This window comes from Micromonospora xinjiangensis (assembly GCF_056150165.1).
Map to the genome: position 1 here is coordinate 205047 of NZ_JAXCFO010000005.1, position 57671 is coordinate 262717.

General features: G+C 74.9%; 49 protein-coding genes (2 of these 49 cut by a window edge). 21 read left to right on the top strand and 28 right to left on the bottom strand.

All coding sequences use genetic code 11. The features are described from left to right. From mraY to mraZ, 7 genes are all read right to left on the bottom strand, one after another. Positions 1 to 148: the 5' portion of a phospho-N-acetylmuramoyl-pentapeptide-transferase gene (gene mraY / locus SM573_RS19835; protein WP_474613196.1), read on the bottom strand. The gene continues 977 nt to the left of window position 1, outside the view; only the first 148 of its 1125 coding nucleotides appear in the window; its start codon is at positions 146 to 148; its stop codon lies off the left edge, out of view. Continuing rightward, positions 145 to 1572, bottom strand: a complete 1428-nt coding sequence (locus SM573_RS19840) for a UDP-N-acetylmuramoyl-tripeptide--D-alanyl-D-alanine ligase (RefSeq protein ID WP_474616777.1) — start codon at positions 1570 to 1572, stop codon at positions 145 to 147. Before SM573_RS19840 ends, mraY begins: the two co-directional genes overlap by 4 nt. Beyond that, positions 1569 to 3134, bottom strand: coding sequence for a UDP-N-acetylmuramoyl-L-alanyl-D-glutamate--2,6-diaminopimelate ligase (locus SM573_RS19845; protein WP_474616778.1), 1566 nt, complete (start codon positions 3132 to 3134; stop codon positions 1569 to 1571). The genes SM573_RS19840 and SM573_RS19845 overlap by 4 nt, the downstream gene beginning before the upstream one ends. Positions 3135 to 3186: 52 nt before the next feature. Continuing rightward, positions 3187 to 5382, bottom strand: coding sequence for a peptidoglycan D,D-transpeptidase FtsI family protein (locus tag SM573_RS19850; RefSeq protein WP_474613193.1), 2196 nt, complete (start codon positions 5380 to 5382; stop codon positions 3187 to 3189). Between the two features lie 3 nt (positions 5383 to 5385). Next, positions 5386 to 5988, bottom strand: coding sequence for a cell division protein FtsL (gene ftsL, locus SM573_RS19855; RefSeq protein WP_474616779.1), 603 nt, complete (start codon positions 5986 to 5988; stop codon positions 5386 to 5388). After that, positions 5985 to 7094 carry a 16S rRNA (cytosine(1402)-N(4))-methyltransferase RsmH gene (gene rsmH / locus SM573_RS19860; RefSeq protein ID WP_474613191.1) on the bottom strand — a complete coding sequence of 370 codons (1110 nt, stop codon included), beginning with the start codon at positions 7092 to 7094 and terminating at the stop codon, positions 5985 to 5987. The genes ftsL and rsmH overlap by 4 nt, the downstream gene beginning before the upstream one ends. A gap of 205 nt (positions 7095 to 7299) precedes the next feature. Beyond that, entirely contained in the window at positions 7300 to 7731 is a 432-nt protein-coding gene (gene mraZ, locus SM573_RS19865; RefSeq protein WP_474613190.1) for a division/cell wall cluster transcriptional repressor MraZ, read from the bottom strand. 354 nt (positions 7732 to 8085) lie between these two features. Between mraZ and SM573_RS19870 the strand changes: the two genes are divergently transcribed. The 4 genes from SM573_RS19870 to SM573_RS19885 are packed head-to-tail and all read left to right on the top strand — an operon-like array spanning position 8086 to position 11781. Next, entirely contained in the window at positions 8086 to 9333 is a 1248-nt protein-coding gene (locus SM573_RS19870) for a MurT ligase domain-containing protein (RefSeq protein WP_474613284.1), read from the top strand. Next, a complete protein-coding gene (locus SM573_RS19875; protein WP_474613189.1) occupies positions 9323 to 10042 on the top strand; it encodes a type 1 glutamine amidotransferase in 720 nt (239 codons plus the stop codon). Before SM573_RS19870 ends, SM573_RS19875 begins: the two co-directional genes overlap by 11 nt. Next, positions 10039 to 10722 carry a TVP38/TMEM64 family protein gene (locus SM573_RS19880; RefSeq protein WP_474613188.1) on the top strand — a complete coding sequence of 228 codons (684 nt, stop codon included), beginning with the start codon at positions 10039 to 10041 and terminating at the stop codon, positions 10720 to 10722. The genes SM573_RS19875 and SM573_RS19880 overlap by 4 nt, the downstream gene beginning before the upstream one ends. Before the next feature lie 3 nt (positions 10723 to 10725). Continuing rightward, positions 10726 to 11781 carry a phosphotransferase gene (locus tag SM573_RS19885; RefSeq protein WP_474616780.1) on the top strand — a complete coding sequence of 352 codons (1056 nt, stop codon included), beginning with the start codon at positions 10726 to 10728 and terminating at the stop codon, positions 11779 to 11781. 154 nt (positions 11782 to 11935) lie between these two features. On the opposite strand, the gene leuS is transcribed toward SM573_RS19885, so the two are convergent. Both leuS and SM573_RS19895 read right to left on the bottom strand, forming a co-directional pair. After that, positions 11936 to 14776 (bottom strand): leucine--tRNA ligase, encoded by a 2841-nt coding sequence (leuS, locus tag SM573_RS19890; protein ID WP_474616781.1) that lies wholly within the window; start codon positions 14774 to 14776, stop codon positions 11936 to 11938. Positions 14777 to 15026: 250 nt separating this feature from the next. Continuing rightward, the gene (locus SM573_RS19895; RefSeq protein ID WP_474613185.1) at positions 15027 to 15842 is read right to left on the bottom strand and encodes a cysteine hydrolase family protein; all 816 of its coding nucleotides are present in this window, start codon (positions 15840 to 15842) and stop codon (positions 15027 to 15029) included. A gap of 242 nt (positions 15843 to 16084) precedes the next feature. Here SM573_RS19895 and SM573_RS19900 point away from each other — a divergent pair, with 242 nt between their 5' ends. The 3 genes from SM573_RS19900 (at position 16085) to SM573_RS19910 (ending at position 20994) form a co-directional block, all read left to right on the top strand. Then, entirely contained in the window at positions 16085 to 17137 is a 1053-nt protein-coding gene (locus SM573_RS19900) for an AAA family ATPase (protein WP_474613184.1), read from the top strand. 1 nt (position 17138) lies between these two features. Then, complete coding sequence (locus SM573_RS19905) at positions 17139 to 18437, top strand: DUF58 domain-containing protein (protein WP_474613183.1); 1299 nt, start codon at positions 17139 to 17141, stop codon at positions 18435 to 18437. A 76-nt stretch (positions 18438 to 18513) separates the two neighbouring features. Continuing rightward, entirely contained in the window at positions 18514 to 20994 is a 2481-nt protein-coding gene (locus SM573_RS19910) for a transglutaminase TgpA family protein (RefSeq protein WP_474616782.1), read from the top strand. A 279-nt stretch (positions 20995 to 21273) separates the two neighbouring features. Here SM573_RS19910 and SM573_RS19915 read toward each other — a convergent pair whose 3' ends face one another. The 12 genes from SM573_RS19915 to SM573_RS19970 all read right to left on the bottom strand — a co-directional run bounded on the left by SM573_RS19915 (position 21274) and on the right by SM573_RS19970 (position 35441). Further along, on the bottom strand, positions 21274 to 21669 hold the full coding sequence (locus tag SM573_RS19915) for a DUF3040 domain-containing protein (protein WP_474613181.1): 396 nt from the start codon (positions 21667 to 21669) through the stop codon (positions 21274 to 21276). A 115-nt stretch (positions 21670 to 21784) separates the two neighbouring features. Next, positions 21785 to 23044, bottom strand: a complete 1260-nt coding sequence (locus tag SM573_RS19920; RefSeq protein WP_474613180.1) for a DNA polymerase IV — start codon at positions 23042 to 23044, stop codon at positions 21785 to 21787. A 36-nt stretch (positions 23045 to 23080) separates the two neighbouring features. Further along, positions 23081 to 24280: an alkaline phosphatase family protein gene (locus SM573_RS19925; RefSeq protein ID WP_474616783.1), complete on the bottom strand. Its 1200-nt coding sequence runs from the start codon at positions 24278 to 24280 to the stop codon at positions 23081 to 23083. Beyond that, positions 24277 to 25044 carry a class I SAM-dependent methyltransferase gene (locus SM573_RS19930; protein WP_474616784.1) on the bottom strand — a complete coding sequence of 256 codons (768 nt, stop codon included), beginning with the start codon at positions 25042 to 25044 and terminating at the stop codon, positions 24277 to 24279. The genes SM573_RS19925 and SM573_RS19930 overlap by 4 nt, the downstream gene beginning before the upstream one ends. Positions 25045 to 25104: 60 nt before the next feature. Beyond that, positions 25105 to 26028: a carbohydrate ABC transporter permease gene (locus SM573_RS19935; RefSeq protein WP_474616785.1), complete on the bottom strand. Its 924-nt coding sequence runs from the start codon at positions 26026 to 26028 to the stop codon at positions 25105 to 25107. Beyond that, positions 26025 to 26174, bottom strand: a complete 150-nt coding sequence (locus SM573_RS19940) for a hypothetical protein (RefSeq protein ID WP_474613288.1) — start codon at positions 26172 to 26174, stop codon at positions 26025 to 26027. Before SM573_RS19940 ends, SM573_RS19935 begins: the two co-directional genes overlap by 4 nt. Before the next feature lie 23 nt (positions 26175 to 26197). Then, complete coding sequence (locus SM573_RS19945; RefSeq protein WP_474616786.1) at positions 26198 to 27163, bottom strand: carbohydrate ABC transporter permease; 966 nt, start codon at positions 27161 to 27163, stop codon at positions 26198 to 26200. A gap of 6 nt (positions 27164 to 27169) precedes the next feature. Continuing rightward, a complete protein-coding gene (locus SM573_RS19950) occupies positions 27170 to 28519 on the bottom strand; it encodes an extracellular solute-binding protein (protein WP_474613175.1) in 1350 nt (449 codons plus the stop codon). 95 nt (positions 28520 to 28614) lie between these two features. Beyond that, positions 28615 to 32001, bottom strand: coding sequence for an error-prone DNA polymerase (locus SM573_RS19955; protein WP_474613174.1), 3387 nt, complete (start codon positions 31999 to 32001; stop codon positions 28615 to 28617). Positions 32002 to 32046: 45 nt separating this feature from the next. Continuing rightward, positions 32047 to 33639 carry a DNA polymerase Y family protein gene (locus tag SM573_RS19960; protein ID WP_474616787.1) on the bottom strand — a complete coding sequence of 531 codons (1593 nt, stop codon included), beginning with the start codon at positions 33637 to 33639 and terminating at the stop codon, positions 32047 to 32049. Continuing rightward, positions 33636 to 34403, bottom strand: a complete 768-nt coding sequence (locus SM573_RS19965; protein WP_474613172.1) for a hypothetical protein — start codon at positions 34401 to 34403, stop codon at positions 33636 to 33638. Before SM573_RS19965 ends, SM573_RS19960 begins: the two co-directional genes overlap by 4 nt. Positions 34404 to 34991: 588 nt before the next feature. Further along, positions 34992 to 35441 carry an SAV_6107 family HEPN domain-containing protein gene (locus SM573_RS19970; RefSeq protein WP_474613171.1) on the bottom strand — a complete coding sequence of 150 codons (450 nt, stop codon included), beginning with the start codon at positions 35439 to 35441 and terminating at the stop codon, positions 34992 to 34994. A 473-nt stretch (positions 35442 to 35914) separates the two neighbouring features. Between SM573_RS19970 and SM573_RS19975 the strand changes: the two genes are divergently transcribed. Genes SM573_RS19975 through SM573_RS20000 form a run of 6 tightly spaced genes read left to right on the top strand, consistent with a single transcriptional unit; the run spans position 35915 to position 41212 of the window. Next, positions 35915 to 36403: a YbaK/EbsC family protein gene (locus SM573_RS19975; RefSeq protein ID WP_474613170.1), complete on the top strand. Its 489-nt coding sequence runs from the start codon at positions 35915 to 35917 to the stop codon at positions 36401 to 36403. Between the two features lie 34 nt (positions 36404 to 36437). After that, on the top strand, positions 36438 to 37166 hold the full coding sequence (locus SM573_RS19980; protein WP_474613169.1) for a monooxygenase: 729 nt from the start codon (positions 36438 to 36440) through the stop codon (positions 37164 to 37166). Further along, positions 37163 to 37714 carry a GNAT family N-acetyltransferase gene (locus tag SM573_RS19985; protein ID WP_474613168.1) on the top strand — a complete coding sequence of 184 codons (552 nt, stop codon included), beginning with the start codon at positions 37163 to 37165 and terminating at the stop codon, positions 37712 to 37714. Before SM573_RS19980 ends, SM573_RS19985 begins: the two co-directional genes overlap by 4 nt. Continuing rightward, positions 37711 to 38598, top strand: coding sequence for a carotenoid biosynthesis protein (locus SM573_RS19990; RefSeq protein WP_474613167.1), 888 nt, complete (start codon positions 37711 to 37713; stop codon positions 38596 to 38598). Before SM573_RS19985 ends, SM573_RS19990 begins: the two co-directional genes overlap by 4 nt. Next, positions 38595 to 39722, top strand: a complete 1128-nt coding sequence (locus SM573_RS19995) for a glycosyltransferase family 2 protein (protein WP_474616788.1) — start codon at positions 38595 to 38597, stop codon at positions 39720 to 39722. Before SM573_RS19990 ends, SM573_RS19995 begins: the two co-directional genes overlap by 4 nt. 8 nt (positions 39723 to 39730) lie before the next feature. Further along, positions 39731 to 41212, top strand: a complete 1482-nt coding sequence (locus tag SM573_RS20000; RefSeq protein ID WP_474616789.1) for a phytoene desaturase family protein — start codon at positions 39731 to 39733, stop codon at positions 41210 to 41212. 64 nt (positions 41213 to 41276) lie between these two features. Here SM573_RS20000 and SM573_RS20005 read toward each other — a convergent pair whose 3' ends face one another. Then, positions 41277 to 41966: a CDP-alcohol phosphatidyltransferase family protein gene (locus SM573_RS20005; protein WP_474613164.1), complete on the bottom strand. Its 690-nt coding sequence runs from the start codon at positions 41964 to 41966 to the stop codon at positions 41277 to 41279. A gap of 41 nt (positions 41967 to 42007) precedes the next feature. Then, the gene (metF, locus tag SM573_RS20010) at positions 42008 to 42925 is read right to left on the bottom strand and encodes a methylenetetrahydrofolate reductase [NAD(P)H] (RefSeq protein ID WP_474613163.1); all 918 of its coding nucleotides are present in this window, start codon (positions 42923 to 42925) and stop codon (positions 42008 to 42010) included. Between the two features lie 304 nt (positions 42926 to 43229). Here metF and SM573_RS20015 point away from each other — a divergent pair, with 304 nt between their 5' ends. Further along, complete coding sequence (locus tag SM573_RS20015; protein WP_474613162.1) at positions 43230 to 44660, top strand: helix-turn-helix domain-containing protein; 1431 nt, start codon at positions 43230 to 43232, stop codon at positions 44658 to 44660. A 47-nt stretch (positions 44661 to 44707) separates the two neighbouring features. Then, positions 44708 to 45790, top strand: coding sequence for a polyprenyl synthetase family protein (locus SM573_RS20020; RefSeq protein ID WP_474616790.1), 1083 nt, complete (start codon positions 44708 to 44710; stop codon positions 45788 to 45790). Between the two features lie 157 nt (positions 45791 to 45947). Here the strand turns inward: SM573_RS20020 and SM573_RS20025 are convergent, their stop codons facing one another. Continuing rightward, on the bottom strand, positions 45948 to 46337 hold the full coding sequence (locus SM573_RS20025; RefSeq protein WP_474613160.1) for an Rv2175c family DNA-binding protein: 390 nt from the start codon (positions 46335 to 46337) through the stop codon (positions 45948 to 45950). A 310-nt stretch (positions 46338 to 46647) separates the two neighbouring features. On the opposite strand from SM573_RS20025, the gene pknB reads away from it, so the two are divergent. Beyond that, positions 46648 to 48624, top strand: a complete 1977-nt coding sequence (gene pknB / locus SM573_RS20030; protein ID WP_474616791.1) for a Stk1 family PASTA domain-containing Ser/Thr kinase — start codon at positions 46648 to 46650, stop codon at positions 48622 to 48624. A 1-nt stretch (position 48625) separates the two neighbouring features. After that, positions 48626 to 49492, top strand: a complete 867-nt coding sequence (locus tag SM573_RS20035; RefSeq protein WP_474613158.1) for a deoxyribonuclease IV — start codon at positions 48626 to 48628, stop codon at positions 49490 to 49492. A gap of 56 nt (positions 49493 to 49548) precedes the next feature. Here the strand turns inward: SM573_RS20035 and SM573_RS20040 are convergent, their stop codons facing one another. From SM573_RS20040 to SM573_RS20055, 4 genes are all read right to left on the bottom strand, one after another. Beyond that, on the bottom strand, positions 49549 to 50580 hold the full coding sequence (locus SM573_RS20040; protein WP_474613157.1) for a threonine aldolase family protein: 1032 nt from the start codon (positions 50578 to 50580) through the stop codon (positions 49549 to 49551). Positions 50581 to 50688: 108 nt separating this feature from the next. Then, positions 50689 to 52095: a class II 3-deoxy-7-phosphoheptulonate synthase gene (locus tag SM573_RS20045; protein WP_474613156.1), complete on the bottom strand. Its 1407-nt coding sequence runs from the start codon at positions 52093 to 52095 to the stop codon at positions 50689 to 50691. Between the two features lie 97 nt (positions 52096 to 52192). Further along, complete coding sequence (locus SM573_RS20050; RefSeq protein WP_474616792.1) at positions 52193 to 52702, bottom strand: hypothetical protein; 510 nt, start codon at positions 52700 to 52702, stop codon at positions 52193 to 52195. Positions 52703 to 52871: 169 nt separating this feature from the next. Then, complete coding sequence (locus tag SM573_RS20055; protein WP_474616793.1) at positions 52872 to 54467, bottom strand: glycosyl hydrolase family 18 protein; 1596 nt, start codon at positions 54465 to 54467, stop codon at positions 52872 to 52874. Between the two features lie 179 nt (positions 54468 to 54646). On the opposite strand from SM573_RS20055, the gene SM573_RS20060 reads away from it, so the two are divergent. The 4 genes from SM573_RS20060 to SM573_RS20075 all read left to right on the top strand — a co-directional run. Further along, positions 54647 to 55138 carry a glutathione peroxidase gene (locus tag SM573_RS20060; protein ID WP_474616794.1) on the top strand — a complete coding sequence of 164 codons (492 nt, stop codon included), beginning with the start codon at positions 54647 to 54649 and terminating at the stop codon, positions 55136 to 55138. A gap of 166 nt (positions 55139 to 55304) precedes the next feature. Then, positions 55305 to 55973, top strand: a complete 669-nt coding sequence (locus tag SM573_RS20065) for an NADPH-dependent F420 reductase (protein ID WP_474616795.1) — start codon at positions 55305 to 55307, stop codon at positions 55971 to 55973. 194 nt (positions 55974 to 56167) lie between these two features. Continuing rightward, positions 56168 to 57019, top strand: coding sequence for a DUF4397 domain-containing protein (locus SM573_RS20070; RefSeq protein WP_474613151.1), 852 nt, complete (start codon positions 56168 to 56170; stop codon positions 57017 to 57019). Beyond that, positions 57016 to 57671, top strand: partial view of a class F sortase gene (locus SM573_RS20075; RefSeq protein ID WP_474613150.1) — the 5' portion only. 37 nt of this gene lie beyond the right edge of the window; the window shows 656 of its 693 coding nt (coding positions 1-656); the start codon lies at positions 57016 to 57018; the stop codon falls past the right edge of the window. Before SM573_RS20070 ends, SM573_RS20075 begins: the two co-directional genes overlap by 4 nt.

The window sequence follows — 57671 nt, forward strand, 5'->3', positions numbered from 1 at the left end:
GCGTGCCCTTCTTGCCCTGGTGCATCGCCGGGCCCTCGGCCCGGATCGGCTGCCCGGCCTTGAGCCGCGTGAACACCTTGATCGCGATCGGGGTGCAGAAGAGCGAGATCAGGAACGCCACCCCGACGGCGACGATGACTGCCCTCATGCGGTGTCACCGTCCGCCGGGACCGCGCCTGCACCGTTCTCCCCGGCGGCGTCCGCGCGCAGCGCGTCCGCCACCTCCCAGGTGCGGTACCGGGAGCCCTTGACCAGGACGACGTCGCCCGGCCGTAGCTCGCCCCGCAGCACCTCGACGGCTGCCGCCTGATCGGTGAGCAGCACCGACTCTCCTCCCCAGTTGCCTACCGCTGTCGCGCCCTCGTGGATCGGCGCTGCCGACTCGCCCACCACGAGCAGCCGGTCGACACCCAGCTCGGCCGCGAGCTGGCCGACCTCCGCGTGACCGTCCCGCTCGTACGGGCCCAGCTCGGCCATGTAGCCCAACACCGCGACGGTACGCCGCCCCCGACCGAGCGCCGCCAGCGCCCTCAGCGCGGCCGCCATCGAGTTCGGGTTGGCGTTGTACGAGTCGTCGATGACGGTCACCCCGTCGGGGCGGTCGAAGACGTCCATCCGCCGGGTGGAGACCAGGCCCAACTCACCCAGCGCCGCCGCCAGGTCGGCCGGCGGCATGCCCAGCTCCCGGGCCACCGCCGCCGCGGCGAGGGTGTTGGAGACCTGGTGACGGCCGGTCAGCCGCAGCCGCACCGGGGCGCTCCCCTCCGGCGTGACGAGGGTGTACGACGGGCGCCCCCGGTCGTCCAGCGTGACGTCCACGGCCCGCACGTCGGCCTCCGGCCCCTCGCCGTAGAAGACCACCCGGGCCTGCGTGCGGGACGCCATCGCGGCCACCAGGGGGTCGTCGGCGTTGAGCACCGCCAGGCCGTCGGGCGGCAGGGCCTCGACGATCTCGCCCTTGGCCAGGGCGATCGTCTCCCGCGACCCGAACTCGCCGATGTGCGACGTGCCGACGTTGAGCACGACGGAGATCCGGGGCGGCACCAGCTCGCAGAGGTAGCGCACGTGCCCGACGCCGCGGGCGCCCTTCTCCATCACGAGGTAGCGGGTCTCCGGCCCGGCCTTCAACGCCGTGTACGGGTGCCCCAGCTCGTTGTTGAACGACCCGGCGGGCGCGACCGTGGCACCGAGCCGGGTGGTGAGCTGGGCGATGAGGTCCTTCGTGGTGGTCTTGCCGGAGGAGCCGGTCAGCCCGATGACGGTCAGCCCGGGCAGCCGGTCGACCACCGCGCGCGCGAGCCGGCCCAGCGCGGCCCGCGCGTCGTCGACCAGCACCATGGGCACGCCGGGCACCTCGCGGGTGCCGAGCACGGCCGCGGCGCCGGCCTGCACGGCCCCGGCCGCGAAGTCGTGCCCGTCGACCTTCTCGCCGGGGAACGCGACGAAGATCCCGCCGGCGTCGACCTTGCGGCTGTCGAACTCGACCGAGCCGGTGACCCGGACGTCCGGGTCCGCGCCGGCGAGCCGGCCGTCGACCGCGGCGGCCACCTCGGCCAGCGTCAGCGGGATCACCGGTGACCCGCCAGGTCGCCGAAGCGGGCGCGCAGCGCGCCGGCCAGCTCGGTGTGGTCGTCGAACGGCAGCACCTCGCCGGCCACCTCCTGCCCGCGCTCGTGGCCCTTGCCGAGCAGCGCGATCACGTCGCCCGGCTCGGCCAGCCGCACCGCCTCCTCGATGGCCGCCCGCCGCCCGGCCAGCTCGGCGATCAGGGCGTCCGTCCCGGCCGCCCGCGCCCCGGCGAGCACCTCGGCCCGGATCGCGGCCGGGTCCTCGGTCCGCGGGTTGTCGTCGGTCACCAGCACCACGTCGGCTCCCTCCGCCGCGGCGGCGCCCATCACCGGCCGCTTGCCCCGGTCCCGATCACCACCGGCGCCGATCACGCAGATCAGGCGGCCGGTGCTCAGCTCGCGCAGGGCCGCCAGGGCGGCCACGATCGCGTCCGGCTTGTGCGCGTAGTCGACCACGCCGCGCACCGGGGCGTCCGCGGCGGTGACCAGTTCGAGGCGCCCGGGGACGCCCCGGCAGGCCGCCACCCCGGCGACGGCGGTCGCCGGGTCCACCCCGACGGCCGCCAGCGCGGCGATGGCCAGCAGCGCGTTGGCCACGTTGTGCCGGCCGGGCAGCGCCACGCTCCCGGGCAGGGTCAGGCCGTCCGGCCCGTGCACGGTGAAGCGCTGGGCGTACCCCTCGCCACCGATGCCGTCGGCCCACCAGCTCGCGCTGCGGTCCCCGGCGGCCGAGTAGCTGACCGTGGCCGGCTTGAACAGCGGTCGCAGCGCCGGGTCGTCGTGGTTGAGCACCTCGACGGCGCAGCGCCCGTCGAAGAGCTGCGCCTTGGCGGCGAAGTAGTCCGCCGCGTCGGCGTGGAAGTCGAGGTGGTCGGAGCCGAAGTTGGTGTAGCCGCCGACGGTGAACCGCACGCCACCGACCCGGCCCATCGCCAGCGCGTGGCTGGACACCTCCATCACCACGGCGGTCACCCCGCGCTCGCGGGCGGCGGCCAGCATGGCGTGCAAATCGGTCGCCTCCGGTGTGGTCCGGACGCTGTCGACGACCAGGTCGCCGAGGCGGGTCTCGACGGTGCCGATGAGGCCCGTGGTGTGCCCGGCGGCGCGCAGCCCCGACTCGACCAGGTAGGCGGTGGAGGTCTTGCCGGCGGTGCCGGTCACGCCGATCACGGTCAGCCCGGCCGTCGGGTCGCCGTAGACCGCGGCGGCCAGTGGGCCGAGGGCCACGCGGGGGTCGGCCACCACGATCGCCGGGAGGCCGGCCTCGGCCACGGCCGGAGCGCCGGCCGCGTCGGTCAGGGCGGCCACCGCCCCCGCCTCGGCCGCCGCGGCGGCGAACTCCGCGCCGTGCCGGCGGGCGCCGGGCAGGGCCGCGTACAGGTCGCCGGGGCGGACCTCCTGACTGGCGTGCGTGACGCCGGTCACCACCACCTCGGTCGCGTCGGCCGGCGGCGCGACGGCGAGCCGGGCCGCGAGGTCGCCGAGCCGGATTCCGATAACGGTACGGGGGCGAAGATTGCCGGGCACGGCGTCAGACCCTACCCGGTCGTCCGGCGCCGGCCGCACAGCCGCCCCGGTGGTTCGTCCCCACTCACCGATGATGTCCCGCCGTGGCTGCTCAGCGCGGATAGACCACGAACTCGGGCGGCTTGCTCGTCGTCGACGGTGGCACCTTGTAGTGACGGAGAGTGAACTGCATGGTCTCCTTGAACGTCGTGTTCGCGATCGCCGCGCCACCGCCGTCGGGGGCGTACGCGAAGACGGCCACGACGTAGCGGGGCTTCTCGGCCGGCGCCATCCCGATGAACGAGTTGACCTCGCCGGGCTGCTTCTTCCCGTCCACCAGCCGCCAGCCCGTGCCGGTCTTGCCGGCGACCCGGAAGCCGGGGACGGCCGCCGTGGTGCCCGTCGCCCCGTCGACCGTGGTGACGGCCTCCAGCAGGCCGCGCAGCGCCGTGGCGTTCTGCGGGCTCAGCACGGACCGGGTGACGGGGGCCGACGCCCGCGTCCGCTTGCCGTCCGCCCCGATCACCTCCTTGATCAGGTGCGGCTGGACGTACGTCCCGTCGTTCGCGATGGCGGCGTACGCGGCGGCCATCTGCAGCGGGGTGGCGTCCACGCTGTGACCGATCGGCACCGACCCGTACGACGACTCGCTCCACTCGTCCGCGGGCAGCAGCCGGCCGCTGGCCTCCCCGGGCATGCCCTCGCCGGTGGGCTCCCCCAGCCCGAACCGGCGCTGGTAGTCGATGAGGCGGTCCCGGCCCAGCTTCTCGGCGACCTTGATGGTGCCGACGTTCGACGAGTAGGCGAGCATCCCGGCCAGGCTCATCCGCCGCCCGTTCGCCGGGTGCGTGTCGGAGAACCAGGTGTCGCCCCTCTTGATGCTGTTCTCGATCGGCAGGGTGGTGTCCGGGGTGATGACCCCCTCCTGGAGCGCCGCACCGAACGTGATCGCCTTGTGCACCGATCCGGGGTCGACCACGAAGCTGGTGGCCGCGTCCTCCCGGGCGACCGGGTTGCTCCGCAGCGGCTGCGCGGCGTCGTAGGTCGGGTGGCTGGCCTGCGCCAGCACCTCCCCGGTCGCGACGTCGATGACCACCGCCGCGCCGGTGCCGCCCTTGGCCTGCGCCATGTGCCGGCTCAGGTAGACCTGGGTCATGTACTGGAGGTCCCGGTCGATGGTCAGCTGCAGCGAGCTACCCGGCTTGGGCGGCGTCGTCTCGCTGTAGCCGCCGGGGATCGGTGCGGCCAGGTCGCCGAGCCCGGCCTCGTAGACCCGCTTGCCGTCCTCACCGCGCAGCAGGTCGTCGTAGCGGGCCTCCAGCCCCTCCACGCCGTTCATGTCCTGGCTGGTGAAGCCGATCAGGTTGGCGGCCAGGTCGCCGCCGGGCACCTCGCGCCGCTCGTCGCGGTGCACGCCGATGCCGGCCAGCTCCAGCGCCTGCACCTGCTTGGCGACGGACACCTCGACCCCGCGGGCCAGGTACTCGAACTCGGACTCCTTGCCGTTGAGCAGCTTGCGCGGCGCCATCAGCTCGGTCAGCTTCGACACCGAGATGCCCAGCAGCGGGGACAGCGCCTTCGCGGTGGCCGCGCGGTCCTTGACCCGGGTGGGGTCGGCGAAGACGTACCGGGCCTCCACGCTGTGCGCGAGCGGGTCCCCCCAGCGGTCGTAGATCGCCCCGCGCGGCGCCGGCAGGTCCACCGTCCGGGTCCGGTCGGTGACCCCGCCGTCGGCGTACGCCGGTGCGTCCACCGCCTGGAGGACGACCAGCCGGATGCCGATGGTGGCGAAGAGCGCCAGGGTCAGCACGGTGCCCAGCCGCAGCCGCAGCCGCGGGTCGGCGAGCTTCGGCGGCCGTGGCGGCTTGCGCGACGGCCGCCGGCCCGCCGGGCGCTCCGGTCGGCGCGGCGCCCGGGCGGTGGTCCGGCGGCGCGGCGGGCTCTCCTCGGCCGGCGAACGCGGGGTGCGCGCCTGCACGGTGCGGACCACCCCGGAGCGGCCCGCCGCCGGCGAGTCCCGCCGGGCGGCCCGGGCCGCGGTGGCCCGCCCACCCTCGACCACCTGCAGGGCCGGCCGGAACGGGTCACCCGACCGGGTGCTGCGCGGGGTACGCCGCTGCTCCGCACCCCCGCCGCGCGGCACGCCGCCACGCTCCTCGCGGATCGTGCGCCCGCGCGGGGTGTAGGCGCGGGCGCCGGAGATTCCTCCGACGCCCGGCTCCCCGGCGTCCCGGCCGGTGGGCTCCCGCGACGATCCGCGCCGGGAGCCCGTGGCGTCCCGGCGCGGATCCTCCGACCTCGGTGGCACGGGTCAGCGTCCCTCGCCCTGCTGGCTGGTCACCGACGGCGCGCCGGTGGCCGGCTGCGGCACCCCGATGGTCTTGCCGTCGGGGAGCCGGACGTACGCCGGCTCCCCCGACTCGACCAGGCCGAGCTTGCGCGCGTGCGCCGCCAGGTTGCCCGGCGCCTCGGCATCGGCGATCTGCTTCTTGAGCTGCTCCTGCTCCAGGTCCAGCCGGGCCTGCTGCTGCTGCAGCTTCTCCAGCTTGAACGCGTTCTCATTGATCTTGGTGTTGACCAGCAGGATGCCGAGCACCCCACCGACCACGAGCACCACGATCAGCGCCGCGAACGGCGCGCGCGGCACCGACACCGGCGGCGGCGGCGCGACCCGCAGCCGGGGCGGACGCGCGGAGGCCGCGATCCGCTCGGCCGGCCGCAGCGCCGCGCTCCCCTGGACCGGGAACTCGCGCGCCCCCCGCGCGCGGGACTCCCCCTGCCGGTTCACCCGGTCGATGCGTGACGTACCGTTCCCGACGCGGGTGGCTCGCTCCCCCGCGGTCCGGCCCCCCGACCGCGGTGCGCGCTGCCCGACGCCGGTGGTGTCCCGGCGGTCGCGCCTGTCAACGTTCATGTCCCCTCCCCCTCTACGTCCGTCCCACTGCCGTCCCCCGGTGCCCCCTGCCGATCCCCCTCGGAACCCGCGGACCCCGTTCCCGGTTGGTACATCGCCTTGACCCGTCGGCGGGACCGTTCGCGGTCGGTCCGCCCCTGGCGTTGCGCCTCCGGATCGATGCGCTCCGCGGCCCGCAACCGTACGGAGGCGGCGCGCGGATTCGCGGCGACCTCGAGCTCCCCGGGCAGCTCGGCGCCCCGGCTCAACAGCCGGAACGTCGGACCGGTCCCCGGCAGCTCGACCGGGAGGTCGATCGGGCCCGTGCTCCGGACCCGGTCGGCGAGCGCCGCCTTGGTGAGCCGGTCCTCCAACGAGTGGTAGGACAGGACCACCATGCGGCCGCCCACATTGAGCGCGTCGAGTGCGGCCGGCAGCGCCGTCTCCAGCGCGGCCAGCTCCCTGTTTACCTCGATCCTTAAAGCCTGAAACGTTCTCTTTGCCGGGTGTCCGCCGGTTCGTCGGGCAGGTGCCGGAATGGACTCCCGGACCAGCTCGGCGAGCCGCGCCGAGGACGTGATCCGGGCGCGTTCCCGCTCGCGGATGATCGCTGAGGCGATCCGTCCCGCGAACTTCTCCTCCCCGTACACCCGCAGCACCCGCGCCAGCTCCGGATGGCTGTAGGTGTTGACCACCTCCTCGGCGGTCACCCCCCGGGTCTGGTCCATCCGCATGTCCAGCGGCGCGTCCTGCGCGTAGGCGAACCCGCGGTCGGGCGCGTCGAGTTGCAGGGACGAGACCCCCAGGTCGAACAGGATCCCGTCGACCCCGGGGTAGCCCAGCCGGTCGAGCACGTCGGGCAGCTCGTCGTAGACCGCGTGCTCCAGGTGGATGCGGTCGGCGAAGCGGGCCAGCCGGACGCGCGCGTGGGCGAGCGCCTCGGTGTCCCGGTCGAGCCCGATGAGCACCGTCCGCGGATGGGCCTCGAGCACCGCCTCCGCGTGCCCGCCCAGCCCCAGCGTGGCGTCGACGTGGACCGTCCGGTCGCCCCGACCCAGCGCGGGGGCCAGCAGCTCGAGACACCGCTCGAGCAGCACCGGCACGTGCGTGCCGCGTAGCTCCCCCATGTCGACCCCCACCCGCTGGTAACCGTGCTTCCTTCTCGCGCCCGCGTCGGACGGCGCCTGTCGCCGTACCGCCAGATCCCCATCCGCTCCCGCCCGTCGCGAGGCCGCGGGCCCCCCGAGAGATCGTGCGCCTGGCACCGGGGAAGGGGTGCCAGGAACTCGAAAGCGGCTGGAGATCTCGCAGTACGCCGGGCGCCGTTCCGCCCTACAGACCGCCGGGCAGCACCCCCTCCTCGATGTCGGCGAACTCGTCTTCGCTCTCGGCGAGGTAGGACTCCCAGGCGGCCTTGTCCCAGATCTCCACCCGCGTGCTGGCGCCGATCACGACCAGGTCGCGGTCGAGCGCGGCGTAGTCCCGCAGGTGGCCCGGGATCGTCACCCGGCCCTGCTTGTCCGGGACCTCGTCGTGCGCGCTGGCGAAGAAGACCCGGCTGTAGGCCCGGGCCGCCTTGCTCGTCATCGGTTGGGCACGCAACTGCTCCGCGATCCGCTGGAACTCGGGCATCGGGAAGACGTAGAGGCAGCGCTCCTGCCCTTTCGTGATCACGACACCCCCCGCCAGCTCATCCCGGAACTTCGCCGGAAGGATCAACCGGCCTTTGTCGTCCAGGCGCGGAGTGTGGGTGCCGAGGAACACGGCCCAACCCCCTCGCCCTTGAGCGGCGTTCGCGGCGCCGCTGACCCCCCGGGCCGGTGGGCCCTCCCGGCCTCACCATTGGGCCCCACTCTACTCCACTTCCCTCCACCTGCAACCGGAAACGCCCGCGTGGCGCGGCCGATCTGAGCGCAAAACCGCACGTCACAAGGGGTGGAGCGCGGTGGAGGGCCGAAGCGCCCCATGGGCGGCGTCCGTTTCCCGACATAGATCGACTCCGTCCGGCCGAGCCGGAATCGGCCGCGCGTCCGCGCTCCCCGGCCGAACGGTTCGCCGTCGGCGGCGATCTGGGGAGCGCGATGGTCCGGTAACCTCGCTCGCGTGACGGACGCGAAGATGCCCCTGCGGGCGAAGGTGGCCAGCTCCGTGTCGCGGACCGCCGCGGCGCTGTCCCGGGCCGCGGGCCGGGGTGACGGCTCGGTGATCGGGGGGTGGATCGGGCTCAAGATCGACCCGGACCTGCTCGCGCACCTCGCCGCCGGCCGCGCGATCGCGCTCATCTCCGGTACGAACGGCAAGACGACCACCACCCGGTTGGCCGCCGCCGCCGTCGGCGTGCTCGGCAAGGTGGCGACCAACTCGTTCGGCGCCAACATGCCCACCGGCCACACCTCCGCGCTGGCCAAGGCGGGCAGCACGCCCTACGCGGTGCTGGAGGTGGACGAGCACTACCTGGCCCAGGTGCTGGAGGCGACCGAGCCGCACGTGGTGGCGCTGCTCAACCTCTCCCGCGACCAGCTCGACCGCGCCAAGGAGGTCGCCATGATGGCGCAGCTCTGGCGCGCGGCGCTGGTCCGGCACCCGGACGTGCGGGTGGTGGCGAACGCCGACGACCCGATGGTCGTCTGGGCCGCCTCGCCCCCGCCCACCCCGGACCACCGGATCAACCCACCCCAGGTCGTCTGGTTCAGCGCCGGGCAGCGCTGGCACGACGACTCGTGGGTCTGCCCCGAGTGTGGCTCCACCATCGAGCGCTCCGGCGAGCAGTGGTGGTGCACCGGCTGCCCCCTGCGCCGCCCGCAGCCGCAGTGGACCGTGGAGGACGACGGCGTCCTCGACCCCACCGGCGCGTGGCACAAGGTGGCCCTCCAGCTGCCCGGCAAGGTCAACCTCGGCAACGCCGCGACCGCGCTCGCGGTGGCCGCCGAGTTCGGCGTACGACCCGTCGACGCGGTGTCCCGGCTGGGCTCCGTCACCTCCGTCGCCGGCCGCTACGCGCAGGTCGAGCGGGAAGGGCGGCTCATCCGGCTGCTGCTGGCGAAGAACCCGGCCAGCTGGCTGGAGGCGTTCGACATGGCCGACCAGGCGCCGACCCTGCTGTCGATCAACGCGCGCGACCCCGACGGGCTGGACACGTCATGGCTCTTCGACGTCGACTTCGCCCCCCTGCGCGGCCGGCAGGTGCTGATCACCGGCGACCGGGCGTACGACCTGGCCGTCCGGCTCGACGTCAACGAGGTGCCGTTCCAGCACGTACGGACGTTCACCGAGGCGATCCGCGCGGTGCCCCCGGGGCGCCTGGAGGTCATCGCCAACTACACCGCGTTCCAGGACATCCGAGCGGAGTTGGACCGTGTCAACTGAGAGCCTGCGCATCGTCTGGGTCTACCCCGACCTGCTCTCCACCTACGGCGACCGGGGCAACGCCCTGATCCTGGCCCGGCGGGCCCGCCAGCGCGGAATGCCGGTCGAGGTGCTGGAGGTCCGCTCGGACCAGCGGCTGCCCGCCACCGCCGACATCTACCTGATCGGCGGCGGCGAGGACGGGCCGCAGGCGCTGGGCGCGCAGCGGCTCATCGCCGACGGCGGGCTGCACCGCGCGGTCGCCCAGGGGTCGGTGGTGTTCGGCGTCTGCGCCGGCTACCAGCTCCTCGGCAACTCCTTCTTCGCCAAGGGCACCCGCTACCCCGGCCTGGAGCTGCTCGACATCACCTCCGACCGGGGCGAGACGCGGGCCGTCGGCGAGCTGGCCGGCGACATCGACCCGCGGCTGGCGGTGCCACCGCTGAGCGGGTTCGAGAACCACGGCGGCCGTACCCACCTCGGCCCGGGCGTCGCGCCGCTGGCCCGGATCACGGCGGGCATCGGCAACGACGGCGCCACCGAGGGGGCGTGGCGCGGCAAGCTGCTCGGCACGTACTCCCACGGGCCGGCCCTGGCCCGCAACCCGGCCCTGGCCGACCTGCTGCTGCGCTGGGCCACCGGTGTGAACCAGCTTCCGCCGGTGGACGACACCTGGTCCGACCGGCTCCGGTCCGAGCGCCGCGCCGCGGTGGCCGCCGCCCGCGGATGACGCGCGCCGTCCGGCGACTGCTGCGGCAGCCGTCGGCCGTCCGCTTCGCGCTGCTGCTGCTCCTGGTCGCGGCGTGCGGCGTGCTGCTGCTCGTCGTGCCCCGACCCGATCCGTCGGAGCTGCCCGGGCTCGCCGACCGGCTCGGCTGGCTGGCGCCCGTCGCGGCGGTGCTCGCCGGCGCGCTGCTGCTCGTCGCCCTGGTGCCGCGCACCTTCATCACCCTCGCCTCGGGGGCGATCTTCGGCCCGCTGGAGGGCGCCGGGTACGCGCTGAGCGCGGCGCTGCTGGCCGCCGCGATCGGCTTCGCGGTCGGGCGGCTGCTGGGGCGGGAGTTCGTCGCCGCCCGGATCCGCGGCCGGTTGGCCCACCTGGACGGGTGGTTCGCCCGGCAGAGCGTGCTCGGCGTCATCACCGTCCGGCTGGTGCCGATCGCCGGGTTCGGGCTGGTCAGCTACGGCTACGGCACCACCGGGGCGCGGCTGCTGCCGTTCCTGGCCGGCAGCGTGCTCGCCGCCGTGCCGAGCGCGTTCGGCTACGCCGCGATCGGCGCCGCCGTCACCTCGCCGAGCGACGTCAACTGGTTCGCGGTCGCCCCGGCCGGGCTCGGCCTGATCGCCAGCGCGATCCTGGTCCGGCGCCTCTGGCGGGCCGAGCGCCACCGCCGCGCCGAACGGGCCTGATCCATGGCCGGAACCGACGCGTCGCCCGCCGACGCCGCCGAACCAGTGCCCGCCGACGCCGCCCCCGCTCCGCCGTCCCCCGTGGCGGCGGCTCCGGCGGTGGCTGCCGACGCCCCGACGGACGCGGCGGCCGTTCCGCCGGTGGTTCCCGCCGCCCCGGCGGCCGCGGCGGCCGTTCCGGCGGCCATGCCCGCGGTGGGCGAACCGCTCTCGGGCGGCTTCATCGCCGAGGTGGTCCGGGTCGGCGACACCGTCCGGCGTACGGCGCCGCCGCGCGGCGCGTTCGTGGGCGCGCTCCTCCGTCACCTCGAACGGGTGGGCGCCGACCTCGCGCCCCGCCACCTCGGCACCGACGAGCAGGGCCGCCAGGTGCTCAGCTACCTCGACGGCCAGGTGCCCTGGCGCGAGCGGGAGGATCCGGCGTACGTCGCCGACCCCGCCCTGGTGGCGCTGGCCGGGCTGATCCGGCGGCTGCACGACGCGTGTGCGGGCAGCCCGCTGGCGGGCGACGCCGAGACCGTCTGCCACGGCGACCTGTCGCCGAAGAACACCGTCTACCGGCCCACCCCGCGAGGCCCGCTGCCCGTCGCCTTCCTCGACTGGGACCGGGCCGCGCCGGGACGCCGGATCGAGGACGTCGCGTTCGCCTGCTGGCACTGGGCTGATCTGGGCCCGGGCGCCGACCCGGCCGAGCTGGGCCGGCGGTGCCGCCTGATCTGCGACGCGTACGACGCGGCCGGGGCCACCGCGCCCGGGGCCACCACGGCCGGGGCCACCGTGCCCGGGGCTACCCTGCCCGGGGCCACCACGGCCGGGGCCGCCGTGCCCGGGGCCGCCTCACCGGCCTCGGCGCGGCTGCCGCGGGAGGACCTGGTGGATCTGATGCTCGACCAGGTGGAGGGCACCTGGCGCGGGATCGCGGCGGGGGCCGAGCGGGACGAACCGGGAATGCGCCGGCTGCGGGCGGCGGGGGTGGTGCGGCTGGTCCACGGCTGGCACGCCTGGCTACGAGAAAACCGGACCGCCGTGACAAGAACCCTCCACCACCCCACCCCCTGACCCGCCCACCCCACCCCGCCCCCGTCGATCACGCAGTTGTGGCAGGTGACGAAAGGCTCGTTCCGGGTCGAACCCTGGCACCACAACTGCATGATCGACGGAACAGGGAGCGGGCGGGGCAGGAGCCGGGGGGCGGGGTGACGCCCGTGGGTGGTCAGGCGACGACGCTCACCATGCGGCCGGGCACCACGATGACCTTGCGCGGCTCCTTGCCACCCAGGGCGCCGGCGACGGCCTCCAGCGCGGCGGTACGCACCGTCTCCTCGGACGCGTCGGCGGGCACCTCCACCCGACCCCGCACCTTGCCGTTGACCTGCACGGGGTAGGTCACCGACTCGGCGACCAGCAGGCGCGGGTCGGCGACGGGGAAGTCGGCGTACGTCAGCGAGGTCTCGTGGCCCATCCGCTGCCACAGCTCCTCGGCGACGTGCGGGGCGAACGGCGCCACCATCAGCACCAGCGGCTCGGCCACCTCGCGCGGGGTGGCCGGCAGCCGGGTCAGCGCGTTGGTCAGCTCGATCAGCTTGGCGATCGCGGTGTTGAACCGGATCCCCTCCATGTCGCCGCGGACGCCGTCGATCACCTTGTGCAGCAGCCGGCGGGTCGCCTCGTCGGCCGGGTCCTCGGTGATCCGCAGCGCGCCGGTCTGCTCGTCGACGACGGCCCGCCAGACCCGCTGCAGGAAGCGGAACGAGCCGACGACGGCCCGGGTCTCCCACGGGCGGGACACCTCCAGCGGACCCATGGACATCTCGTAGACCCGGAAGGTGTCCGCGCCGTACGCCTCGCACATCTCGTCGGGCGTGACGACGTTCTTCAGCGACTTGCCCATCTTGCCGTACTCGCGGGTGACCGGGACGTCGTCCAGGAACCAGGCGCCGTCGCGCTCGATGACCTCCGCGGCCTGCACGTAGCTGCCCCGGGCGTCGGTGTACGCGTACGCCTGGATCATGCCCTGGTTGAACAGCCGGCGGAACGGCTCGAAGCTGGAGACGTGGCCCAGGTCGTACAGGACCTTGTGCCAGAACCGGGCGTACAGCAGGTGCAGCACCGCGTGCTCGGCGCCGCCGACGTACAGGTCGGTGCCGCCGCAGTCGCCCTCACCGCGCGGGCCCATCCAGTACCGCTCGTTCTCCGCGTCGACGAACCGCTGGGAGTTGGTCGGGTCCAGGTAGCGCAGCTCGTACCAGCAGGAGCCGGCCCACTGCGGCATCACGTTGGTCTCCCGGGTGTACCGCTTCGGGCCGTCACCCAGGTCCAGCTCGACCTCGACCCAGTCCCGGCGGCGCGACAGCGGCGTCTCCGGGTTCGAGTCGGCGTCGTCGGGGTCGAACGTCTTCGGCGAGAAGTCGTCCACCTCGGGCAGCTCGACCGGCAGCATCTCCTCGGGCAGCGCGATCGCCGCACCGGTCTCGTCGTAGACGATGGGGAACGGCTCGCCCCAGTAGCGCTGGCGGCTGAACAGCCAGTCCCGCAGCCGGTAGGTCACCGCGCCACGGCCGTGCCCGTTGGCCTCCAGCCACGCGACGACGCGCGCCTTGGCGTCGGCGACCCCCAGGCCGTTCAGGTCCAGGCCGCGGTCCGGCGCGGCGCTGTTGATCGCCGGGCCGTCCCCGGTGTACGCCTTGCCGTCGAAGCCCTCGGCCGGCTGCACGGTGCGGACGATGGGCAGGTCGAAGACCTCGGCGAACGCCCAGTCCCGCTCGTCCTGGGCGGGCACCGCCATGATCGCGCCGGTGCCGTAGCCGGCCAGCACGTAGTCCGCGATGAAGATCGGGATCTGCGCGCCGTTGACCGGGTTGGTGGCGTACGCCCCGACGAAGACGCCGGTCTTCTCCTTGGTCTCGGCCTGCCGCTCGACGTCGGACTTGGCCGCCGCCGACTTGCGGTAGGCCTCGACGGCCGCCCGCGGGCTGGCGTGCCCGCCCGTCCAGGCGTCCTTCGTCCCCTCCGGCCAGGCGGCCGGCACCAGCGTGTCGACCAGCTCGTGCTCCGGCGCCAGCACCATGTAGGTGGCGCCGAAGATCGTGTCCGGGCGGGTGGTGAACACCCGGATCGGCTCCCCGGCGGTCGGGAAGTCGATGTGGGCGCCCTGCGACCGGCCGATCCAGTTGCGCTGCATCAGCTTGATCGCCTCGGGCCAGTCCAGCTTGTCCAGGTCCTCCAGCAGCCGGTCACCGTACGCGGTGATCCGCATCATCCACTGCTTCAGGTTCCGCTTGAAGACCGGGAAGTTGCCCCGCTCGGAGCGGCCGTCGGCGGTGACCTCCTCGTTGGCCAGCACCGTGCCCAGGCCGGGGCACCAGTTGACCGGCGCCTCCGAGACGTACGCCAGCCGGTGGTCGTCGACGATCCGGCGCCGCTCGGCCACCGACAGGTCGGCCCAGGGGCGGCCGTCCGGCGTCGGCCGGGTGCCGCCCTCGAACTCGGCGATCAGCTCGGCGATCGGCCGGGCCCGCCTGGCGTCCTGGTCGTACCAGGCGTTGAAGATCTGCAGGAAGATCCACTGGGTCCAGCGGTAGAAGTCGGTGTCGATGGTCGCCACCGAGCGCCGCTCGTCATGGGCCAGGCCCAGCCGCCGCAGCTGCGCGCGGTAGCGCTCGATGTTCGCCTCGGTGGTGGTGCGCGGGTGGGTGCCGGTCTGCACCGCGTACTGCTCGGCGGGCAGCCCGAACGCGTCGAAGCCCATGGCGTGCAGCACGTTGCGGCCGGCCATGCGCTGGTAGCGGGCGAAGCAGTCGGTGCCGATGTAGCCCAGCGGGTGGCCGACGTGCAGCCCCGCCCCGGACGGGTAGGGGAACATGTCCAGCACGTAGAGCTTCTCCGCGCCGGCCCGGGGGTGGTCGGGGTCGGCCAGCGGCCCGGTCGGGTTCGGGGCGTGGAAGGTGCCCTCCCGCTCCCAGTGGTCCTGCCAACGATGCTCGATCTCGTTGGCCAGGGCCGCGGTGTACCGGAACGGGGGGATGTCGCCCGCCGGTGCGGCTGCCTCACTCATCACGTCTCCTCGCGTCGCTCGGCGCGGTCGTCTCGTGCGGTCTGCTGGTGCTCCTCGCCCGGCGCCGGCCGGGGGCGGGCGACGGGCACAAAAAAGCCCCTCACGCAGGAGGGGCCGCCGTGCTGTCGCGCGTTCAGCGCATCAGCACGGCCCGGTAAGAAGCAGGAAGACTCCGGCCATGACGGCAGTGTACCCCCAGGCCGGGCGGGGCCGACGTCCCGCTTCCACGGGTCGGGACGGCCGCGCGGGGTCAGCCCGGGGTCGCCGGCCAGGGCACGGGGTCGGCGAACCGGTCGGTGGTGGTGACGAAGCCCCAGCACTGCTTGGCGTTGAAGAGCACGGCCTCCGTGCAGTAGGCGGGGCTCGACGTGGCGCAGGCGTCCTCGAGGAGCACGGCCGCGTAGTCGAGGAAGTAGGCCTCCTCCATGGTGGTGCTGACGCACTGGTCGATGTTCACCCCGGCCAGGAAGAGCGTGTGGATGCCCTGGGCCCGCAGCACCTGGTCGAGGTGGGTGCCGTGGAAGCCGTTCATCCGGTACTTCGGCACGTGGACGTCGTCGGGCTCGATCAGCTCCTTGAGCTCGTCGACCAGCTCGCCGCCCCACGAGCCGGCGGTGAGCACCGGTCCGTGGTCCAGCTCCTCGCCGATCCCCCGCTGGTCCAGGCGGTGCTTGAAGGACCAGAGCGTGGGGGCGCCGAGGTTGCGCAGGTCGGGCCGGTTGTGCCAGTAGACCCAGAGGACCGGCATGCCGTGCGCGCGGGCCGCCCGCACCGCCCGCACCGCTCCCGGCACCGCAGCCCGGCAGGCCGTGTGGTCGAGGCCGGAGCGGTCGGTCCAGCCGCCCGGTGAGCAGAAGTCGTTCTGTACGTCGATGACGGCCAGGGCGCAGGCGTCGACGTCCGCCACGAACGGCAGCAGCTCCGCCTCGAAGCGGGCGAGTCGCCCGGTCGTGTGGTGCGGCGTCAGGTGGACGTGGTCGGGGTGCAGCTCCCAGCGGGCGGCGCCGCCGCCGAGCCGTACGCCGCCGTCGCCGGTGTCGCCGTAGATGTCCCGCTGCGGGTGCATCGCCGCGCCCCCTCTCCGCGCGGGGTCGCCTACCCGCCGGGACGGGAGATGTTCCCCCGAGGCGGCGAATATTCGGGGCGTAACCGACGGTCTGGCTGCGGGGGTCGGCGTTCACGACAAACATGGTTAGCCTGAGAGGCCAGTGAGATTTGTGCGGCAGACGAGGCTCGGCGTCGCGAACCCAACGACGGGTCCAGCTGCTCTTAACAGAGCTGCCGTTTCCGGCGACGAGGAGGAGGCCCGTGACACAACAGACCTGGGACGAGGTGGGCGGCCTGTTGCCGCACGACGAGTTCCGCGCCGCCAGCGAGGCCATCGTGGCCAACATCGAGCAGGTCATCGAGGGCAAGACCGCCACCGTGCGCCTCGCCCTGGCGGTGCTGCTCGCCGAGGGCCACCTGCTCATCGAGGACGTACCCGGCGTCGGCAAGACCAAGCTCGCCAAGGCCCTCGCGCGGTCCATCGACTGTTCCGTACGCCGGATCCAGTTCACCCCGGACCTGCTCCCCAGCGACGTCACCGGGGTCAGCGTCTACAACCAGGAGACGCACGACTTCGAGTTCCGCCCCGGGGCGGTCTTCGCCAACCTGGTGGTCGGCGACGAGATCAACCGGGCCTCGCCGAAGACCCAGTCGGCGCTGCTGGAGTGCATGGAGGAGCGGCAGGTCACCGTCGACGGGGTGACCTACCAGTTGCAGACCCCCTTCATGGTCATCGCCACCCAGAACCCGATCGAGATGGAGGGGACCTACCCGCTGCCCGAGGCGCAGCGGGACCGGTTCACCGCCCGGATCGCGATGGGTTACCCGGACGTCGGCGCTGAGCTGGCGATGCTCGACGGGCACGGCGCCACCGACCCGCTCGACGAGCTGCGCCCGGTCTCCGACGCCGCCACCGTGCGACAGCTGATCGCCACGGTCCGGCAGGTGCACGTGGCCGACGCCGTGAAGCAGTACGCGATCGACCTGGTCACGGCCACCCGTGAAGCCCCCGACCTGCGGCTGGGCGCCTCCCCCCGGGCGACCCTGCAGCTGCTGCGCACCGCCCGCGCGGTGGCCGCCCTCGAGGGCCGCGACTACGTCCTCCCCGACGACCTGCAGGTGCTGGCGGTGCCGGTGCTGGCGCACCGGATCATCCCGACCGCCGACGCGCAGCTGGCCCGGCGCACCACCGACGCGATCGTCTCCGAGCTGGTGCACCGGCTGCCCCTGCCGCACGACCGCAAGCGCAGCCCCTACGACACCCGTCCGGCGACCGGCAACGGCCACGGGCCGTACGAGCCGCGGAGGCCGTGACGTGCGTGAAGGGCTCCGCGGGCTGACCACCCGGGGCCGCTCGTTCCTGGCGGCCGCCGTGGCCGCGGCCGTCTCGGCCGGGATCCTCGGCGAGAAGGACCTGCTCCGGGTCGCCGTGCTGCTCGCCGTCCTGCCGTTGCTGGCCGCGGCCTACGTGGGCCGCAGCCGCTACAAGCTGGCCTGCAACCGGTCGCTCGACCCGCACCGGGTGCCGGTCGGCGCCACCTCCCGGGTGGTGCTGCGGCTGCAGAACATGTCCCGCCTGCCCACCGGCACCCTGCTGCTGGAGGACCGGCTGCCCTACGCGCTGGGCAGCCGGCCCCGCGTGGTGCTGGAGCGGCTCGGCGCGCACCAGGCCAGCTCGGTGGCCTACTCCGTCCGGGCCGACGTGCGGGGCCGCTACGAGGTGGGCCCGCTGGTGGTGCGCCTGACCGACCCGTTCGGTCTCTGCGAGCTCACCCGCGCCTTCCCCAGCGTCGACCACCTGACGGTGATCCCGCAGGTCGCCGCCCTGCCGTCGGTGCGCCTGCCCGGCGAGTACGCCGGCAGCGGCGACAGCCGGGCGCGCTCGGTGGCGGTGCACGGCGAGGACGACGCGGCGACCCGGGAGTACCGGATGGGCGACGACCTGCGCCGGGTGCACTGGAAGTCCACCGCCCGCACCGGTGAGCTGATGGTGCGCCGGGAGGAACAGCCCTGGGAGAGCCGGGCGACGGTCGTGCTGGACACCCGCGCGTACGGCCACCGCGGCGACGGCCCGACCGCCAGCTTCGAGTGGGCGGTCTCCGCCGCGGCGAGCGTCTCGGTGCACCTGCGGCAGGCCGGCTACAAGCTGCGCCTGGTCACCGGCACCGGCGCGGACGTCGACGCCACCGAGGCCGGTGGCGACGGGCTCCTCCTCGACCAGCTCGCCGAGGTCCGCCTCGACCAGCGCACCGAGGTGACCGAGCTGGTGCAGCGGGTCCGGCAGCGCGCCGACGGCGGGTTGATCATCGCCGTCTTCGGCGCGCTCAGCACCGCCGAGGCGGAGCTGCTGGCCGGGCTGCGGGCGAACGGGGCGACCTGCGTCGGTTTCCTCATCAACAGCTCGACCTGGCTCAACCTGCCGGAGAAGGCACGGGCGGAGGCGGAGCACGCGCACGCCGCCGCCGCGCTCGCGCTCCTGCAGAGCGGCTGGCGGGTGATCGGCGTCGACCACGGCAGCCGGCTGCCGGCGATCTGGCCGCAGGCGGGCCGGGGCTCGCAGGGCTTCGCGCTGCGGGCCGCGCTGGCCGAGACGGTGGCCGGGGGCATGCGATGACCGCGGGCCGCCCCGGCACGGGCGAGCCCCGCGCCGGGGCGCGGCGGCGCAGAGGCACGAGCGGGAGGGTGCGGTCATGACCGGGCGTCGGAATCTCGGCCTGGTGGCCGCCGCGGCGACGCTGCTCGCCGCGGCACCGCTGTCGGCCATCTTCGAACGCTGGACGTGGCTGATCGAGTCGGCCATCGCGGTCGCCGTGGTGGCCGGCGCGGCCACGCTGGCCCGCGCCCTGCGGGCCCCCCTCTGGGGCCAGGTGCTCGGCATGCTGGCCGGGTTCACGCTCGCGCTGACCTGGCTCTTCCCCAGCGGCAGCGAGCTGCTGGCGGTCCTGCCGACGCCCGCCACCATCGCGCACTTCGGCGAGCTGCTCGACGGCTCCGTGCAGGACATGCGCTCGTACGGCGTCGAGGTGCCCGACACCGAGCCGCTGCTGTTCATCGCGGTGCTCGGCGTCGGGGCGGTCGCCATCGTGGTCGACCTGCTCGCCGTCGGTCTGCGTCGTCCGGCGCTCGCCGGCCTGCCCATGCTCGCCGTCTACTCGGTCCCGGTCGCCGTCTACGTGGACAGCGTCCCCGCCGTCCCGTTCGTGATCGGCGCGGCCGGCTTCCTGTGGCTGCTGGTCGCGGACAACGTCGACCGGGTGCGCCGGTTCGGCCGCCGGTTCACCGGTGACGGGCGCGACGTCGACGTCTGGGAGTCCTCGCCCCTGGCCGCCGCCGGTCGGCGGCTCGCGGTGCTCGGCGTGGCGGTGGCGGTGCTGCTGCCGCTGGCCGTGCCGGGCATGACCGGTGGGCTGCTCGACTCACTGACCTCCGGTTCGGGCAACGGCAGCGGCAACGGGCGGCCCGGGCAGGGCGGCGCGCCGGGCCGGATCGACCTGTTCGCCGCGCTGAGCGGCCAGCTCAACCAGTCCGAGGTCGCCGACATGGTGAAGGTCACCACCGACGAGCCGGACCCGTTCTACCTGCGGTTCGGCGTCGCGGACGACCTCCAGCCGGACGGTTTCCGGGTGACCACCCCGGCCGGGCAGCCGATCAACCGGGGCCTGCCCGACCCGTCGGAGAGGGCGGGCAACGGCGTCGAGCAGCAGCGCTACCGGGCGAGCGTCGAGATCACCCGCGATCTGGAGATGCCGCTGCTGCCGTTCTACTCCGAGCCGGTGGGCGTCGACGACCTGAACTCGAACTGGCTCTACGACAGCAACCGGCAAATCGTCTACTCCAACCGGGAGAACTCGCGCGGCAAGCGCTACTCGTTCGAGTACGTCCGTTCCACGTACAGCCCGGCGGCGCTCCGGACGGCCCGCCCGCTGGCCGCCGACCACCCGCTGGAGCGGCAGAAGCAAACGTACGCCCCGCCGGTGCCGGAGGTGCAGGCCCTCGTGGAGCGGCTCACCCGGGGCAAGGAGACCGAGTACGACAAGGTCCGGGGGATCTACGACTACTTCTCCTCCGACAACGGCTTCAGCTACCGGCTCAGCACCGAGGGCGGCACCAGCGACCAGGACATCGTCAACTTCCTGACGAACAAGGTCGGCTTCTGCCAGCAGTACGCCGCCGCCATGGCGTGGCTGGTCCGGGCCGCCGGCATCCCGGCCCGGGTGGCCTTCGGCTTCACCAACGGCAGCAACCGCAGCGGCAACACGTACACACTGACCAACCGCAACCTGCACGCCTGGACGGAGGTCTACTTCGACGGCATGGGTTGGGTGCCGTTCGACGCCACCCCGGCCTACGGCGTCTCCGGCTCCACCCGGTCGTCCTGGGCACCGGACACGGACGCGCCGGACCCGGTCGCCGAGGATGCCGGCTCGCCGAACACGCCGGGCAGCGTCGAGGAATCGCCGGGGGCGGCCGGCCCCGACGCCGCCGACCGGGACACCGACAGTGGCCTCTCCGTGGGCTCGGACACCCCGGCCGAGCAGGCGCCGGTCTGGCCGTGGTGGTTGGCCGCAGCACTGGCCGTCGTGCTGGTGCTCGCGGTGCCCGCGCTGCGCCGGCTCGCGCTGCGCCGGCGCCGGGGCGGCCGGATGCCCGCCGCGGTGACGGCCAGCGCACCCGCCGTGGGCGCCGGCCCGGCCGCCGGGCCGCGCATGGTGGTGGTGGGCGCCGACGCCGACCGGGCCCGGGCCGACGCGCACGCCGCCTGGGACGAGTTGCTCGACACGCTCGTCGACTACCGGGTGCGGGTCGACCGGACGGAGACCCCGCGGGCGACCGCGGACCGCCTCGTGCAGGACGCGTTGAGCAGCCACGCCGAGGCCGTCACCGCGATGCGGATGCTCGGACGGGCCGAGGAGCGGGCCCGCTACGCGCGGGATCCGCTCACCGGTCAGCCGCTGTCGTCGGCGCTGCGCACGGTCCGGGGCGCGCTCGCCGCGCGCGCCGACCGGCGGACCCGGCTGCTCGCCGCGGTGCTGCCGCCGTCGGTGCTGTTGCGCTGGCGGCTCGCCGTGGCGGACGCCTCGGCCCGTGTGGTCGCGGTCACCGGTCGGGCCCGGTTCCGGCTGCTGCGGTGGAACCCGCGCCGCCTGATCGCCGACCGCGCCACCCGCTGACCGGCCGGAGGTGCTCTCCTACCCGGGAGGCCACCTCCGTCGTGCGCCGAGGCCGGTCGGTGATCCCGCGGCGGGCGCCGCCTGCGCGTGCCGCGACCGGTGGTCCTGTACCGGGTGGTGGGGCCCCGCCGGCGCACCGGCCGGCCGCGTGCCACCCCCGAGCGCACACCAGGTGGCCGCGCACGCGCCGGCCGCCGGCCGGGCGGCGCGACGGCGGGCTCGACTCAGACAGGTGGGGCCCGGCACGAGGGCCGGGCCCGACTCAGCAGCCGTGTGGGCTCAGCGGTGCCCCTCCGGCCGCTGACGCCACCGCTCCTCCATGCGGTCGAGGAACGAGAGGCGTCGGCCGGAGCGACCACGCCCGCGGCGGCGGCTGGTCGTGCCGCCCACCACGTGAAGGTCGGGTGACTGTGCCCGACGTTGCGACTGGACCGCGAACGCGGCCGAGGCCAACATGACGACGAAACCCGCCACGGCCAACGGTGGAAGCTTGATCACCGCGCCATAGACCAGCAGGGCCAGGCCAGCGATGATGACGCCGGCAGCGACGAGCAGGCGACGCCGCGCGTGGAAGCGCGGATCGCTGGCGCGCACGGCCGAGGCGAATTTGGGGTCCTCGGCAAGCGACCGCTCGATCTGCTCGAACAGCCGCTGCTCGTGCTCCGAGAGCGGCACGGCACTCCTCCCCGGTCACGTTGGTCGGCCCGTTCGGACCGACAGACCGTGGCAGCCAACCGGCTGCTTACCCGCAAGTCTACGAGGGGGGTCGCGCGTCGGAAAGCGGGACGACCTATGGCCGGGGTGGATTTTCATTTCGGCGCGGATCACGGTTGCCGAGCAGACTGGCCGGACCTATGACGGACCGCCCGAATCGGGCAGCCGCGGCGTCCGCGGCCGCTTCCGCCTCGCGCCAACCGCGCTCGGGGGCGCCGAGGGCGAGCTGGCGGGGTGTCTGCTGCGCCGCGGCGAGCCCTTCCGCGCGTACGCCGACCAGCCGGACCGGCTCGGCCGGATCGAGCGCCTGGTACAGGGACCAGACCGTGTCGAACATCTCCCGGGCCGTGTCGGTGGGGACCGTCAGGGTGCGGGAGCGGGTGAGCGTGCGGAAGTCGGCCAGCCGGACCTTGAGCGAGACCGTGCGGCCCACCTGACCGGCCCGGCGCAACCGGGCACCGACCTTGTCGGCGAGGGAGAGCAGGGCACGGCGGATCTCCCGCGGGTCGGTCACGTCGACGTCGAAGGTCACCTCGGCGCCGATCGACTTCTCCACGTGCTCCGGGCTGACCGCGCGGGGGTCGCGCCCGGTGGCCAGGTCGTGCAGGTGGCGCGCGGCGGCTTCGCCGAGGGCCTTGCGCAGCATCCCGTGGGGCGCCTCGGCGAGGTCGCCGATGGTGGCCAGGCCGAGCCGGCGCAGCGTCTGCGCGGAGCGCTCCCCCACGCCCCACAGCGCGTCGACGGGCAGCGGGTGGAGGAACTCGAGCACCCGGGCCGCCGGCACGACCAGCAGCCCGTCGGGCTTGGCCCGGGTCGAGCCCAGTTTCGCCACGAACTTGCTCGGCGCCACCCCGACGGAGCAGGTCAGCCCCTGCTCGTCGGCGACCCGGGCGCGGATCGCGCGGGCGATCGCGGCCGGTGGGCCGAAGAGCCGGCGGGCGCCGGCCACGTCGAGGAACGCCTCGTCGAGGGAGAGCGGCTCGACCAGCGGCGTGACGTCCCGGAAGATCTGCATGACCGCCCGGGATGCCTCGCTGTAGGCGGCGAAGTCCGGCGGGAGGTAGACCGCGTGCGGGCAGAGGGCGCGCGCCCGCATCATCGGCATCGCGCTGCGGACCCCGTAGCGGCGCGCCTCGTAGCTTGCGGAGCTGACCACCCCGCGGGGCCCGAGGCCGCCGACCACCACCGGCCGGCCACGCAGCTCGGGACGGCGGCGCACCTCGACGGAGGCGAAGAAGGCGTCCATGTCGACGTGCAGGACGGGGCTGGCGGAGTCGTCGGCGTCCGGCCCGAAGCGCGGATCACCGCCCCGGGGCAACGACTGGCTGCGGCCCATCTCCGCAGGCTAACCGGCGGGTACGACGGGATCCGGTCAGCCCCGGACGACGAGCAGCGGGATCGTCATCTCGGCCGCCGTGTCCGACCCGTGGTAGGCCACCAGCCGCGACGCGAGCGGGCTCTCCGACCGGGTGGCGAGCACGGCGTACGTGTCGTTGCAGACCACCACGACGTCGCCGATGCGGGCGAGGTGCTCCTCCGGGACCGGCCCGAACCAGCCGGCCGCGACCGCCTCGTCGCGGGTACGGACCCGGGCCGCGTCGCCGAGCACCGCCGACCAGGCGGCCACCACGTCGTCGACCGCGCCCGGTTCGACGTGCAGGTAGCGAACCCGGGGCTCGCCGGCGACGACCCGGATCCCGGCCCGCAGCCGGGGGTCGGTGTCCAGGTCGAACCGGTGCCCGGCGGGCACGTCGAGCTGCCCGTGGTCGGCGGTGACCAGCAGCGCGGCGTCCGCCGGCAGGCCGTCGACCAGCCGCCCCACGAGGTCGTCCACCTCCGCGGCGGCGATCCGCCACGGCGCCGAGTCCACCCCGGTGAGGTGACCGTGCCGGTCCAGGTCGGGGTGGTAGCCGGAGACGAGGGTGGGGCCGCTGCCGGCGGAGAGCGCGGCCAGCATCGTGGTGGCGAGCGCGCCGACCCCGGCGGCGCCCCGGTAGTCGCCGCCCCGGTTGGCGGCCACCGTCAGCCCGCTGCCGCCGAACTCGGGGCGGCTCACCACGGTCACCGCCACGCCGGCCGCGCGGGCCCGCTCCAGCTGGGTGGGGACCGGCTGCCAGCGCAGCGGGTCCGGGTCGGCCGCCCACTCGATGTGGCTGAGCACCCGCTCGGTGCCCGGGACGCGGACGGTGAAGCCCAGCACGCCGTGCGCGCCGGGCGCGGCACCGGTGCCCAGGGTCACGAGGCTGGTCGGGGTGGTCGACGGGAAGCCCGAGGTGAGCGGTCGGCCCACCGTCGCGGCGAGCCCGGCCAGCATCGGGGCGTGCGGCGCGGCGGTGGGGATCTGGTACCAGCCGAGCCCGTCGACGAGGAGCACGGCGAGCCGGCGTACCCCGGCCAGCCGCTCGGTGAGGCCGAGCCGGTCGACGGCGCCCGGCACCCCGAGCACGGCGAGCGCGCCGGGCAGCACGTCGGCGAGGCTGGCGTCGCCGTACCGGGGCAGGACGACGGAGAGCGGGTCCGCCGTGCCCGGAAGGGGGTCTTCGGCCGGCCGGGGCGTGGAGGTGCCCGTCATGCCGGCCGGCGGGCGAACAGGTGCAGCTGGGCGGCGAGGTCCCGGTACGGCGGGCGGCCCGCGAGCGCCCGCTCCAGCTCGACCAGGGCGCCCGGCTGGCCGTCGGCGACCGCGGCCGGCAGCAGGTCGGCGAGGACGCGTACGCCGTGGATCTCCTCGACCTCGAGCCCGGCGGCGCGCAGCAGCGCGGCGGCGCTCTCGGCGTCGTAACGCCGCTGCAGTGTGTCCCGCGGCCCGGCGGTGCCGGCCGGGTCGGCGGCGAGGGTGGCCGCGACGTCCAGGTGGCCGTTCATCGCCCGGCCGAGCACGGCGGCGGCGCGGCCGGCGACCAGCACGCTGGCGGCGCCGCCGGGGCGCAGCGCGGTGGCGAGCGCGGCCACCACCGACGCCGGGTCGTCGACCACCTCGAGCACGGCGTGGCAGAGCACGAGGTCGGCGCCGGCCGGCTCGACGAGGCCGGACAGGGCGTCGCCGTCGCCCTGCAGGGCGCGCACCCGGTCGCCCACGCCGGCCTCGGCGGCGCGGCGGGTGAGCGCGGCGAGAGCGTCCGGGCTGGCGTCGACCACGGTGACGCGGTGCCCGGCGCGGGCGAGGGGCACCGCGAAGCCGCCGGTGCCGCCGCCGACGTCGAGCACGGTGAGTTCGTCGCCGTCGCGCCGGTCCAGCTCGGCCCGGAGCACCGACCAGATCACGGCGGTACGGGGGGTCAGCGGCGGCTCGGTGAACCGGCCTCGGGTCTGCTCCACCCGGTCGAGCCTAGTCACGTTCCCGGATGCGGACCGGACGCCCCTCCGCCGGCGGAGCCGTCGGAGGTCCCGCCCGGCTCAGCCCTTGCGGCCGCCGGTGGCGATGCCCTCGATGAAGTGACGTTGGGCCAGGAAGAACAGGATGATCATCGGTACGGTGGCGATCACGCTGCCGGCGAGCACCACCTCCCACTGCTGCTCGCCGCCGTAGCCGAACCGGTCCAGCACCACCTTGAGCCCGCGGGGCAGGGTGTAGAGGTGCTCGTCGCGCAGGTAGATCAGCGGCTTGAGCAGGTCGGTCCAGCTCGCCTTGAACTCGAACACGAACGCGACCAGCAGCGCGGGGCGGATCAGCGGGAAGGCGAGCTTCCAGAACAGCTGGGGGTAGCTGGCCCCGTCCATCCGGGCCGCCTCGAAGTACTCCCGCGGCAGCGAGAGCAGGAACTGCCGGAGCAGGAAGATGTAGAAGGCCGAGCCGAACAGGTTGCCCGCCCAGAGCGGCACCTGGGTGTCGGTCAGCCGCAGCTCCGACCAGATCAGGTACGTCGGGATCATGGTGACCGCGAACGGCAGCATCATGGTGGCGAGCACCAGCCCGAACAGCAGGTTCCGCCCCGGGAAGCGGAAGTAGGCGAAGCCGAACGCCACCCACGCGCTGGACAGGGTGACGGCGGCCGCCGCGGCCACGCCGACCACCAGGCTGTTGAGCAGCCAGGTGACCAGGGGCGCCGCCTGCCAGACCTCGGTGTAGTTGGCCGGGGCGAAGGGCAGCGGCAGGAAGCCGGGGGCGAAGACGTACTCGCGGGGGCGCAGCGAGGCGCTGATCAGCCAGACGAACGGCAGCATGAAGACGACCGCGGCACCGACCAGCGCGACCACGAAGGCCACCCGCTGCCAGAGCGGCCGGCGTGGCTCCTCCCGGGCCGCCGGGCGGCGGAGCGCCGACCGGGCCGGCTCGACGCCGGTCACCGGTGCGACGCTCCGCTCCACGGCGGCGGTCACGACTCCGCTCCCGCCGCCGGGTCGCGCTCGACACGCGACCGCCGGGCGTTGGCCACCGGGCCCTCCGTCACCTCGTACTCGCGCGGCTCGGTGTGGTGCTCCGGCACCCATCCGGCCCCGAGCCGGGTACGACGCGCGTTGGCCACTCCGTTGTGACCGTGGAAACCCGTCACTGGTCTTCCCCTTCGTAGTACACGAACCTGTTGCTGAGTTGCACCTGCACCACAGTTATCACCATGATGATCAGGAAGAGCAGCCAGGCCATCGCCGAGGCGTACCCCATGTGCAGGAACTGGAAGGCTTCCTGGAACAGGTGGATGACGTAGAACGTGGCCGCGTCGCTGTTGAACCGGTTCTGGGTCTCCCGGTTGCCGAAGTACATGGTGTAGACCTCGGTGAACATCTGCAGCGACGCGATCGTGTTGACGATCAGCGTGAAGAAGAGCGCACCGGAGATCATCGGCAGCGTCACGTGGCGGAACCGGGCCCACCCGCCGGCGCCGTCGATGCTCGCCGCCTCGTAGAGGTCGCGTGGCACGTTCTGCAGCGCCGCCAGGTAGATGATCACGGTGGAGCCGAGGCTCCAGAGGCTCATCAGGACGATGCCCGGCATCACCCAGCGCGGGTCGGTCGTCCAGCTCGGGCCCGCGATCCCGATCAGGGCGAGCCCGCGGTTGACGAGGCCGTCCTGGGTGTTGAGCAGGAGCAGGAAGAGGATGCCGACGGCCACCGCCGGGGTCATCACCGGGAGGTAGAACACCGTCCGGAAGAAGCCCTGCAACCGGCCCACCCGCTTGAGCAGCAGCGCCAGGCCGAGGGAGATGAGCATCACCAGGGGTACGTGCAGCGCCGTGTAGTAGACCGTGTTGCCGAGGCTGCGGGCGACCCGCGGGTCGGCCATCAGCTCCCGGTAGTTGTCCAGCCCGGTGAACTCCGGCGGGTTGATCACGTCGTACTCGGTGAAGCTCAGCCAGGCGCTGGCGATCATCGGGCCGGCCTGGAACACCAGGAACCCGACGAGCCACGGTGCCAGGAACAGCCAGGCCCAGCGGGCCTCCCGCCGGGCCAGCGGCGTACGGCGTCGCCGGCCCGGGGCCGACGTGCCCGGTGCGGGAGTGGTGACGGTGGTGGCCATGCCGGCCTACTTCGCGGCCTTGTCGAGCGCGGCGGTGGCCTCCTGCTGGGCGCGGGCCATCGCCTCCGCCGGCCGCGCCTGACCGGCGAGGACCCGGTTCACCGCGTCGTACCAGGCCTTGTCGAACTCGGCGCCGGCCGGCGAGGCCGGCATGGCGAACGCGACGTCCTGCGCCGAGCGGATGGTCGCCACGGCGTCGTCGAAGCGCTTGTTGCCGGTCGGCTGGTACAGCTCGTCGAAGATCTTCTTGTCCGCCTCCGCGTTGCCCGTCCACACGCCGGTGAAGGGCTGGCCGGCGGCCTTGCGCGCGTCGGCGCGCGCCTTGGCGGCGGCGAACCACGTGTCGGTGGCGGTCATCTGCTTGACGAACGCGCAGGCCGCGTCCGGGTTCTTCGCGCCCTTGGTGATGACCCAGGCCTGCCCGGAGGACATGGTGAGCGGCTCACCCTGCCGGTCCACGAACGGCTTGACGACCAGCTCGGCCTTCGGGCTGTTCTTGGCCGCCTGGTTGAGGAACCACTCCTCCATCGGCCAGGCGACGATCTGGTTCTTGACCAGCGGGTTCTGGGCGCCGAAGAAGTCGAAGGTGTCCCGGAACGACTTGAACCGGCCGAACCCGCCCTGGTCCTGGATGAGCGTCAACCCGGTGGTCAGCGCCTCGACCACCTTGGGGTCGTCCAGCCGGGCGGTCCTGCCGTCCGCGCTGATCATGTCGACCCCGTTCGCCTTGGCCCACATCGGCAGGAACTCGGGGATCTTGGGGTCTATTCCGATCCGGTTGAGCCGGCCGCCGGAGACCTGGGCCAGCTTCGTGTTGAGCGCCCGCAGCCCGGCCCAGTCGGCGAGGTTCACGTCGTCGGCGGTCAGCCCCGCCTGCCTGAGCAGCGCCTCGTTGAGGTAGAGCACGCGCACCTGGGAGAACTCGGGGACGCCGTAGACCTCGCCGTCGAGGGTGACCTGGTCCCGGGCGGCCTGCCGGTACTGGTCCATGTCGATCTTCTGCTTCTCGACGCAGTCGGTGAGCGGCCGGATCGAGCCGCGGGTGGCGTACGTGCCGATCAGCTTGCGGTCCATGTAGACCAGGTCCGGCGGGTTGCCCGACGCCACCGCGGAGAGGAACTGCTGCTCGTCGAAGGCACCCTCGGTGATCTTCAGCTCGACGTCGGGGTGGTCCCGCTTGAAGGCGTCCACCCGGGTCGTGGCGATCTCGTCGGAGAGGCCGAACCCCATGGTGCTGAGCGTGCCGCTGGTGGCGGTGCCCCCGGCCTCGCCGTCGCCGCCGCCGACTCCCCCGCAGCCGCTGACGGCCAGGGCGAGCGCCCCGGCGAGCGCGATCCCCCGCAGTTTCCGTGACATGACTTCCTCCCAGGTCGCGTGGGCCACCCTGCCCGCGCCGGACCTGCACTTCTCCGGTTCCCCGACTTTTCAAACCGGCCCGGCCGGCGGGCTGGTCAGCGGAAGTCGCGGGAGGCCGGGCTGACCGGGGGCTCGATGGCGTCCAACCGGTCGGCGACCAGGTTCATCACCCCCTCGTACCGCTCCAGCCGGCCCCGCACCACCAGCCCGGCGCTGGTCCGGGCCACCCGCCGGTAGCGCTGCCACAGCCCCGGCGAGCAGGTCACGTTGAGCATGCCGGTCTCGTCCTCCAGGTTGAGGAAGGTGACACCCCCGGCGGTCGCCGGCCGCTGCCGGTGGGTGACGATGCCGCCGACGCGGATCCGCCGGCCGGGATCCACCCGACCGAGCCGGGCGATCGGCAGCGCGCCCAGCTCGTCGAGGCGGGGACGGATGAACGTGGCCGGGTGGTTCTCCGGCGACAACCCGGTGGCCCAGACGTCCGCGACGAGCCGGTCGACCGCCTCCATGCCGGGCAGGGTGGGCGCGGCCGCGCCGGTGACCGTGCCGGGCAGCCGACCGGGCCGGTCCTGCGCGGCCGCGCCGGCGGCCCAGAGCGCCTGCCGCCGGGTCAGCCCGAAACAGGCGAAGGCGTCCGCGGTGGCCAGCGCCTCCAGCTGCGCGGCGGTGAGACCGACCCGCCGGGCCAGGTCCGGCATGTCACGGTACGGCCCGCGCGCGACCCGTTCGTCCTCGATCCGCTCGGCCACCTCGTCGCCGAGGGTACGCACGCTGGACAGGCCGAGCCGGACGGCCGGACCGCCCAGCCCCCAGGCGTGCGGCGGCTCCCCCGGCTCGCTGCCCCACCGCGTGTCCGGGGTGGACTCCAGCACCGCCAGGGCCCCGCTGGCGTTGATGTCCGGCCGGCGCACCTCCACCCCGTGCCGTCGGGCGTCGTCGACCAGGGTCTGCGGCGAGTAGAAGCCCATCGGCTGGGCGTTGAGCAGCGCGGCCAGGAACGGGCCCGGGTGGTAGCGCTTGAGCCAGGAGCTGGCGTAGACCAGGTAGGCGAAGCTCATCGCGTGGCTCTCCGGGAAGCCGTAGCTGGCGAACGCGGTGAGCTTGCGGTAGACGTCGTCGGCCAGCTCACCGGTGATGCCCCGTTCGGCCATGCCGGCGTAGAGCCGGTCGGCGATGCGGGCCATCCGCTCGACCGAACGTTTGGCGCCCATCGCCCGGCGCAGCTGGTCGGCCTCGGCCGCGTCGAAGCCGGCCAGGTCGATGGCGAGCTGCATCAGCTGCTCCTGGAACAGCGGCACGCCGAGGGTCTTCTCCAGCGCGTTGCGCATCAGCGGGTGGGCGTACTCCACCGGCTCCTGGCCGTTCTTGCGCCGGATGTACGGGTGCACCGAGCCGCCCTGGATCGGGCCGGGGCGGATCAGCGCCACCTCGACCACCAGGTCGTAGAACTCGCGGGGCTTGAGCCGGGGCAGGGTGGCCATCTGGGCGCGGCTCTCCACCTGGAACACCCCGACCGAGTCGGCCCGGCAGAGCATGTCGTAGACCTCCGGGTCGTCAAGCGTCATGTCGCCGAGGTCCAGGCTCATCCCGATCATGTCGTAGCCGTAGTGCAGGGCGGAGAGCATGCCGAGGCCGAGCAGGTCGAACTTGACCAGGCCCACGGCGGCGCAGTCGTCCTTGTCCCACTGGAGCACGCTGCGGCCGGGCATCCGCCCCCACTCCACCGGGCAGACCTCGATCACGGGCCGGTCGCAGATCACCATCCCGCCCGAGTGGATGCCCAGGTGCCGGGGGAACGTCTGCAGCTCGTTGGCGTACTCGACCACCTGGTCGGGGATGTCCGCCACGTCGACGGAGGCCACCGACCCCCACCGGTCGATCTGCTTGCTCCACGCGTCCTGCTGGCCGGGCGAGAAGCCGAACGCCTTGGCCACGTCCCGCACCGCCGAGCGCGGCCGGTACGAGATGACGTTGGCCACCTGGGCGGTGTGCTCCCGGCCGTACCGGGCGTAGACGTGCTGGATCACCTCCTCCCGGCGGTCGGACTCGATGTCCACGTCGATGTCGGGCGGGCCGTCCCGTTCCGGGGCGAGGAACCGCTCGAAGAGCAAGCGGTGGCGCACCGCGTCGACGTTGGTGATCCGCAGCGCGTAGCAGACCGCCGAGTTCGCCGCGGAGCCCCGGCCCTGGCAGTAGATGTCCTGCTCGCGGCAGAACGTGACGATGTCGTAGACCACCAGGAAGTAGCCGGGGAAGCCCAGCGTCTCGATCATGTCCAGCTCGTGGTCGAGCTGCGCGTACGCCGTCGGGTGCGCCTCCCGGGGGCCGTACCGCTCCCGCGCCCCCTCGTAGGTCAGCTTCCGCAGCCAGCTCATCTCGGTGTGCCCCGGCGGCACCGGGTACGCCGGCAGCTGCGGCGCGACGAGCTGGAGGTCGAAGGCCAGCTCGGCGCCGAACTCGGCGGCCCGGGCCACCGCACCCGGGTAGGCGGCGAACCGGGCGGCCATCTCGGCCCCGCTGCGCAGGTGGGCGGTGGCGGCGGCGGGCAGCCAGCCGTCGATCTCGTCCAGGCTGCGCCGGGCCCGTACGGCGGCGACCGTGGTGGCCAGCCGGCGCCGCCCCGGGGTCGCGTAGTGCACGTTGTTGGTGGCCACCGTGGGCAGGCCGGCGGCGGCGGCCAGGTCGGCGAGCGCGTCGTTGCGGTCGGCGTCGACCGGGTGCCCGTGGTCGGTGAGCTCCACCGCGACCGTCTCCGCGCCGAAGAGCGCGGTCAACCGGTCCAGCTCACGGGCTGCCGCCTCGACGCCCTCGGTGAGCAGCGCCGACGGCACGTGCCCCTTGCGGCAGCCGGTGAGCACCAGCACGTGGTCGCGCAGTTCCTCGGCGACCTCCTCCAGCTCGCCGTAGACCGGGCGGCCCTTCTCTCCGCCCCGCAGCTGTGCCCGGGAGATCGTGCTGGCCAACCGGGCGTACCCCTCGTGGCCGTGGGCCAGCACCAGCAGGTGCCGGCCGAGCGGGTCCGGTTGGCCGTTCTGCGGGCCGGGCAGCCCGAGGGAGAGTTCGGCGCCGAAGATGGTGGGCAGGCCCAGCGCCCGGGCCGCCTCGGCGAAGCGCACCACACCGTAGAAGCCGTCGTGGTCGGTGACGGCGAGCGCGGTGAGACCCAGCCGGGTGGCCTCCTCCGCCAGCTCCTCGGGGTGGCTGGCCCCGTCGAGGAAGCTGAAGTTGGTGTGCGCGTGCAGCTCCGCGTACGGGACGGCGCCCTCGGCACGGGCCACCGCGGGCGGCTGGTACTGCTCCCGACGGCGGGTCCACGCCGGGCTGTCCCCGCCGTCGGCGTCCACCGCGAGCGGGTCGACCACGTGCAGGTGCCGCTCGTCACGGGACCGGCCCCGGCCCGACGCCCCGGCACCGTCACCGGACCGCCCGGAGAGCACCCGCTCCAGCTCCGACCAGGGCATCTTCGGGTTGTGGAAGCTCATCCGGCCACCCCGGGCCCGGACGCCCGCACACCCGCGCCGCGACGCTCAGTCATAGATCGCCTCCACCATCCACTGCCCGGCCTCGACGGCGAGCAGCAGGGCGGTGCCGTCGGCGAGGCCGACCTGGAACCGGGCCCGGCGACGTGCCTCGGCCGGCGCCCACCAGCGCTCGTCGACCGGCCACGGGCCCGCCCATCCGGTGATCTCCATCGGGCGGGCGGCATCGACGGTCAGCCGGGCGGGAGCGGCGCTCAGCTGCAGCCGGGCGGTGACCACCACCGGCTCGCCGGTGGCGTCGTGCACGGTCGCGGCGAGCGGGGTGGGCAGCACCACCGCCGGTGCGGGCGGCGGCAGCCGGCCCGGCCACGGCGGCTCACCGGGGCGCGCGGGCTCGCCCGGGCGCGGCGGCTGGCCGGGGCGGGCGGGCAGCCGCTCGTCCCCCCACGGCACCAGGTGCACCTGGTCACCGGGGGAACGCCCGCCGCCCAGCACCGCGGTGAGCACCGCCTCCGGGCCGAGGATGCCCTGGACCCGGCTCAACGCCCGGTGCGCCCGTTCCCGCTCCTCACCGGTCTCCCCCCACAGGCCGGGTTGCAGGCCGGCCTGCGCGATGACCCCGTCGGGGATCAGTCGCAGCCGGATGATTCCCGCCGTCGGGCGGGGCCGGCCGGCCCCGCCGCGCCCACCGCCGGTGAGCCAGCCGTCGAGCTGCCAACGGACCCGGTCGGCGATGGCCGCGGCGGTGAGCAGGCCGTCGTGCCGCCACACCCGGTGCAGCTCCTGGCCGTGCGCGGTGACCGCCTCGATGCCGAGCCGGGTGCAGGCCAGCCCGTGCCCGGCGAGGCGGTCGTGCAACTGCTCGGCCAGCGCGCGGGCGGCGAAGGCGGCGGCGTCGATCCGGTCGACCGGCTCGTCGTACTCGGCGGTCACCGTCAGGTCGGCCGGCGGCTGCCGGACGGCGAGCGGACGGTGGTCCCGCCCGGCCGCCAGCCGGTGGGCCAGCGCCCCGTCGAAGCCGAACCGCGCCAGCACGTCACCGGCGGGCAGCGCGGCGAAGTCGCCGAGGGTGCGGACGCCGAGCCGGCGCAGCAGGTCGGCCAGGGCGGGCCGGCTCAGCGCCTCGACCGGCAGCCCGGCGAGGAAGGCGGGGGTGCCGCCGGGTGGGACGACCCGCCCGGTGCGGGCGGCCAGTCCGGCGGCGAACACACCGTCGGCGATGCCGACCTGGCTCTCGACCCCGCAGGTCTGCGCGACGTGCTCGATGATCCGTTCGGCGGCCGTCTCCTCGCCGCCGAGGTAGCGGCTCGGCCCCCGGGCGGCCACCGCGCAGGCGCCCGGGCGCACCACCTCCACGCCGGCGACCAGGTCCTCCACCGCGGCCACCACCGGCTCGAACGCCCGGGCGTCGCGCCCCGGGTCGTAGTCGACCACGGTCAGCTGGGGGCAGCGGCCCTGCGCCTCCCGTTTGCGCAGGCCCCGCCGCACCCCCTCGGCCCGGGCCCGTTCGGAGCAGGCGACCACCCGGTTGGCGTGCAGGACGGCCACCGCAGCGGTGGCGGGCACCCCGTCGACGATCTCGGCGGCGAGCACCGGCCAGTCCGGGCACCAGAGCAGCAGGGTGCGGGCCGGCGCGGTCATGCCGGGCCGACCAGGGTGAGCGCGCCGCGGCGGGAGACCGCGGCGCCGGTACGACCGGGTACGGCCGCCGGGCGGACCCGGCCGGCGGGCGCCACGGCGCGGGGGATCACCCGGGTCAGCTCGTCACCGGGCAGCCAGACCTTGATCTCCTTGGGCCGGGCGGCCGCCCCCCGCCCGCGCGCCGAGACGGTGACCTCCCGTCGGCGCAGCCGGCCCCGACCCGGCCCGAGCCCTTCCCAGGCACCCCGGACCACCTGCAACGTCACGTCCGCGCCCTCCCACCGGCCGTACGGGACGAGCACGCTGCCCCGCTGCCGGGCCCGGGCGGCCAGCCGGTTGGCGACCGAGGCGGAGACCGAGGCGGGCACCGCGGTGACCACGACGTCCACCCCGTCGATCAGCGCGGCGATGACGGTGGCCCAGTCGGGCCCGGGGTGCGGCACCAGGGCGAGCCGGTCCAGGGCGATCCCGAGCTCGGCGGCGGCGCCCGCCCCGAACGTCGGCACCCCCACCACGGCGCACCACGAGCCGGCCCGGGACGCCTCGGCGAGCAGCGCCAGCACCAGGGAGGTGCCGCCGCTGCGCCGCGGTTGACCGGTGGCGACCGCGATCGTGCTGCCGCGCCGTAGCCCCCGGTTGGGCAGCAGCCCGGTCAGTTCGGGCGCCACCGGCAGCACCCGGTGGCCGCCCGCCGGGTCCGGCGCACTCGCCGGACGGACCAGACCGGCCAGTGCGGCGGAACCGACCACCATGCGGCCCGCCATCGGACCAACCCCCCGTCGTTGCTGTTGGATCAGGTGTCGCTGTCAGTGCCCCGGTCGGCAGCGCCGGCAGTGCCCCGGTCGGCAGCGCCGGGGCGGACCGCCGGGCGGCGCGGCCCCGGCGGGTGCGCCCGGAGCCGCACCGCCCGGCCCGGCGCCGCCCCCGCGGAAGGCGCGGCCCCGACGACGTGGACCCTTCGTCGGCCGCCCGGTGCCGGCCGCCCGGCTCCCCCCGCCGGGCGGTCGACATCTGGGCCCGCCACCCTCGCCGCCCCTGGCCGGAGCGGCGAGGCCCGGACGCCGTGCCCACGACCGGACCGCCGAGACCGGGGGCGCGCCCCGGACCGTCGAGGCCCGGGCCACGCGCCCGAAGCGGTGCGGCCCAGGCCACGCGCCCGAACCGCCGAGACCGGGGCCACGCCCGCACCACCGGGACCCGGGACAGCGGTGGACACCACCGCCGTCCGGGCCGTGCGAGCTCCACGGCGGGCTGCTCGGCAGGACAGCGCACCGGGGGGCCTCGACCGGAGACAGTGGCGTCCGGGCGCGGAGCGGGATGCGTCCGGCACCGGCGTGCGCCCCGCCGCCGGGTCAGGCGGCGAGGCCGTCGAGTGCCGGTTGGTGGGCCACGCCGAGCGCGGTCTCCACCACCGAGACGAACTGCTCGGCCGCGCGGAGCAGGTCATCGGCCTCCCGGGCACTGACCACCCGGGGTATGCCGGCCTCGGCGGCGGCCCGTTTACCGGCTCCGGACGCGAAGTAGCGGGCCCACTCGTCGAGCTCGGGGGCGACGGCGGAGAGCAGGACCCAGACGCTGGTGATCTGGTGGCGCCGGGTGGGTGCGGGCCGGGCGCGGGCGGCGAGCAGGGCCGCGGCGGCGCGCAGCGCGGCCAGGTGGGCGGCCGCGTAGCGAAGGCCGTCGGGACGGGTCTGGCCGGCCTCGATCAGCCCGCGCCGGGCCACCGCGAGGAGCTGGGCGGGGGTGCGGTGCGGCAGCACGTGCGCCGGCACCGTCGGTGGCTGAGCGGGTTTGGTCGGCATCGGACTGTCTCCTCCACTGGCCGAGGCGGCCGGCCGGCGGCGAATGCTCCGCCGGGCGGGACGCCGGGACGAGTGGTGCGGAGGAAGACGCACCGTGTGGGGCCGGCCGGGTGTGGAGCTTCCCCACACCACACCCGGCCGGCGTACCGGCGGGTTCGTCGCCCGCCGCCCGGGGGTCGTGGGCGGCGGGCGACGCTCCTGCCTTGACGGGACCGGGCTCGCGACTGCCCGGAACCCAGGTGCGGCCCGCGGTGCCGCACCGCCCGGGGCAGCGCCGCGAAACACCGCCTCCGGGAGGTTGGAACGAACGTTCGAGGCAATCGAACACTCGTTCTAACTACTGCTGACAGTACACCCCTCCCCCGACGAAAATGCAACGTGTGACGCGCCGACCTCCCCGGAACCGCGCGATCGACGGGTCGAAGGGCGTGGGCGGGCGGAACGGGCGGGGCGCGACCGGGGAGAATGACCGCATGCAGCCACACCCGAACGTGCGGACGGTGCAGGACGCGCTGTCCGGCGCCGACACCCGGGACGCCTCCGGCGCCCCCAGCACGATCCGCCTGCTACCCGAGGCCGTGCACACCGCGGCGGCGGCCGCCGAGGCGCTCGGCGTCGACGTCGGCCAGATCGCCAACTCGCTCGTCTTCGAGGCCGACGGGGAGCCTCTGCTCGTGCTCACCTCCGGCGCGCACCGCGTGGACACCGCCGGCCTGGCCGCGTCGATCGGGGTCACCCGGCTGCACCGGGCCACACCGGACTTCGTCCGGGCGCACACCGGCCAGCCGATCGGCGGCGTCGCCCCGCTCGGGCACCCGAAACCGCTGCGCACCCTGGTGGACACCGCGCTCGCCGCGTACCACGAGATCTGGGCGGCCGGCGGGGTGCCCCAGGCGGTCTTCCCGACCACCTACACCGAGCTGCTCCGGATCACCGGCGGCACACCGGCCGAGGTGGCGTGACCGGGCGAGCCCTCGGGCCGGGCGGGGTGGCGGCGTGAGCGCCGTCCCCGACCTGGTCACCCTGCACGTGTGGCGGACCGCCCCGGCGGCGCTGCCCCGCGCGCTGACCCGGATGGCGTTCGACCCGCGCCGGTTGCGCGCCACCCGGGGCGTACGGTTCGCGAAGCTGCTCGGCACGGGCACCGGCACCGGCTTCGGGCCCGGTGACGCCGACCCGACCCGGTGGGCGGCGCTGACCGTCTGGGACTTCCCCACGGCGGCGGCCGGCTTCGACGACACGCCGGTCGGGCGCGCGTGGAGCCGGATCGCCCGCGCCACCGTCCGGGTCGACCTGCGTCCACTGACGAGCCGGGGCGAGTGGTCGGGCCGCCGCCCGTTCGGCGAGCCGGCCGGCGGCCGGGTCACCGGCCCCGTGCTCGCCTTGACCCGAGCCCGGCTGCGGGCCCGACGGGCGGTCACCTTCTGGCGGGCCGTCCCCCCGGTGGCCGCCGCCCTACGCACCGCACCCGGCCTGCTGGCCCGGTTCGGCGTCGGAGAGGCCCCGCTGGGCTGGCAGGGCACGGTCAGCGTGTGGCGCGACCCGGCGGACCTGGTGGCGTTCGCGTACCGTCACCCGGAGCACCGCGCGGCGATCACGCGGACCCCCACCGAGGGGTGGTACGCCGAGGAGCTGTTCGCACGCTTCGAGGTACGCGACGTGGTCGGTGACCGCGGGGTGCTGGGCTGGGCCGAGGAGGCCGACACGAGAGGTGGGTGGGCATGAGGTTGGTGCGGTGGACCCCGGACGATCTCGTCCGACGGCTGGACGACGTGGTGGCCGTCTACGGCGAGGCGATGGGCTACCGGACCGACCTGCTGGACGCCCGGCGCGGCTACATCGCGACCCACGCGCGCCGGCCCGGTTTCCGCGCCGTGGCCAGCCTGACCAGTGAGGGCCACCTGGCCGGCTTCGGGTACGGCTACCTCGGCGCACCCGGGCAGTGGTGGCACGACCAGGTGCTGCGGGCGCTGGACCCGGCGGCGCGGGAGCGCTGGCTGACCAACTGCTTCGAGGTGGTCGAGCTGCACGTCCGGCCGCCCGCGCAGGGGCACGGCCTGGGCGCCGGGCAGCTGCGGGCGCTGCTCAGCCTGGCCGAGGGGACCACCACCCTGCTCTCCACCCCGGAGGCCGACGAGAAGACGTCGCGGGCCTGGCGGCTGTACCGCCGGTTCGGCTTCACCGACGTGCTGCGCGACTTCCACTTCCCCGGCGACGAGCGGCCGTTCGGCGTGCTGGGGCGGGACCTGCCCCTCGACCACCCGGCCCCATGACCCGGCGGCTGTCCTGGGCGCTGCTGGCCGTCCTGGTGGCCGCGCAGATCTGCTACCCGCTGACCGACGGGACGACCCGGGCGCGGCTGACCGTGGCCACCGTCGCCCTCGGCTACCTGCTCTCGGTGGGGCACGCCCTGCTCAGCCGGGGCCCCCGGGCCGCCGTGGCACTGGTCGCGGTGGCCACCGGCGGCGGGTTCGCCGTGGAGGCGGTGGGGGTGGCCACCGGGGTGCCGTTCGGCAGCTACGACTACTCCGGCGAGCTGGGGCCGAAGCTGGCCGGAGTACCGCTGATCATCCCGCTGGCCTGGACCTGGATGGCCTGGCCGGCCTGGCTGGCGGCGGTGCGGCTCGCTCCGTCACCGGCCGCGCCCGCGGACCCCGTCGGCCGCACGGCGGCCGGGCCGCCGCCCGCCACGGCCGCCGGCGGCTCGCTCGCGGTCCGGCGGGTCGCCCTCGCCGCGGTGGGCCTGGCCACCTGGGACCTGTTCCTCGACCCGCAGATGGTCGCCGAGGGCTACTGGCGCTGGCGGGACGCCGCACCGGCCCTGCCCGGCCTGGCCGGCGTCCCGGTCAGCAACTACCTGGGGTGGCTGCTCTTCGCGGTGTTGCTGATGAGCGCGCTGCGTCCGCTGGCCGGCCCGGCCGCGACGGCCACCGACGGCCGGGACGCCCCGATGTTCGCGCTCTACCTCTGGACGTACGCGTCCAGCGTGCTGGCCCACGCGGTCTTCCTGGACCTGCCCGCGTCGGCGCTCTGGGGCGCGGCGGGCATGGGGCTGACCGCCGTGCCGCTGGCGGTGACGCTGCTGCGCGCCCGACGCCCGGGCGCCCGACCCGGGCCCCGGCGGCCGCAGCCGTCCGGGGTCGACGCGCCCGCATGACCGCCCTGATCGCGCTCACCCTCGTCGTGGCCGTGCTGACCGTCCACACCCTGGTCAACGCGGCCCGCTGGCTGCGCCGCCCGGCCGCGCCGGCGGGCGAGGTGACCGAACCGGTGGCGGTGCTGCTGCCGCTGCGCGACGAGGCGGCACGGGTCGCCCCGTGCCTGCGGGCGCTGCTCGCCCAGCGGGGCGTGCCGGGGCTGCGGATCGTGGTGCTCGACGACGGCTCCACCGACGGCACCGGCGACGTGGTCCGCGAGATCGCCAGGGACGACCCGCGGGTCACCCTGCTCACCGGGGCGCCCCCGCCGCCGGGCTGGCTCGGCAAGCCGTACGCCTGCTGGCAGCTGGCCACCCGCGCCGACCCGGCGGCCACCGCGCTGGTCTTCGTCGACGCCGACGTGGTGCTCGCACCGCACGCCGTGGCGGCGGCGCTCACCGAGCTGCGGGCGGCCGGCGTGACGCTGCTGTCGCCGTACCCCCGGATCGTGGTGACGACGGCGGCCGACCGGCTGGTCCAACCGCTGTTGCAGTGGCTGTGGCTGACCTTCCTGCCGCTGCGGGCGGTGGAGCGGTCGCGGCGGCCGTCGCTGGCCGCGGCCGGCGGGCAGTTCCTGGTGGTGGACCGGGCCGGCTACCTGCGGGCCGGCGGGCACGCCGCGGTGGCCGACCGGATCCTGGAGGACATCGAGCTGGCCCGGGCGGTCAAGCGCGCGGGCGGTCGGATCGCGCTCGCCGACGGGTCCCGGCTCGCCGACTGTCGGATGTACGCGGACTGGCCGCAGCTGCGCGACGGCTACTCGAAGTCGCTCTGGGCCAGCTTCGGCCACCCGGGCGCGGCGGCCGCGGTGGTGGCGCTGCTGCTCCTGCTCTACACCGCGCCGCCGCTGCTGGCGGTGGGCGCGCTCGCCGTCGGGTCGGCGCCGGCGGCGCTGCTGGCGGCGGCAGCGTACCTGCTCGGGGTGGCCGGACGGGTGGTGACGGCCCGGGCGACCGGCGGCCGGCCGTGGCCCGACGCGCTGGCACACCCCGTGTCGCTCGTGGTCCTCGGTTGGCTGACCCTCCGGTCGTACCATCTGCGAAAGCGGCGGCGGCTGTCCTGGCGGGGCCGCCCGGTCGGCTAGGAGGCGGGATGGCGCGGATCGTGGTCGTCGGCGCCGGGGTAGGCGGGCTCGCCGCCGCCGCCCGGCTGGCCGCCACCGGGCACGAGGTGACCGTCTTCGAGCGGGCCGACACCGTCGGCGGCAAGCTGGGCCGGTACGTGCGCGACACCCCGGCCGGCGCGTTCCACTTCGACACCGGGCCGAGCCTGCTCACCCTCCCCGAGGTCTTCGGCGACCTGTTCGAGGCGACCGGCGCGAAGCTCGACGAGTACCTGGACCTGGTCCCGCTCGACCCGATCGTCCGGCACGTCTTCCCCGGTGGGCCGACGCTGGACTCCTGCGCCGACCCGGCCCGGTTCGCCGCCCGGGTCGGCGCGGCCCTGGGCGACCGCGCCGCGAGCGACTGGCAGCGGCTGTGGCGCCGCGCCGGCCGGGTGTGGGCCGCCTCCTCCCGGGACGTGCTGCGCCGCCCCGTCGACTCCCCCCGGGACCTGGCCGCGCTGGCCTGGCGGCTCGGCGACCTGGCCGCGATCGCGCCGGGTCGTACGCTGCGCGGCCTGAGCCGCCGGCACCTCGCCGACCCGCGGCTGAGGATGCTGCTCGACCGCTACGCCACCTACGCGGGCGCCGACCCGCGCCGCGCCCCGGCCGCGCTGGTCGCCGTCCCCTACGCCGAACTGGCGTACGGGGGGTGGTACCTGCGCGGCGGTCTGGGCACCCTCGCCGACGCGCTGCTGTCGCGGTGCCTCGATCTCGGCGTGGTCGTGCAGACCGGCACCACGGTCACCCGCATCGACGCGGCGGGCGGCCGGGTGCACGGCGTACGCCTCGACGGCGTCGCCGCGCCCGTCCCCGCCGACGCGGTGGTGGCCAACTGCGACGCGCTCACCCTCTACCGCGACCTGCTGCCCCACCCGCGCCGGCTGGCCGGGCTCACCGACCGCAGCCTGGCCGGGTTCGTGCTGCTGCTCGGGGTCACCGGCTCCTCGGGGCTGGCCCACCACACGGTGTTCTTCCCGGCCGACTACGACGCCGAGTTCGACGCGGTCTTCGGCGACCCGGGCCGGGGCGTACCGGCCCGTCCGGCGCCCGACCCGACGGTCTTCGTCACGGTCGCCGACGACCCGCTGGTCCGCCCGGACGGGCACGAGGCGTGGTTCGTGCTGGTCAACGCCGCCCGGCAGGGCACCGCGACGGGCGCGGTCGACTGGCGCCGGCCGGGCCTCGCCGAGGCGTACGCCGACCGGATCCTGGACGTGCTCGCCGCGCGGGGCGTGGACGTGCGCGACCGGCTGCTGTTCCGGGAGATCCGCACCCCCGCCGACCTGGTCACGGCGACCGGCGCGCCGGGCGGGGCGATCTACGGCACCGCCGGCGGCCTGCTCCGCCCGGCCAACCGCGGCCCGGTGCACGGGCTGTGGCTGGTCGGCGGGTCCGGCCACCCGGGCGGTGGCCTGCCGATGGTCACCCTCTCCGCCCAGATCGTGGCGACCGACATCGGCCCCGCCTGACCGCCTCCCGCGCGCTCGCGGCTCTCGCGCCGCCCCTCTCGGTTGCGTGGACAGTCCGGGCGGATCAGTTCGCGGTCAGCAGGGCACGGCGTACGGCGGTCAGGAGTTGGCCCAGGCCAAAGCCGGCGAGCAGCACCCACACCGCGGTCGCCATGGTGATGGTGCCGGCCGCGAGGTCCGGCTCGATCAGCCCGGCGAGCCCGGCCACCAGCAGCCCGCCCAGGGCGACCAGCACCCGGGTGGGCCGCTCCCCCACCGTGACCGCGCCGATCTCCCGCATACCGGCGGAGACCGCCCGCGCCCGCACGTACTCGTGCAGCCAGGAGAGCCCCCCGGCCGCGGCGGCCAGCGCTCCCGGCGCACCGACCAGCCAGAACGCCACCACCCAGGCGGCCTCGCCGAGCCGGTCGGCCAGCGAGTCGTAGACGTAGCCGAGACGGGTGGTGCGCCCGGTCACCACCGCCACCGCGCCGTCGACGCTGTCCGCCACGCCCGCGAGCAGCACGAACAGCGCCCCGAGGAAGGGCCCGTCCCCCGGCTGCACGGCGAACACCGGTACGCAGACGCAGAGCAGCACACCGACCACCGTCACGGCGGTCGGGCCGACCCGGAGACGGCCGAGCACGTACCCGACGTGGTAGGCGAAGCGCAGCCAGCCCCGTACCGCGGGAGCGGCCGAGCGGGGGTCGAAGCCTCCGTGCAGCCGGGCCCACGTCGTCGCGTACTCGTCCCAGTTCAGGTGTGTGCCCACCACTGGTCAACCGTCGCAGCCGGGATCAGGTGTCGCGCCCCGTCTCACGCCCGCGCGTCCACGCGGAGGTTCTGCCAGACCTCCCGGGTGGCCGTGGAGCGGTTGAGGGTGATGAAGTGGATTCCCGGCACGCCCTCGTCGAGCAGCCGCCGGCACATCTCGCTGGCCTGCTCGATCCCGAGCCGGCGCACCGCCTCGGGGTCGTCGGCCACCTCCTCGAAACGCGCGGCCAGGGCCGGCGGGAACGGCGCCCCGGAGAGCTGGACCGACCGTTCGATGGTGGCCATCCGGGTCACCGGCATCACGCCGGCGAGGATCGGGGTGTCGCAGCCGGCGGCGGCCACCCGGTCGCGCAGCCGAAGGTAGTCGTCGGCGTCGAAGAACATCTGCGTGATCGCGAACTCCGCGCCGGCCCGGCACTTGCGGACGAAGTGGGCGGTGTCGCTGGCCACGTCGGGCGAGCGCGGGTGCTTGTACGGGAACGCGGCGACGCCGACGCTGAAGTCGCCCGCGTCGCGGATCAGTCGGACCAGTTCCTCGGTGTAGCGGACGCCCTCCGGGTGGGGGACCCACTCGCCGCCCGGGTTGCCCGGCGGGTCACCGCGCACCGCGAGCACGTTGCGCACGCCGACGCCGGCCAGCCGGCCGATCACGTGCCGCAGCTCGGCGACGGAGTGGTTGACGGCGGTGAGGTGGGCCATCGGCAGCAGCGTCGTCTCGGTGGCGATCCGCTCGGTGACGGCGACCGTCGTGTCCCGGGTCGACCCGCCGGCGCCGTAGGTGATGGAGACGAAGGAGGGCCGCAGCGACTCCAGCTCCCGGATCGCCCGCCAGAGCAGGCGTTCGCCCTCGGGTGTCTTCGGGGGGAAGAACTCGAAGGAGAAGGTCGGCTGCCGCTCACGGATCAGCTCCCCGATCGCCGGCTGCGGGTTCGGGAGGACGGAGGGGAGACCGAGCGCCACGTCCCGACTCTAGCGGGCGACGCCGGCCGCACCGGCGAGCTTCCCACCCGCTGGGTCGCGCACCGGGAGCACCAGCGGGCCGGCCGGGCGGGGAGGCCGGTACCCCGGCCGACCACCCGCCACGATCGCGGCGGGGTGGTCGGCGGGCCGGGGAGGAAAGCGTCGTACCCCCGGGGTAGACCTGTGGCAGCGCGGGCGGGGCCGGTCCCCGTGGGGGCCCGCGCGGGGGTCGCCGCTCCCAGTGGTGGCGTGCTCGCCCGTCCGGGGGCGGTCGCCGCCGCACGCGCCCCCTTCGGAGAGACCGATGACCTCGACCCCGCCCGCCGAGCCGCTGCTGCTCGGGCCGCTGATCACCCAGCTGCGGCTGGCCCGCGGCTGGAGCCAGCGGCGCACCGCCGAGGAGCTCTGCGCGGCCGCCGGTGTGCCGACCCTGAGCCGCCACGAGGTGTCCCGGTGGGAACGGCAGGTGCGGGTGCCGGGCGACTTCTGGCTGCGCTGGCTCGCCGTCGTCCTCGCCGCACCGCCCGAGCTGCTGGCCGACGCGGCGGCGCGGTCCCGGCGGCTGGTCGCGCCACCGACCGGGGCGGCCGTCGACGCCCGGTCCCGCGCCGCGCTGCTCGCCCTGGCCCAACGCTGGCAGGTCGATCCGCACGCCACCCTGCTGATCACCGCTCCGGCCGCGCTCGCCGAACGGTGCGCCCGCGGCGACGAGCCGCACGCCGGCCCGGCACCGGCACCACCGGCCGCTCCCGGCGGCACGCCGCGACACCCCCGACGGGCGTACGCCGCCGACCTGGCCGGGCTGCGTCGGCTGGACGACCTGGCCGGCGGGGCCGACCTCGCCCCGCTCGCCGCGGAGCGGCTCCGCCGGGCGACTCGGGCGCTCCGCCGGTGCGGGCCGGCCGGTCGCCGTCGGCTCTTGCCGCTGCTCGCCGAGTCGGCCCAGCTCGCCGGCTGGCTCTGCGCCGACGCCGGTGACCCGGCCGGCGGTCTGGCCGCGTACCGGCTCGGGCTGCGGGCGGCGGCCGCCGCCGGCGATCCGGCCCTCGCCGGGCACGTGCTCGGCTCGGCCAGTCACCTGCTCGCCGGCAGCGGCGACGCCGAGGGCGCCCTCCTGCTGGCCCGCGCCGCGTACGCGGGCAGCCGGCGGTGGGCCAGCCCCGGCCTGCGGGCGCTGTTGCTGCACCGGGTGGCGCTCGCCGCCGCGCTCGGCGGGCGGCCGGACGCCGCCGCGCGGGCCCTCGACGCCGCCGAGCGCGCCACCGCGGCGCCCGACCCCGGGCGGGAGCCGTCCTGGCTCTACTGGCTCGACGGGCCGGAGCTGGCGGCGATGACCGGGCGGACGCTGGTCGCCCTGGGCCGGCCGCGGCGGGCGGAGGCGCTGCTGGGCGGCGCGGCCCGGGAGCCCGGACGGCCCCGCCGGGCGGCGGTCTACGGCGGTTGGCTGGCTCGGGGCTACCTCCAGCTCGGCGAGGTGGAGCTGGCCTGCGAGGCGGCGGGGGCCGCCCTGGTCGAGGCGGTCCGCGCCGGCTCGCCCCGGGCGGTGGCCCAGCTCACCGGCGTACGCCGAGGGCTGGCCGCCCACCGGCGCTCGCCCGCGGTCCGGCACCACGCGGCGCTCGTCGCGGCGGCCCTGCCCTACCTTCCCCGGCCCTGCGCGTCCCGGCCGGGCCGGCGTGGTCAGGGGCGCGCCGGCCCGGGGAGGGACGGCGGGCGCGGAGTGGGTCTCACCTAGATACCGGCGGGTACCACATCGGCCACCCGACCGGCTAGCGTTCACGCGTGACCGACGCTGCTCCCGTCTCCCCCGTCGACCGTGCCGGCCTGCGCCAGCGGGTCGACAAGGCCCTCACCGAGTTCCTGGCCAACCAGCGGGTCTGGATGGCCGGTGTCGACGACGCGTTGACACCGCTCGCGGAGGCGATCGAGGCGTTCGTGCTGGGCGGCGGCAAGCGGCTGCGCCCGGCCTTCGCCTACTGGGGCTACCGGGGCGCCGGCGGGGTGGACAGCGACCAGGTGCTGGGCGCGCTGGCCGCGCTCGAGCTGGTGCAGGCGAGCGCCCTGATCCACGACGACCTGATGGACCGGTCGGACACCCGGCGCGGCGAGCCGGCGGTGCACCGGCGCTTCGCCACCCGGCACCGGCGGTCCGGCTGGGGTGGCGACCCGGACGGGTTCGGCGACGCCGCGGCGATCCTGCTCGGCGACCTCTGCCTGGTGTGGTCCGACGAGCTGCTGCACTCCGCGGGGCTCGACCCGCACATGGTGGCCCGGGCCCGCCCGGTCTTCGACGAGATGCGCACCGAGGTGACCGTCGGGCAGTACCTCGACGTGTTCGCGCAGGTGACCCGGGACACCTCGGTGGAGCGCGCCGGCAAGGTCGCGCGCTACAAGTCGGCGAAGTACACGGTCGAGCGGCCGCTGCTGCTCGGCGCCGCGCTGGCCGACGCCCCGGCGGACGTCCGGGCCGCGTACTCGGCGTACGGGCTGCCGCTGGGCGAGGCGTTCCAGCTCCGCGACGACGTGCTGGGCGTCTTCGGTGACCCGGCGCAGACCGGCAAGCCGGCCGGGGACGACCTGCGCGAGGGCAAGCGCACCTACCTGGTGGCGGCCGCGCTGGAGACGCTCGACGACGCCGGACGGGAGGTGCTGCTCGCCGGGCTCGGCGATCCGGGGCTGGACGAGGAGGGCGTCACCCGCCTCCGTGAACTGATCACCGCGAGCGGCGCGGTGGCCCGGACGGAGGAGCGGATCGGCACGCTGACCGAGACCGCGCTGGCGGCGCTCACCGCCGTGGACCTCGACACCGAGGCCCGCCAGGCCCTGGTCGACCTGGCCATCGTCGCGACCCGCCGCACCGACTGACACCGTCGCCGGGCGCGCGGCGGGCGTCGGCGGCCCCACGCGGAGCGCGCCGGGCGGCCCGTCGGAAGATCGTGCGGTCGACGGAGGCCGAGGGCGGCCCGTCGGTCGATCGCGAGGTCGCCGCCCCCGCGTGCGGGAGCGGCGACCTCGCGCGCGGTCAGAAGCCGAGGGCCTGGGCGCGACGCTTGACCTCGCGGGCCTGGTCACCGCCGAGGGCGGCGGCCGGCGTGCCGGGCAGGGTGTCGTCGGGCTCGTAGAGCCAGCGCAGCGCGGCCTCGTCGTCGTAGCCGGCGTCGGCGAGCAGGTTGAGCACGCCGGGCAGGTGCTTGAGCACCGTGCGGTTGGCCACCAGGTCGGCGGGCACCCGGCGGACCCCGTCGCGGCGGACCGCGAGCAGTTCCCGGTCGCGGATCATCTGGTGCACCTTGCTGATCGACACGCCGAGGCGCTCGGCGACGTCGGGCAGGGTCAGCCAGCCGGCCGCCTCGGCGGGTCCGGCCTGGTCGGGGCCGCTGGCGGCCCGGTCGGCGGGTACGGGTTCGGTCACCCGAACACCCTGCCACGTGGCCGGCGGGCGCGGGCGGACGGCACCCCGTACGCCGTCGGTCGGAGCGACCGCGGCGCCCGGAGGCGGCGCGCGGCCGCCGGAACCGTCGCCGTCGGTGGCGGCGCGGCTGCGCAGCGCAGTGGGCCCGGTTCCCGGCCGCCGAGCCCGGCACGGACCTCCGAGGAAGGGTGTCTTCCCAGGTCACGGGGGGTTTACCCGGGGTCGACGAGCGCGGCGGACGGGTAAGGTCTGAGCCCGGCTGTAGCATCCTGTTCAACCTTGACCCCCTGGACACATAGACTCCCTGCCGATGGACACACAGGTCGCCGACACGTTGCTGGGCTCGCTGATCGACGGGCGCTACCGCATTCGCGGTCGCGTGGCCCGTGGCGGCATGGCGACCGTGTACACCGCCACGGACGAGCGGCTCGAACGCACCGTGGCTGTCAAGATCATTCATCCGACCCAGGCTTCCGAGTCCCGGGCGCGGGTCGCCGGGTTCGTCGAGCGGTTCACCGACGAGGCGAAGACGATCGCCCGGCTCACCCATCCCAACGTGGTCGCGGTCTACGACCAGGGCACCCACGCCGGCCTGCCCTACCTGGTGATGGAGTACGTGCGGGGTCGCACCCTGCGCGAGGTGCTCGCCGAGCGACGCCGCCTCAACCCCGACGAGGCGCTGGCCATCTTCGAGCAGATGCTGGCGGCGATCGCCGCCGCGCACCGGTCGGGTGTGGTGCACCGCGACATCAAGCCGGAGAACGTCCTGGTCGCCGAGGCGCCCACCGGCGGCATGTCCAACCTGGTCGACAGCGTCGTGAAGGTCGCCGACTTCGGGCTCGCCCGCGCCGTCGAGGCGAGCGCCGAGGAGGAGAGCGGCAACCAGCTCATGGCGACGGTGGCGTACGTCGCCCCCGAGCTCGTCACGCAGGGCCACTCCGACCCGCGCACGGACGTCTACTCCGCCGGCATCGTGCTCTTCGAGATGCTCACCGGCCGAGTCCCCTACGACTCGGGTCGCCCGATCGACATCGCGTGGCAGCACGTCGACCGTGACGTGCCGGCGCCGTCGACGCTGGTTCCCGGCCTGCCGCCGGTCCTCGACGGGCTCGTCGCCCGGGCCACCCGGCGCGACCCGGGCGCCCGGCCGGCCGACGCCGGCGCGTTCCTCTCCGAGGTCCAGGTCGCCCGCGACGACCTGGGCAACCTCAACAGCCGTACGACCGTGCTGCGCCGGATCGCCGACGAGCCGGTCTCCCAGCCGACCATGGTGGTCGCGGCGGTCCGTCCGGCCGAACGGCCGGCGTGGGCCCGGCTGCCGGAGGGCGGCCAGCGGGTCGGGCGGCGTCGCGCCGCCCCGGCCGGCGGTGACGATCGGTCCGGTCTCGACGGGTTGCGCGCCCGGCTGGCGCACGCGAGCCGCGGGCGGTTCGGGCTGATCGCGGCCGCGGTCGCGCTCGTCCTGCTCGCCGCGGTCGGCGGCTGGTACCTCACGGTCGGCCGTTACACGGCCGCTCCCCAACTGGTCAGCCTGAGCAAGGCCGACGCCGAGGCACAGGCCGCGCGCGCCGGGCTCGTCCTGACGTACGCCGAGCCCCGCTACCACGACACGGCGCCGAAGGACAGCGTCCTGTTCCAGGAGCCGGCCTCGACCGCCCGGATCGTCAAGGGCGGCACGATCACCCTGACCCTCTCCCTCGGCCCGGAGCGGTTCCCGCTGCCCGACGTGGTGGGCAAGGAGTTCGAACTGGCCGAGGCCGACCTGACCAGCGCGAAGCTGGTGGTGGTCAAGGGCACCGCCCGCTACGACGACAACCTGCCCGCCGGGGTGGTGGTGGCCACCAACCCGAAGGTGGGCACGGAGGTCAAGCCGGGCGACAAGGTGACCGTCGTCCTGAGCAAGGGCAGGGCGCCGATCAGCGTGCCCAACATGGTCGGGAAGAACCTCAACGAGGCCCGGAACGCCCTGGCCCAGCTGGGCCTGACCCCGGTCGAGGTCTACAAGGACTCGGACAAGCCGAAGGACGAGATCGTCGGGCAGAGCCCGTCCGACGGCGCCGGTGTGGAGAAGGGCGCCGAGGTCAAGCTGGAGGTCAGCAAGGGCCCACCGCTGGTGGTCGTGCCCCGCGTGATGGACCTGCCCTGCCAGCAGGCCAAGCAGGTGCTGGAGAGCCAGGGCTTCCCGGTGGCGATCCAGCTCAACCCGAACGCGATCGTCCGGTTCCAGAACCCGAACGAGAATTCCCAGGTGCCACCCGGCACCCAGGTGACGATCGGATGTTTGTGAGATGACGGTGACCTCGACCCGTCCGGTCGGCGCGCACACACCGACCTCGGGTGGCCTGGCCAAGGCGGCCCTGCCCTACCTCGACGCGACCGGCGCCGAGGTGGTCCAGGTCTACGTCTCCAACTCCCGTGGCTGGGCGCTGCCGCCGGGCGACCCGGCGCAGGACGCGCTGTTCCGCGCCGGTTGCGCGGAGCGGGGCGTGCCGGTCTTCATCCACGCGTCGCTGCTGGTCAACCTCGGCTCCCCCACGCCGGCCACGGTCGAGCGGTCGGCGCAGACGCTGGCGCACGCGCTGCGCCGGGGCGAGGCGATCGGCGCGCGGGGCGTGGTGTTCCACGCGGGCAGCGCGGTCGACGCGGGGCATGCCGACGCGGCGATGCGGCAGGTCCGCGAGGCGCTGCTGCCGCTCCTGGACTCGGCCGCCGCCTCGGGCGGGCCGATGCTCCTGGTCGAGCCGAGCGCGGGTGGCGGCCGCTCGCTCGCCTCACGGGTGGAGCAGCTCGGTCCCTACCTGGACGCGGTGGACCAGCATCCGTGGCTCGGGGTCTGCTTCGACACCTGCCACGCGTGGGCGGCCGGGCACGATCTCGCCGCCGAGGGCGGCATGACCGCGACGCTGGACACGCTGGTCGCCACCGTGGGGGCGCAGCGGCTGCGGCTGGTGCACGCCAACGACTCGAAGGATCTGTGCGGTTCGACCCGGGACCGGCACGAGAACATCGGCAAGGGCACCATCGGCGAGCCCGCGTTCGCGGAGCTGATGGCGCATCCGGCGACCGCCGGGGTGCCGATCGTGGTGGAGACGCCCAGCGAGAAGCAGCTCGGCCACGCCGCCGACATCGCCACCCTCAAACGCCTCCACCCCTAACCCACCGCCCCCGGGGCGCGGCGGGGACGGTGGGGCCGGGACGGGCCGGGTGGGGGTCAGGCGCGGAGTACTCGGGTCAGGATCTCGATCGCGCGGTCGACGGCGGTGTCGTCGACGTCCATGTGGGTGACCAGCCGGGCCGTACGCGGGCCGAGCACCGAGATCAGCAGGCCCTCCTGCCGCGCGGCGGCGGCGAGCGCGTGCGCGTCCCGCGCCGACTTGGTCAGGTCCAGCGGCACGATGTTGGTCCGCACCGCGGTGGCCAGCACCCCGAACGGGGCGATGGCCTCCGCCAGCCGGGCGGCCTTCGCGTGGTCCTCGGCGAGCCGCTGCACGTGGTGGGCCAGCGCGTAGCGCCCGGCCGCGGCCAGGACACCGACCTGCCGCATGCCGCCGCCCATCCGCTTGCGGACGAGCCGCGCCCGCTCGATCTTCTCGGCGCTGCCCACGACGAGCGAGCCGACCGGCGCGCCCAGGCCCTTGGAGAGGCAGACGGACAGGGTGTCGAAGAGCCGGCCGTACTCGACGAGCGGCACCCCGTCGGCGACGTGCGCGTGCCAGATGCGGGCGCCGTCGCAGTGCAGGGCGAGCTGTGCGTCGTCGGCGATGCGCCGCAGCTCCCGCAGGGTCGCCAGCGGGATCACCCCGCCACCGCCCCGGTTGTGGGTCTGCTCGACCGCGATCGCCCGGGTCGGGACGGCGAAGTAGCCGTCGGGGCGGATCATGCCGGCCACCACGTCGGGATCGATGTCCGCGCCGACCGCCGGCCAGGTCCGCGACGAGATGCCGCCGTACGCGGCCGCGGCGCCGATCTCGTACGTGACCACGTGCGCGTCGGCGTCGCAGAGCAGCTCGTTCGCGGGCGGCACCACGAGCTGCAGGGCGATCTGGTTGGCCATGGACCCGCTCGGGGCGAACAGCGCCGCCTCGTGCCCGAACAGCGCGGCGACCTCGGCCTCCAGCGCGGTGACGGTCGGGTCCTCGCCGTAGACGTCGTCACCGACCTCGGCGGTGGCCATGGCCTCCCGCATGCCGGCCGTGGGCCGGGTCACGGTGTCCGAACGCAGGTCGATAGGGCTGTCAGCCACGGTGATCCTTTCGACTGCCGACTGCGGGGCTCGCAAGCTCACTCCTCGCGTCAGCCACGGTGTTCCTCTTCGCTGCCGACTGCGGGGCTCGCAAGCTCACTCCTCGCGTCAGCCACGGAGCATCTCCGCTACGAGGAAGGCCAGCTCCAGCGACTGCTGGGTGTTCAGTCGCGGGTCGCAGGCGGTTTCGTACCGGTCGGGCAGGTCGAGGTCCTCGATGCCCTGGGCGCCACCGAGACACTCGGTGACGTCCTCGCCGGTGAGTTCGACGTGCAGGCCACCGGGGTGGGTCTCCAGGCCCCGGTGCACCTCGAAGTAGCCCAGCACCTCGTCCACGATGCGGTCGAAGTGTCGGGTCTTGTAGCCGTTGGACGACTCGTGCGTGTTGCCGTGCATCGGGTCGCACTGCCAGACGACCTTGGCGCCGGCCGCGGTGACCTTGGCGACGATGGGCGGCAGGGCGTCGCGCACCCGGTGGTTGCCCATCCGGCTGATGAGGGTGAGCCGGCCGGGGATGTTGTCGGGGTTGAGCTTCTCGCACAGCTCGATGGCCTCGTCCGGGGTGGTCGTCGGGCCGAGCTTGACCCCGATCGGGTTGGCGATGCGGGAGATGTAGTCGATGTGCGCGCCGTCGATCTGGCGGGTGCGCTCCCCGATCCAGAGGAAGTGCCCGGAGAGCCCGTAGGCCCGGTTGCCGGAGACGCGGGTGAGCGCCCGGTCGTACTCCAGCGCGAGCGCCTCGTGGGAGCAGTAGAGGGTGACGGTGCGCAGGGCGTCGTCGTCGGTCAGCCCGCAGGCGCGGATGAAGGCCAGGGCACGGTCGATCTCCCGGGCGATCGCCTCGTAGCGCTCCCCGGCGGGGGAGTTCTTCACGAACCCCTTGTTCCAGTCGTGCACGGCGTGCAGGTCGGCCAGGCCACCGGCCAGGTAGGCCCGGAGCATGTTCATGGCGGCGGCCGAGTTCGCGTACGCCCGGATCATGCGCTGCGGGTCGGCGACCCGCGCCTCCGGCGTGGCCTCCAGGGAATTGATCATGTCGCCGCGGTAGGCGGGGAGCCCTCGCGCGTCGGTCGGCAGCGACCGGGGCTTGGTGTACTGGCCGGCGACGCGGGCCACCTTGACCACGGGGAGCGAGGCGCCGTAGGTCAGCACGATCGCCATCTGGAGCAGCGTGCGGGCGTTGGCGAGCAGGTGGCTCTCGGTGTTGTCGGCGAACGTCTCCGCGCAGTCGCCGCCCTGGAGCAGGAACGCCTTGCCCTCGCAGACCAGCGCGAGCCGCTGCCGGAGCTGGTCGACCTCGTACGGCGCGACCACCGACGGCACGGTGTCGAGCACCTTGCAGACCTCGGCGACCTTCGCCGGGTCCGGCCAGGGCGGGGTCTGCGCGCGGGGCAGGTCCCGCCATCGGTCGAGGCCGAGGGCGGCGTCCTCGGCGGAGTCGACGGTCGGACGGCTGGTCTGCAACCCCGGGCTGTCCACCGCGGGATGGCTCAGCTGGTGCCACTCATGGCGCATGACAGAAAGCGTACGGCGACCACGGAGCGCAGCGGGCGCCGAGGGGCACCGTTCCGGCTGCTGGGAGGTCTCCCGGGGCGGGAGGGACCGCGCCAGGTCAGGACGCGGGCGACGCCGACGGGTTCGGGCCGCCACCGGCGGCGGGGTCGGCGGCCGTGCCCGGCGCCTCGCCGGCGATACACCAGTCGGCCCCGTCGCGGGTGACGGTGAACACCAGCGGCCGGGTGACCTTGCGCGAGCCGACGGCGACCGTGACGGAGACGCTCACCTCCTGGCCGCGGGGGCCGGACCGGATGTCGGTGATGGCGGCCTCGGGCACCTCGAAGTGGTCGGCGAAGTCGCCGTTCGGGGTGGTCGCCGCCGCGTCGAACGTCTCGTGCATCACCGCGCAGAGCTGGCTGCGCCCGGCGTCCACATCCTTGGCGATCACCGCGTCGAGGTAGGCCTGCACCCGCTCGCGGGACTTCGTGGCGGCCTCCTCCGCGGGCGCCTGCTCCGGCTTCGGGGGCTCCTCGGTCTCGCCGCCGAGCCCGCAGCCGGCCAGGGTGAGTGGCAGGACCGCGAGGGTCGCGGCGACACCCGCCAGCTTCCGGTGCGTCACGCCCATCAACCCCTCCCCTCGGCACGGGTACGTGGAGCAATACCGAGCGGCGAGTCTGTCACATCGACCTGAGCGGCGGACAGGTGTGTCCCGCGACACCCCGGCACGACACGCCGGGCGGGGAGGGACGGTGCGTGTCCCTCCCCGCCGTGTGGGTGCTGCGTCGGCCTACGGCTCAGCCGAGACCGCCCTTGATGGCGCTGATGAGCTCACCGTTGCCGGTGTCACCGGAGAGCTCCCAGAAGAACGCGCCACCGAGGCCCTGGTTGTTGGCGTACGTCATCTTTCCGTTGATCGTGGCGGGCGTGTCGTAGCTCCACCAGTTGCTGCCGCACTTGGCGTACGCCGTGCCGCCGACGGTGCCGGTGGCGGGGCAGCTGTTCTTGAGGACCTTGTAGTCCTCGATGCCCGCCTCGTAGGTGCCCGGCGCGGCGCCGGTCGCGCTGCCGCCCGGGGCCGCCTGGGTCACGCCGGTCCAGCCGCGTCCGTAGAAGCCGATGCCGAGCAGCAGCTTGTTGGCCGGGATGCCCTTGCTCTTGAGCTTCTGGATCGCCGCGTCGGACCAGAAGCCCTGCTGCGGGATGCCCGGGTACGAGTTCAGCGGCGAGTGCGGGGCGGTCGGGCCCTGCGGGTTGAAGGCGCCGAAGTAGTCGTACGTCATCGGCATGATCCAGTTGAGGTGCTGGGCGGCGCCCGCGTAGTCGGTGGCGTCGATCTTGCCGCCGTTGCTGCCGTCGGCGGTGATCGCCGCGGTCACCAGGGCGTTCGCGCCGAACTTGGCGCGCAGCGCGGCGACGACGTTCTTGAACGCGTTCGGGCCGCTGCTGTCGCAGGTCAGGCCGCAGGCGTTCGGGTACTCCCAGTCGACATCGATGCCGTCGAAGACGTCCGCCCAGCGCGGGTCCTCGACCAGGTTGTAGCAGCTGTCGGCGAACGCGGTCGGGTTCTGCGCGGCCTGCGTGAAGCCGCCGGACCAGGTCCAGCCGCCGAAGGACCAGATCACCTTCAGGTGCGGGTACATCTGCTTGAGCTTGCGCAGCTGGTTGAAGCTGCCGCGCAGCGGCTGGTCCCAGGTGTCGGCCACGCCGTCCACGCTGTCCGCGGCGGTGTACGCCTTCTCGTAGTCGGCGTAGCTGTCACCGATGGCGCAGCGGCCGCCCGTGGTGTTGCCGAACGCGTAGAGGATGTGCGTCAGCTTCGACGCCGAGCCGCTCGTGTGGATGTTCTTCACGTGGTAGTTGCGGCCGTACACGCCCCACTCGGCGAAGTAGCCCACGACCTTCTTCCCGCCCGGGTCCGGCGGGGGCGTGGTGGGCGGGGGCGTGGTCGGCGGGGTCGTGGTCGGGGGCGTCGTGGTGGGCGGGGTGGTGCCGCCGCCGCAGGCGACGCCGTTGATGGTGCAGTTCAGCGGGGCGGCGTACGGGCCGCTGCCGTTGTAGCCCCAGCTGAACGAGGCGCCCGGCGCGATCGGCCCGGCCCAGCTCTTCTTCACCGCCACGTAGTGGTTGCCGGTGCGGGTCACGTCGGCGTCCCAGGAGCTGCTGACGCTGCTGCCCGAGGGCAGGTCGAACTCGATGCGCCACGTGCTGACCGAGGCGTCCGACCCGTTGGTGATCGTCACCCTGGTCTCGTGGCCGGTCCCCCAGTCCTGCACCTTCGTGAACGTGGTCGTCACGCTTCCGGCGCCGAACGCGCTGGCGACGGGCGCCAACGCGGCGGTCAGCGCGACCACGGCACCGGCCCAGAGGGCTCGGCGGAGCGATCTTCTCATCGGCCGTCTCCCAACGGTTAGGAAAGTTTCCTAAATGATGCTGAGACGCTACTCACACCGTCATCGCTTAGTCAAGATGTACATGTTTCGATTTCTCGCGCCCGTCGCACAACCCGCCCTCGTCCGGGGGCCCGGACGGGGCGGAGCGCGGGCCGCCGGCGCGGCGGTAGCCTCGCCGGATGGACGTCTTCGACATTCCGATCGACGCGCTCAACGGCGGCCCCGCCGACCTCGCCCGCTACCGCGGGCGCGCGCTGCTGGTGGTCAACGTCGCGTCGCGCTGCGGCCTCACCCCGCAGTACGCCGGCCTGCAGGCCCTCGCCGAGGAGTACGCCGACCGGGGCCTCACCGTGCTCGGCGTGCCCTGCAACCAGTTCGCCGGTCAGGAGCCCGGCACCGCCGCGGAGATCAGCGACTTCTGCCAGGTGAACTACGGCGTCACCTTCCCGCTCACCGAGAAGGTCGAGGTCAACGGGCCCGGCCGGCACCCGCTCTACGCGGCGTTGGTGGACACGCCGGACGCCGAGGGCCACCGCGGCGACGTGCGGTGGAACTTCGAGAAGTTCCTGGTCGCCCCCGACGGCACCGTGGCCGCCCGGTTCGCCCCGCAGGTGCAGCCCGACTCCGCCGAGCTGCGCACCGCCGTCGAGAAGGTGCTCCCCGGCGTCTGAGCCCGTCCCGCTACCCGGGAGAGTGGCAGGCCGCGCCGACCCCGACCCACCGGTCCCGCCCGCCGTACGGTGGGCGGGTGCGGGTTCGGCGCGCCCAGGGCCACGAGGGCCGGTCGGGCGCCGACGACGCGGGAATGCGGCCACGGTGGACGGAGTTGCGCCGGACATGACGACTGTGGGACTGATCGGCAGCGGTCACATCGGCGGCACCGTGGCACGGCTGGCCGTGGGCGCCGGCTACGACGTGGTGCTCAGCAACTCGCGCGGGCCGGAGACGCTGCGCGACCTCGTCGACGAACTGGGCGCGCGGGCCCGGGCGGCGACGCCGCAGGAGGCCGCCCGCGCCGGTGACCTCGTGGTGGTGAGCGTGCCGCTGAAGGCGTACGTCGCCGTGCCCGCGGAGCCGCTGGCCGGCAAGGTCGTGCTGGACACCAACAACTACTACCCGCAGCGCGACGGGCAGATCGCCGAGCTGGACTCGGGGGCGACCACCAGCAGCGAGTTGCTCCAGCGCCACCTGCCGCAGGCCCGGGTGGTCAAGGTCTTCAACAACATCAACTTCCGGCACCTCGGGTCGCTGCACCGGCCGTCGGGGGCGCCCGACCGGACCGCGCTGCCGATCGCCTGCGACGACCCGGACGCGAAGGCGGCGACCATCGCCTTCCTGGACCGGATCGGTTACGACGCGGTGGATGCCGGGCCGCTGGCCGAGGGTCGGCGTTACGAGCCCGGCACGCCGGCCTACGGGGTCGTCTACCTCGCGGACCCGTCCGACATGGAGCACGGGGTGCCGGCCGGGGCGGACGAGCTGCGGCGGGCGCTGGACGCCGCCTGACACCGATCGCCGTGGTGGCCGCGTTGGACGCGGTGTCCGGTGAGGTGCGGGCGCGCGGCCCGGAAACGGCACGCGCAGCGTGACACGCCGGCTTCTCGGCGTGTCGGGGCGGTGACAGTTGCATCGGAGTCCCGCCGACGGGACGCTGTCGGCCGGACGCATCCCGTTGACCGGACGCACCCCCCGGAGGCGACATGCACCTTCCCCGAACCGCGCCGCGCCGCCTGCTCGCCGTGGTGGCAGCCCTCCTGGTCGGGCTCGGGCTCCCGACGGTCACGGCCACGCCCGCGAGCGCGGCGACCGTGGGCTACGTGCGGCTCGCGCACCTCTCCCCCGACACCCCGAGCGTCGACGTCTACCTCGCCGCCCCGGACACCGCCGAGCCACGGGTCTTCCCCGGCGTGGGCTACGGCGTGATGTCCGACTACCTGCCGCTGCCCGCCGGCCGGTACGCGGTGGCGATGCGCGAGGCGGGCGCCCCGGCCGACGACCCGCCGGTGCTCACCACCGAGGTCGCGGTGGACAGCGGCGGGGCGTACACGGTGGCCGGGGTGGGGCGCTACGCCGACCTGGGGCTGCGCGTCCTGCACGACGACCTCAGCACGCCGGACGGTGGCCGGGCGAAGGTGCGCGTCGTACAGGCCTCGGTGCGCGCGCCGGTGCTGGACGTCGCCGCGGCCGACGGGCCGGTCATCGCCCACGGCGTGCAGTTCGCCACCACCACCGACTACCAGTTGGTCGAGCCGGGCAGCTGGCGGCTGCGGCTGTCCGCCAGCGGCGGCCCCACCACCGAGGCGGAGGTCCGGCTCACCGGTGGCGCGGTGTACTCCCTGCTGGTGCTCGACGCCAAGGAGGGCGGGCTCACCACCGAGCTGCGGCGCGACGCCGAGGGCGGCACGGTCGTCCCGACCGGCGGGGTGGAGACCGGGGCCGGTGGCACGGCGGGCTCCGGCCGCGGGACGTACCCGGTGATCGCGGGCGGCTTCGCGGGCCTCGCCCTGGTCGCCGGCCTCGCGCTGCTGCGCCGCCGTCGTACCACCTGGTGAGCACCCCCCGCGGCCCGGAGATCCGCCGGCACCGGCGGCGGTCCCGGCGGCCGGCCACCGCGCTCGTCGCGCTCGGCGCGGCGCTCTGCCTGGCCACCGGCACGGGGGTCGGGCTGGCCACCACCGACCCGCCGACGGCCGACGGCCGTCCACCGACCCGGGGCGCGGCCGACCCGCGGCCGTCCACGCAACCCGGTCGCCCGGCGGCGGGTGGCGCGGCGGCGCCCGTCCGCGCCGCGCCGGGTGGAGAGCCCACGCGGGTACGGATACCGCGCATCGCCGTGGACGCCCCGCTCACCGTGCTCGGCCTGGACCGGGCGGGCGCCCTGCTGCCGCCGGCCGGGTTCGACGTCGCCGGCTGGTACGGCGGCGGCCCGGCGCCGGGTGACCCCGGCCCCGCGGTGCTCGCGGGGCACCTGGACTCCCGCCGCGGTCCGGCCGTCTTCGCCCGCCTCGGCGAGCTGCGCGCCGGCGACCGCGTGGAGGTGCGGCGCGGTGCGCGGTGGCTCGCGTTCCGGGTGACCGGCTCGCTGCGCACCCGCAAGGACCGGTTCCCCACCGGGACCGTGTACGGCCCGACGCCCGGCGCGGAGCTGCGCCTCGTCACCTGCGGCGGGACGTTCGACCGGCGACGTGGCCACTACGCGGACAA

What these genes read in the sequence shown, in the direction of transcription:
- SM573_RS20060 (WP_474616794.1), top strand. Translation starts at nt 54,647, where the DNA reads ATGGACGTCTTCGACATTCCGATCGACGCGCTCAACGGCGGCCCCGCC.
- SM573_RS20035 (WP_474613158.1), top strand. Translation starts at nt 48,626, where the DNA reads ATGACGGTGACCTCGACCCGTCCGGTCGGCGCGCACACACCGACCTCG.
- SM573_RS20065 (WP_474616795.1), top strand. Translation starts at nt 55,305, where the DNA reads ATGACGACTGTGGGACTGATCGGCAGCGGTCACATCGGCGGCACCGTG.
- SM573_RS19925 (WP_474616783.1), bottom strand. Translation starts at nt 24,280, where the DNA reads ATGACGGGCACCTCCACGCCCCGGCCGGCCGAAGACCCCCTTCCGGGC.
- SM573_RS19920 (WP_474613180.1), bottom strand. Translation starts at nt 23,044, where the DNA reads ATGGGCCGCAGCCAGTCGTTGCCCCGGGGCGGTGATCCGCGCTTCGGG.
- SM573_RS19990 (WP_474613167.1), top strand. Translation starts at nt 37,711, where the DNA reads ATGACCCGGCGGCTGTCCTGGGCGCTGCTGGCCGTCCTGGTGGCCGCG.
- SM573_RS20070 (WP_474613151.1), top strand. Translation starts at nt 56,168, where the DNA reads ATGCACCTTCCCCGAACCGCGCCGCGCCGCCTGCTCGCCGTGGTGGCA.
- SM573_RS20050 (WP_474616792.1), bottom strand. Translation starts at nt 52,702, where the DNA reads ATGGGCGTGACGCACCGGAAGCTGGCGGGTGTCGCCGCGACCCTCGCG.
- SM573_RS19880 (WP_474613188.1), top strand. Translation starts at nt 10,039, where the DNA reads ATGACGCGCGCCGTCCGGCGACTGCTGCGGCAGCCGTCGGCCGTCCGC.
- SM573_RS19985 (WP_474613168.1), top strand. Translation starts at nt 37,163, where the DNA reads ATGAGGTTGGTGCGGTGGACCCCGGACGATCTCGTCCGACGGCTGGAC.
- SM573_RS20015 (WP_474613162.1), top strand. Translation starts at nt 43,230, where the DNA reads ATGACCTCGACCCCGCCCGCCGAGCCGCTGCTGCTCGGGCCGCTGATC.
- SM573_RS19960 (WP_474616787.1), bottom strand. Translation starts at nt 33,639, where the DNA reads ATGACCGCGCCGGCCCGCACCCTGCTGCTCTGGTGCCCGGACTGGCCG.
- SM573_RS20055 (WP_474616793.1), bottom strand. Translation starts at nt 54,467, where the DNA reads ATGAGAAGATCGCTCCGCCGAGCCCTCTGGGCCGGTGCCGTGGTCGCG.
- SM573_RS19995 (WP_474616788.1), top strand. Translation starts at nt 38,595, where the DNA reads ATGACCGCCCTGATCGCGCTCACCCTCGTCGTGGCCGTGCTGACCGTC.
- SM573_RS19955 (WP_474613174.1), bottom strand. Translation starts at nt 32,001, where the DNA reads ATGAGCTTCCACAACCCGAAGATGCCCTGGTCGGAGCTGGAGCGGGTG.
- SM573_RS19895 (WP_474613185.1), bottom strand. Translation starts at nt 15,842, where the DNA reads ATGCACCCGCAGCGGGACATCTACGGCGACACCGGCGACGGCGGCGTA.
- SM573_RS19870 (WP_474613284.1), top strand. Translation starts at nt 8,086, where the DNA reads ATGCCCCTGCGGGCGAAGGTGGCCAGCTCCGTGTCGCGGACCGCCGCG.
- SM573_RS20045 (WP_474613156.1), bottom strand. Translation starts at nt 52,095, where the DNA reads ATGCGCCATGAGTGGCACCAGCTGAGCCATCCCGCGGTGGACAGCCCG.
- rsmH (WP_474613191.1), bottom strand. Translation starts at nt 7,094, where the DNA reads ATGGGGGAGCTACGCGGCACGCACGTGCCGGTGCTGCTCGAGCGGTGT.
- SM573_RS19950 (WP_474613175.1), bottom strand. Translation starts at nt 28,519, where the DNA reads ATGTCACGGAAACTGCGGGGGATCGCGCTCGCCGGGGCGCTCGCCCTG.
- SM573_RS19970 (WP_474613171.1), bottom strand. Translation starts at nt 35,441, where the DNA reads ATGCCGACCAAACCCGCTCAGCCACCGACGGTGCCGGCGCACGTGCTG.
- pknB (WP_474616791.1), top strand. Translation starts at nt 46,648, where the DNA reads ATGGACACACAGGTCGCCGACACGTTGCTGGGCTCGCTGATCGACGGG.
- SM573_RS19945 (WP_474616786.1), bottom strand. Translation starts at nt 27,163, where the DNA reads ATGGCCACCACCGTCACCACTCCCGCACCGGGCACGTCGGCCCCGGGC.
- ftsL (WP_474616779.1), bottom strand. Translation starts at nt 5,988, where the DNA reads ATGAACGTTGACAGGCGCGACCGCCGGGACACCACCGGCGTCGGGCAG.
- SM573_RS19965 (WP_474613172.1), bottom strand. Translation starts at nt 34,403, where the DNA reads ATGGCGGGCCGCATGGTGGTCGGTTCCGCCGCACTGGCCGGTCTGGTC.
- SM573_RS19910 (WP_474616782.1), top strand. Translation starts at nt 18,514, where the DNA reads ATGACCGGGCGTCGGAATCTCGGCCTGGTGGCCGCCGCGGCGACGCTG.
- SM573_RS20000 (WP_474616789.1), top strand. Translation starts at nt 39,731, where the DNA reads ATGGCGCGGATCGTGGTCGTCGGCGCCGGGGTAGGCGGGCTCGCCGCC.
- SM573_RS19885 (WP_474616780.1), top strand. Translation starts at nt 10,726, where the DNA reads ATGGCCGGAACCGACGCGTCGCCCGCCGACGCCGCCGAACCAGTGCCC.
- SM573_RS19975 (WP_474613170.1), top strand. Translation starts at nt 35,915, where the DNA reads ATGCAGCCACACCCGAACGTGCGGACGGTGCAGGACGCGCTGTCCGGC.
- leuS (WP_474616781.1), bottom strand. Translation starts at nt 14,776, where the DNA reads ATGAGTGAGGCAGCCGCACCGGCGGGCGACATCCCCCCGTTCCGGTAC.